Source organism: Rhizobacter sp. SG703, from assembly GCF_012275445.1.
GTDB lineage: Bacteria > Pseudomonadota > Gammaproteobacteria > Burkholderiales > Burkholderiaceae_C > Rhizobacter.
On sequence record NZ_JAAZQK010000008.1, the window covers coordinates 1 to 56,342 of the forward strand.

General features: G+C 69.8%; 50 protein-coding genes (1 of these 50 running past the window's edge). 33 read left to right on the forward strand and 17 right to left on the reverse strand.

Features of this window, described 5'->3' with window-relative positions:
* Both FHT26_RS17660 and FHT26_RS30615 read left to right on the forward strand, forming a co-directional pair.
* Positions 1-2,310 (forward strand): RHS repeat-associated core domain-containing protein (locus FHT26_RS17660; protein WP_168561434.1); only part of this gene is annotated, 2,310 nt, incomplete at its 5' end.
* Positions 2,311-2,320: 10 nt separating this feature from the next.
* Entirely contained in the window at positions 2,321-2,620 is a 300-nt protein-coding gene (locus FHT26_RS30615) for an immunity protein TriTu family protein (protein WP_490362796.1), read from the forward strand.
* A gap of 448 nt (positions 2,621-3,068) precedes the next feature.
* Here FHT26_RS30615 and FHT26_RS17665 read toward each other — a convergent pair whose 3' ends face one another.
* Together FHT26_RS17665 and FHT26_RS17670 are read right to left on the reverse strand one after the other, a co-directional pair.
* A complete protein-coding gene (locus FHT26_RS17665; RefSeq protein WP_168561435.1) occupies positions 3,069-3,983 on the reverse strand; it encodes a hypothetical protein in 915 nt (304 codons plus the stop codon).
* Positions 3,984-4,044: 61 nt separating this feature from the next.
* The gene (locus FHT26_RS17670) at positions 4,045-5,361 is read right to left on the reverse strand and encodes an Nramp family divalent metal transporter (protein ID WP_168561436.1); all 1,317 of its coding nucleotides are present in this window, start codon (positions 5,359-5,361) and stop codon (positions 4,045-4,047) included.
* Between the two features lie 113 nt (positions 5,362-5,474).
* Here FHT26_RS17670 and FHT26_RS17675 point away from each other — a divergent pair, with 113 nt between their 5' ends.
* From FHT26_RS17675 to FHT26_RS17685, 3 genes are all read left to right on the forward strand, one after another.
* The gene (locus FHT26_RS17675; protein WP_210427469.1) at positions 5,475-5,858 is read left to right on the forward strand and encodes a VOC family protein; all 384 of its coding nucleotides are present in this window, start codon (positions 5,475-5,477) and stop codon (positions 5,856-5,858) included.
* Positions 5,859-5,923: 65 nt separating this feature from the next.
* On the forward strand, positions 5,924-6,634 hold the full coding sequence (locus FHT26_RS17680) for a helix-turn-helix transcriptional regulator (RefSeq protein WP_168561437.1): 711 nt from the start codon (positions 5,924-5,926) through the stop codon (positions 6,632-6,634).
* Positions 6,635-6,699: 65 nt separating this feature from the next.
* A complete protein-coding gene (locus FHT26_RS17685) occupies positions 6,700-7,341 on the forward strand; it encodes a glutathione S-transferase family protein (RefSeq protein WP_168561438.1) in 642 nt (213 codons plus the stop codon).
* On the opposite strand, the gene FHT26_RS17690 is transcribed toward FHT26_RS17685, so the two are convergent.
* The 4 genes from FHT26_RS17690 to FHT26_RS17705 form a co-directional block, all read right to left on the reverse strand.
* The gene (locus FHT26_RS17690) at positions 7,342-8,733 is read right to left on the reverse strand and encodes an amidase (RefSeq protein WP_168561439.1); all 1,392 of its coding nucleotides are present in this window, start codon (positions 8,731-8,733) and stop codon (positions 7,342-7,344) included.
* Positions 8,730-10,214, reverse strand: coding sequence for an ABC transporter substrate-binding protein (locus FHT26_RS17695; protein ID WP_168561440.1), 1,485 nt, complete (start codon positions 10,212-10,214; stop codon positions 8,730-8,732). The genes FHT26_RS17690 and FHT26_RS17695 overlap by 4 nt, the downstream gene beginning before the upstream one ends.
* A 156-nt stretch (positions 10,215-10,370) precedes the next feature.
* Entirely contained in the window at positions 10,371-11,228 is an 858-nt protein-coding gene (locus FHT26_RS17700) for an ATP-binding cassette domain-containing protein (protein ID WP_168561441.1), read from the reverse strand.
* Entirely contained in the window at positions 11,225-12,466 is a 1,242-nt protein-coding gene (locus tag FHT26_RS17705) for a fumarylacetoacetate hydrolase family protein (RefSeq protein WP_168561442.1), read from the reverse strand. The genes FHT26_RS17700 and FHT26_RS17705 overlap by 4 nt, the downstream gene beginning before the upstream one ends.
* 128 nt (positions 12,467-12,594) lie before the next feature.
* On the opposite strand from FHT26_RS17705, the gene FHT26_RS17710 reads away from it, so the two are divergent.
* From FHT26_RS17710 to FHT26_RS17730, 5 genes are all read left to right on the forward strand, one after another.
* Positions 12,595-13,035 carry an RbsD/FucU family protein gene (locus tag FHT26_RS17710; RefSeq protein WP_168561443.1) on the forward strand — a complete coding sequence of 147 codons (441 nt, stop codon included), beginning with the start codon at positions 12,595-12,597 and terminating at the stop codon, positions 13,033-13,035.
* A gap of 82 nt (positions 13,036-13,117) precedes the next feature.
* Positions 13,118-14,059, forward strand: coding sequence for a dihydrodipicolinate synthase family protein (locus FHT26_RS17715; protein WP_168561444.1), 942 nt, complete (start codon positions 13,118-13,120; stop codon positions 14,057-14,059).
* A gap of 25 nt (positions 14,060-14,084) precedes the next feature.
* Positions 14,085-15,083 (forward strand): sialic acid TRAP transporter substrate-binding protein SiaP, encoded by a 999-nt coding sequence (locus FHT26_RS17720; RefSeq protein WP_168561445.1) that lies wholly within the window; start codon positions 14,085-14,087, stop codon positions 15,081-15,083.
* Positions 15,083-15,568, forward strand: a complete 486-nt coding sequence (locus tag FHT26_RS17725; protein ID WP_168561446.1) for a TRAP transporter small permease — start codon at positions 15,083-15,085, stop codon at positions 15,566-15,568. Before FHT26_RS17720 ends, FHT26_RS17725 begins: the two co-directional genes overlap by 1 nt.
* Positions 15,565-16,857, forward strand: a complete 1,293-nt coding sequence (locus tag FHT26_RS17730) for a TRAP transporter large permease subunit (RefSeq protein ID WP_168561447.1) — start codon at positions 15,565-15,567, stop codon at positions 16,855-16,857. Before FHT26_RS17725 ends, FHT26_RS17730 begins: the two co-directional genes overlap by 4 nt.
* Before the next feature lie 4 nt (positions 16,858-16,861).
* Here FHT26_RS17730 and FHT26_RS17735 read toward each other — a convergent pair whose 3' ends face one another.
* The 3 genes from FHT26_RS17735 to FHT26_RS17745 are packed head-to-tail and all read right to left on the reverse strand — an operon-like array spanning position 16,862 to position 20,691.
* Positions 16,862-18,331, reverse strand: coding sequence for a GGDEF domain-containing protein (locus FHT26_RS17735; protein ID WP_168561448.1), 1,470 nt, complete (start codon positions 18,329-18,331; stop codon positions 16,862-16,864).
* Positions 18,332-18,358: 27 nt separating this feature from the next.
* On the reverse strand, positions 18,359-19,747 hold the full coding sequence (locus tag FHT26_RS17740) for an aminopeptidase P N-terminal domain-containing protein (RefSeq protein WP_168561449.1): 1,389 nt from the start codon (positions 19,745-19,747) through the stop codon (positions 18,359-18,361).
* A 26-nt stretch (positions 19,748-19,773) separates the two neighbouring features.
* On the reverse strand, positions 19,774-20,691 hold the full coding sequence (locus tag FHT26_RS17745; protein WP_168561450.1) for a hypothetical protein: 918 nt from the start codon (positions 20,689-20,691) through the stop codon (positions 19,774-19,776).
* Positions 20,692-20,916: 225 nt separating this feature from the next.
* Here FHT26_RS17745 and FHT26_RS17750 point away from each other — a divergent pair, with 225 nt between their 5' ends.
* The 3 genes from FHT26_RS17750 (at position 20,917) to FHT26_RS17760 (ending at position 25,128) form a co-directional block, all read left to right on the forward strand.
* Positions 20,917-21,897 carry a potassium channel beta subunit family protein gene (locus FHT26_RS17750; protein ID WP_168561451.1) on the forward strand — a complete coding sequence of 327 codons (981 nt, stop codon included), beginning with the start codon at positions 20,917-20,919 and terminating at the stop codon, positions 21,895-21,897.
* Positions 21,898-21,994: 97 nt separating this feature from the next.
* Positions 21,995-23,314 carry an NAD(P)/FAD-dependent oxidoreductase gene (locus tag FHT26_RS17755; protein WP_168561452.1) on the forward strand — a complete coding sequence of 440 codons (1,320 nt, stop codon included), beginning with the start codon at positions 21,995-21,997 and terminating at the stop codon, positions 23,312-23,314.
* 35 nt (positions 23,315-23,349) lie between these two features.
* Positions 23,350-25,128, forward strand: a complete 1,779-nt coding sequence (locus FHT26_RS17760) for a tetratricopeptide repeat protein (RefSeq protein WP_168561453.1) — start codon at positions 23,350-23,352, stop codon at positions 25,126-25,128.
* Here the strand turns inward: FHT26_RS17760 and murU are convergent.
* Positions 25,125-25,838: an N-acetylmuramate alpha-1-phosphate uridylyltransferase MurU gene (murU, locus tag FHT26_RS17765; RefSeq protein WP_246867975.1), complete on the reverse strand. Its 714-nt coding sequence runs from the start codon at positions 25,836-25,838 to the stop codon at positions 25,125-25,127. The two genes, FHT26_RS17760 and murU, sit on opposite strands and share 4 nt — an antisense overlap.
* Before the next feature lie 8 nt (positions 25,839-25,846).
* The gene (speD, locus tag FHT26_RS17770; protein ID WP_168561455.1) at positions 25,847-26,209 is read right to left on the reverse strand and encodes an adenosylmethionine decarboxylase; all 363 of its coding nucleotides are present in this window, start codon (positions 26,207-26,209) and stop codon (positions 25,847-25,849) included.
* Between the two features lie 68 nt (positions 26,210-26,277).
* Here speD and tkt point away from each other — a divergent pair, with 68 nt between their 5' ends.
* The 6 genes from tkt to FHT26_RS17800 all read left to right on the forward strand — a co-directional run bounded on the left by tkt (position 26,278) and on the right by FHT26_RS17800 (position 35,052).
* Positions 26,278-28,335, forward strand: coding sequence for a transketolase (gene tkt, locus FHT26_RS17775; protein WP_246867976.1), 2,058 nt, complete (start codon positions 26,278-26,280; stop codon positions 28,333-28,335).
* Positions 28,335-29,336 carry a hypothetical protein gene (locus FHT26_RS17780; protein ID WP_168561456.1) on the forward strand — a complete coding sequence of 334 codons (1,002 nt, stop codon included), beginning with the start codon at positions 28,335-28,337 and terminating at the stop codon, positions 29,334-29,336. Before tkt ends, FHT26_RS17780 begins: the two co-directional genes overlap by 1 nt.
* 63 nt (positions 29,337-29,399) lie before the next feature.
* A complete protein-coding gene (gene gap, locus FHT26_RS17785) occupies positions 29,400-30,398 on the forward strand; it encodes a type I glyceraldehyde-3-phosphate dehydrogenase (protein ID WP_168561457.1) in 999 nt (332 codons plus the stop codon).
* 55 nt (positions 30,399-30,453) lie between these two features.
* A complete protein-coding gene (locus FHT26_RS17790; protein ID WP_168561458.1) occupies positions 30,454-31,068 on the forward strand; it encodes a hypothetical protein in 615 nt (204 codons plus the stop codon).
* A 149-nt stretch (positions 31,069-31,217) separates the two neighbouring features.
* Positions 31,218-33,191 carry a S8 family peptidase gene (locus tag FHT26_RS17795; protein WP_168561459.1) on the forward strand — a complete coding sequence of 658 codons (1,974 nt, stop codon included), beginning with the start codon at positions 31,218-31,220 and terminating at the stop codon, positions 33,189-33,191.
* A 61-nt stretch (positions 33,192-33,252) separates the two neighbouring features.
* Entirely contained in the window at positions 33,253-35,052 is a 1,800-nt protein-coding gene (locus FHT26_RS17800; RefSeq protein WP_168561460.1) for a S8 family peptidase, read from the forward strand.
* A 106-nt stretch (positions 35,053-35,158) separates the two neighbouring features.
* Here FHT26_RS17800 and FHT26_RS17805 read toward each other — a convergent pair whose 3' ends face one another.
* Positions 35,159-36,052 carry an NAD(P)/FAD-dependent oxidoreductase gene (locus tag FHT26_RS17805; protein WP_168561461.1) on the reverse strand — a complete coding sequence of 298 codons (894 nt, stop codon included), beginning with the start codon at positions 36,050-36,052 and terminating at the stop codon, positions 35,159-35,161.
* A 181-nt stretch (positions 36,053-36,233) separates the two neighbouring features.
* Here FHT26_RS17805 and FHT26_RS17810 point away from each other — a divergent pair, with 181 nt between their 5' ends.
* Positions 36,234-36,812, forward strand: coding sequence for a TetR/AcrR family transcriptional regulator (locus FHT26_RS17810; RefSeq protein WP_349238167.1), 579 nt, complete (start codon positions 36,234-36,236; stop codon positions 36,810-36,812).
* A 45-nt stretch (positions 36,813-36,857) separates the two neighbouring features.
* Here the strand turns inward: FHT26_RS17810 and FHT26_RS17815 are convergent, their stop codons facing one another.
* From FHT26_RS17815 to FHT26_RS17825, 3 genes are read right to left on the reverse strand one after another with little or no spacing between them, the layout of a single operon-like run.
* Positions 36,858-37,523, reverse strand: a complete 666-nt coding sequence (locus FHT26_RS17815; protein WP_168561463.1) for a hypothetical protein — start codon at positions 37,521-37,523, stop codon at positions 36,858-36,860.
* Positions 37,523-38,536 (reverse strand): biotin--[acetyl-CoA-carboxylase] ligase, encoded by a 1,014-nt coding sequence (locus tag FHT26_RS17820; protein ID WP_168561464.1) that lies wholly within the window; start codon positions 38,534-38,536, stop codon positions 37,523-37,525. Before FHT26_RS17820 ends, FHT26_RS17815 begins: the two co-directional genes overlap by 1 nt.
* Before the next feature lie 37 nt (positions 38,537-38,573).
* Positions 38,574-39,107: an SET domain-containing protein gene (locus FHT26_RS17825; RefSeq protein WP_168561465.1), complete on the reverse strand. Its 534-nt coding sequence runs from the start codon at positions 39,105-39,107 to the stop codon at positions 38,574-38,576.
* A 126-nt stretch (positions 39,108-39,233) separates the two neighbouring features.
* Here FHT26_RS17825 and FHT26_RS17830 point away from each other — a divergent pair, with 126 nt between their 5' ends.
* The 11 genes from FHT26_RS17830 (at position 39,234) to queC (ending at position 52,161) form a co-directional block, all read left to right on the forward strand.
* Positions 39,234-41,912: a DNA topoisomerase III gene (locus FHT26_RS17830; RefSeq protein WP_168561466.1), complete on the forward strand. Its 2,679-nt coding sequence runs from the start codon at positions 39,234-39,236 to the stop codon at positions 41,910-41,912.
* A gap of 251 nt (positions 41,913-42,163) precedes the next feature.
* On the forward strand, positions 42,164-42,979 hold the full coding sequence (locus FHT26_RS17835) for a phosphate/phosphite/phosphonate ABC transporter substrate-binding protein (RefSeq protein WP_168561467.1): 816 nt from the start codon (positions 42,164-42,166) through the stop codon (positions 42,977-42,979).
* An 88-nt stretch (positions 42,980-43,067) separates the two neighbouring features.
* Positions 43,068-43,280, forward strand: coding sequence for a hypothetical protein (locus FHT26_RS17840; protein WP_168561468.1), 213 nt, complete (start codon positions 43,068-43,070; stop codon positions 43,278-43,280).
* Between the two features lie 27 nt (positions 43,281-43,307).
* Positions 43,308-44,285 (forward strand): AEC family transporter, encoded by a 978-nt coding sequence (locus FHT26_RS17845; RefSeq protein ID WP_168561469.1) that lies wholly within the window; start codon positions 43,308-43,310, stop codon positions 44,283-44,285.
* Positions 44,286-44,403: 118 nt separating this feature from the next.
* Entirely contained in the window at positions 44,404-46,011 is a 1,608-nt protein-coding gene (locus FHT26_RS17850; RefSeq protein ID WP_056803794.1) for an ABC transporter substrate-binding protein, read from the forward strand.
* Between the two features lie 103 nt (positions 46,012-46,114).
* Positions 46,115-47,122, forward strand: coding sequence for an ABC transporter permease subunit (locus FHT26_RS17855; protein ID WP_168561470.1), 1,008 nt, complete (start codon positions 46,115-46,117; stop codon positions 47,120-47,122).
* Positions 47,123-47,132: 10 nt separating this feature from the next.
* On the forward strand, positions 47,133-48,050 hold the full coding sequence (locus tag FHT26_RS17860) for an ABC transporter permease subunit (protein WP_168561471.1): 918 nt from the start codon (positions 47,133-47,135) through the stop codon (positions 48,048-48,050).
* Between the two features lie 5 nt (positions 48,051-48,055).
* The gene (locus FHT26_RS17865) at positions 48,056-49,024 is read left to right on the forward strand and encodes an ABC transporter ATP-binding protein (RefSeq protein WP_168561472.1); all 969 of its coding nucleotides are present in this window, start codon (positions 48,056-48,058) and stop codon (positions 49,022-49,024) included.
* 101 nt (positions 49,025-49,125) lie between these two features.
* Complete coding sequence (locus FHT26_RS17870) at positions 49,126-50,091, forward strand: dipeptide ABC transporter ATP-binding protein (protein WP_349238181.1); 966 nt, start codon at positions 49,126-49,128, stop codon at positions 50,089-50,091.
* 46 nt (positions 50,092-50,137) lie between these two features.
* A complete protein-coding gene (locus tag FHT26_RS17875; RefSeq protein WP_490362797.1) occupies positions 50,138-51,427 on the forward strand; it encodes a glutamate-5-semialdehyde dehydrogenase in 1,290 nt (429 codons plus the stop codon).
* A complete protein-coding gene (gene queC, locus FHT26_RS17880; protein ID WP_168561475.1) occupies positions 51,424-52,161 on the forward strand; it encodes a 7-cyano-7-deazaguanine synthase QueC in 738 nt (245 codons plus the stop codon). Before FHT26_RS17875 ends, queC begins: the two co-directional genes overlap by 4 nt.
* Here the strand turns inward: queC and FHT26_RS17885 are convergent.
* The gene (locus FHT26_RS17885; protein WP_168561476.1) at positions 52,119-52,835 is read right to left on the reverse strand and encodes an ArsR/SmtB family transcription factor; all 717 of its coding nucleotides are present in this window, start codon (positions 52,833-52,835) and stop codon (positions 52,119-52,121) included. The two genes, queC and FHT26_RS17885, sit on opposite strands and share 43 nt — an antisense overlap.
* A gap of 22 nt (positions 52,836-52,857) precedes the next feature.
* Positions 52,858-53,613, reverse strand: a complete 756-nt coding sequence (locus FHT26_RS17890; RefSeq protein WP_168561477.1) for a sulfite exporter TauE/SafE family protein — start codon at positions 53,611-53,613, stop codon at positions 52,858-52,860.
* 153 nt (positions 53,614-53,766) lie between these two features.
* On the opposite strand from FHT26_RS17890, the gene FHT26_RS17895 reads away from it, so the two are divergent.
* Both FHT26_RS17895 and FHT26_RS17900 read left to right on the forward strand, forming a co-directional pair.
* Positions 53,767-55,815: a bifunctional 2',3'-cyclic-nucleotide 2'-phosphodiesterase/3'-nucleotidase gene (locus FHT26_RS17895; protein WP_168561478.1), complete on the forward strand. Its 2,049-nt coding sequence runs from the start codon at positions 53,767-53,769 to the stop codon at positions 55,813-55,815.
* Between the two features lie 8 nt (positions 55,816-55,823).
* Positions 55,824-56,342, forward strand: the 5' portion of a protein-coding gene (locus FHT26_RS17900) for a sel1 repeat family protein (protein ID WP_168561479.1). The gene runs 270 nt beyond the window's last position; the window shows 519 of its 789 coding nt (coding positions 1-519); it begins with the start codon at positions 55,824-55,826; the stop codon falls past the right edge of the window.

The window sequence follows — 56,342 nt, forward strand, 5'->3', positions numbered from 1 at the left end:
ATGACGCGCCGGCTGGAGCCGGACCTGGACAGCCGCTGGGAGTACGACACCGCGACCCAGGGCACCGGCGAGCTGGCCGAGACCTTCACCTGGGCGGGCAACACGAAGGACTACCGGCGCGTGCACGGCTACGACGCACTCGGCCGCCCGAGCACGACGGTGACGAGCCTGGACGCGGACTACGCGAGCACGGTGACCTACGACGCGTTCGGCCGCCCGGACCGCACGACGCACAGCCGCTCGGCCAGAGGGGCGGGTGCCATCGGCGCGGTGCCCGCGTCGAACACCTTCCAGCAGCACTACAACGCGACCGGCTACGTGGACCGCATCGACCGCTACGAGGGCGCGAGCACGACGGCGACCACGCTGTGGACCGCGCAGTCGATGGACGCCGAGGGCCGGCTGACGCAGGAGCAGCTGGGCAACGGCGCGGTGACCCGACGGGGCTACAACCCGTACACCGGGCGCCTGAACAGCATCCGCAGCGGGGTGTCGGCCGCCGATGCGCAGTTCCAGGACGACAGCTACGACTACGACGTGCTCGGGAATCTGGAGAGCCGCAGCCAGTTGATGACCAACGGCGGCGCGGCGTTGAACGAGAGCTTCACGTACGACGCGCTGAACCGGCTGAACACCAGCACGATCGGCGGGGTCACGAAGACGACGACCTATGACGAGCTCGGCAACCTGACCAGCAAGACCGGCGTCGGGCTGTACCGCTATCCGCCATCGGGCGCGGGCAGCGTTGCGCCGAACGCGGTGGCGTCGGTGCTGGGCACGGTGGCCGGGCTGGCGAACCCGGGCTTCAGCTACGAGGTCAATGGCAACCTGAAGACCGGCCTGGGCCGCCGCTATGCGTGGACCGCGTACGACATGCCGTCGAGCATCGACAGGCTGGACGGGACCAACCCGGTGCAGCGCACGGCGTTCCTGTACGGCCCGGACCATGCAAGAACCCGGCAGACCATCAGCCCGATGAGCGGCGAGGTGGCGGGAAGCCCGACCACGACGATCTGGTACGGCGGTGCGATGGAAAAGGAGATCGACACCGCGGCCAACACGACGACGATCCGCACGGTGCTGCCGGCGCAGCTCGGCTTCATCGAGGAGAGGTTCAGCGGCACGGCCACGGCAGCGACGGCCGACGGTGTGCGCAACCTGCGCTACTTCCTGACCGACCACCTCGGCTCCACGCTCGCCGAGATGGACCAGGTGCAGGCTGTGTTGCAGCGCATGAGCTACGACGCGTGGGGCCGCCGTCGCAACGCCGACGGCAGCGACGACACCGGCCCGCAATGGGGCAGCCTGAAGAACGCGCAGGACCACAGCGGCTACACCGGCCACGAGCACCTGGACCAGCTGGGGCTGGTGAACATGAACGCGCGGATGTACGACCCGCTGCTCGGGCGGCACACCAGTGCGGACCCGACGGTGCCGGATCCGACGAACGTGCAGGCGTTCAATCGCTACAGCTATGTGTTGAACAACGCGTTGGTCTTCACGGATCCGACCGGGCTGGCGCCGGACGGAAAGCGCAACACCACCAGCGACAGCATCTGCCTGGGGAAGCCAGACTGCCGAGTGCAATTCGAATTGCCGCCTGACGAAGAACCGGGGAAAACGAATGGCGAAAAAATGGGAGTGGCTGTCAGAGAAGGGGGCGTGACGACTACTCCGGCCGCGAATGACTCGCCGCCGCCGCCGCCGCCACGTGCCACGGGAGCACCCATGACTCCGGCGCAAGAGCAGACAGCCAACGAGCCGAACATCCGATTGCACGGCCAGTGCGATGAGGTTTGTCGCAACAAGATCTACTCCGACAGCCAGGATTACCACAACCGCAATCGGTCGACGATCTTTGAGGCGGTCACGGCTTTGATTTTTCAGGGAATCGGAAGAATTTTCGGTCCGGCATCGGAAACAGCTCCACCTGTTGCGGCAAAGCCGCCTGCTTCTGCAAAGGGTCCATCGGCAGGCGTCACAAACGAAACAACCAGGGTCGGACGATGGATGTCGCAAGCTGAGTACGATGCGATGAAGGCCTCAGGAAAGGTACAAGAAAGCTTGTCTGGAACAACTCACGTAGCCACCCCGGCCGAGGCGACCGCGTTCATTAGTCAAGCCAAGCCGGGAAGCGTGTATGTGGAGTTCAACGTGCCCAACGCAGCATTGAAGGCAACTAACGAAGGATGGTCAAAAATTGTTGGTCCCAACTCCTTGGAGGGACGGCTTGCGGCGCGAAAAGGGTTAGAAATACCTCAAATGCCGGAAGCAACGAACATCGTTCATACAGCGACCAAACTTCCATAGGAGCGAGAACATGCTGGATCTTTTTATTCTTTGGGCAAGGCAAATCTCGCGCAGACCTGTTGGACAGGATATTGAGATGCGTCTCACGGTAAGCGAGCCCTCAGCCAATCCATCAGCACGATTGGACATTGATGCGCCTACGATGGTTGCTCGCGTTACGTGTTGGGAGAGTGGTGATTACGACGCGGAGGTCATCGACGTCATGACGGAGGAAACGCTCTTCTCGAGTCACGGCGAATTCCAAGCAGGACGGCCAGTTTCGGAACGGCTTTCCGCCTTCTTCGAGGCCCTAGGGATAAAACTTGACTAGTCCGCCCTGAACAACTCGTTTTCAGCCAACGCGTGGTCGACTTCGCCACCTGCACCCATGCGCATACGCCGTCGTCACGCACGGGTGCCAGAAGTTCGTCACCTTGCCGGCGGCATACCGGCCCGGCAACTCCGCACCGCGCCGCTGCGGTCGACCTCGATTTAGCCGTCGTCCGCTAGTCGCAGCCCGCCCCGGATAGGCTTTCGGACCACGTACCCGAATGGTTCGCCTTACACAGGGTCGACTCAATGAAGAATTTGAACCTAGCGGTCTCAAGCCTGAAGTGCAACACCCCGCCAAACAGGCAAGGTCGACGACGCACAGACGAGATATCAGCAATTGCGGCCGGAAGGTCATGATGGCGCACAGCGACCTTCCGTTGCATGGCAACTTCGCCGAGTGCTGCACTGATCTGGAAATCCTTCAGGCGTGGCGTGCTTCACGCCGCTCATCGGGATGCTCCGGCCGTAGGCAACGCCGGCAACGACGCCGCCTTGCGGTCGAACCACTCGCGCAGCCCGGGCTCGTCGAAGCGCTCGGCCAGCGCGAGTGACGCATGGCGGGCGATGCGCGCTGCCTCGTGCTCGCCCATGCCGTGCCGGGCGCGTGCCAGTTCGAGCAGCAGGAAGGCGCGGTCGACGTCTTCGCTGCCGTTCGCTTCGATCGTGTTGATGCCGTCGCGCGCGGCATGCGCCGCGGTCTCCCAGTCGGCCAGCGCATTGGCCACCAGTGCGATCAGGTAGTCGGCACGCTCCACCTGCATCCAGGTGCCGGCGTGCTGCCAGGCCGTCTTGCAGCAGCGGGCGGCGCGGCTCATCGATGCCGCCACCGCCGGGTCGGTGGTGGCAGGCTGCGGGTGTTCCAGCCAGCCGGAGAGCGTGTTGTTGATCGCGCGCGCCGCCATCGCCAGCACCGGGCCGCCGGCCGGCGCGGCTTCGATCGCCTGCACGCAGGGCACGAGGTTGGCCGCCACCAGCACCGGGTCGGCGGTGCCGGCCAGGTGCTGCAAGGCCCCCAGGCGAACCGCGACCGCGGCCAGGCTCGGGCCGCAGCCGAGCGCCTGCGCGAGCTCGGCCTCGGCCTGCCACGCCTGCAGCGCGGCACCGCTCATCGCGCAGGCCACCGCGCGGTTGCGCAGCACGACCGGCGGCTGGCCGGCCAGCGCCGGCAGCGCCTCCAGCAGCGCCCGCGCGCCGGGCCAGTCGTGGCCCTTCTCGCCGATCACATGGTTCACCAACCAACTGTACGACGCGAGGTCGTCGACTTCGAGCGTCGACGGTGCGATCGCGCGCAGCCGTGCCGCGGCGCCGACCAGGTCGGCGTCGTGGACCTGCATCAATGCCGATACTTCTGCCAAGGCCATCTCAACTCCTCTCGGTGAGTCGCAAGGAAATCCCTTTTTGAATTGAAGGGACGAGCACAGATCAGCGCCAGAGTGCCGACACGAGCCACAGGTTGGCCGCGCCGATCAGCACGAACAGTGTCCACGCGCCGGTCTTCAACCACGGTCCGTTCGCGAACGGACCCATCAGCGCGCGGTCGCTGGTGAAGCGGATCAGCGGCCAGATCGCGAACGGCAACTGGAAGCTCAGCACCACCTGGCTGGCCACCAGCAGCTGGCCGACACCCGCCTCGCCGAGCCACAGCACACCGCCCAGCGCCGGCAGCAGCGCGAGGCCGCGCGTGATCAGCCGGCGCTGCCAGCACGGCATCTTCAGGTCGAGGAAGCCTTCCATCAGCACCTGCCCGGCGATGGTGCCGGTGAAGGTGGAGCTCTGCCCGGCCGCGAGCAGCGCGACGCCGAACAGCACCGATGCGAACGCGCCGCCGACCAGCGGGTCGAGCAGGTGGTAGGCGTCCTGGATCTCGGTGACTTCGGTGTGCCCGCTGCCGTTGAAGGCCGACGCTGCAAGCGTCAGGATGGCCGCGTTCACCAGCAGCGCGAGCGACAACGACACCACGGTGTCCAGCGTCGACAGCCCGATCGCCTCGCGCTTCGCTGCATCGTCGCCGCCGACGTGGCGCGTCTGCACGATCGACGAATGCAGGTACAGGTTGTGCGGCATCACGGTGGCACCGAGGATGCCGATCGCGAGGTACAGCGCCTGCGGGTTCTCGATCGCCGACAGCCGCGGCACGAAGCCCTGCGCGACGGCGCGCCAGTCGGGCCCGACCATCGCGAGCTCGACCGCGTAGCAGACGCCGATCGTGACGATCAGCCCGAGCACGATCGCCTCGACCTGGCGGAAGCCCTTGCCCTTGAGGCCGAGCACGACCAGCGTGTCGAACGCGGTGATCACGATGCCGGTGACCAGCGAGACGCCGAACAGCAGGTGCAATGCGAGCGCGCTGCCCAGCACCTCGGCGACGTCGCACGCGACGATCGCGAGCTCGGCCAGCATCCACAGCACGCGGCTGGTCGCCTTCGGGTAGTGGTCGCGGCAGGCGCGCGCCAGGTCCTTGCGGGCCACCAGGCCGAGGCGCAGGCTCAGCGTCTGCAGCAGCATCGCCGCCAGGCTGGACAGCAGCACCACGCACAGCAGCGCGTAGCCGTAGCGCGAGCCGGCCTCGATGTCGGTCGCCCAGTTGCCGGGGTCCATGTAGCCGACCGACACCAGCAGCCCCGGGCCGGCCACCCGCAGCAGCTTGCGCCACAGCGGCGCTTGGGCGGGGATCGCGATGCTGCCGCGGACTTCGGACGGGCAGAACGGGGCGGTGGCGGTGCGCGGCAATGACAGCATGCGCCGCATTCTGCCGGGCTGCTGACACGACGTTGTCAGCAGGCGCCGCGCAGCATCGCGGCTTCTCTCCGGCGCCCCGCGGCGCCGCCTCGTGCCACCCCTGGAGATCCGCCATGACCGACACCATCCGCAGCGCCCTGAACTGGTTCGAGATCCCGGTCACCGACCTCGACCGCGCCCAGGCCTTCTACGAGAAGCTCTTCGCGACCACGCTGCGCCGCGAGCCGATGGGCGAGGTGACGCTGGCGGTGTTCGGCTACGACGAGCCGGGCGTCGGCGGCTGCCTGATCGCCGGCGACAGCGTCGCGCCGCCGTCGCAAGGCGGCACCATCGTCTACCTGAACGCGCAGCCGTCGCTCGATGCGGTGCTCGAGCGCGTGCAGGCTGCCGGCGGCGCCATCACCACGCCGAAGGTCACGCTGCCGGGCGACATGGGCTGCTTCGCCCACATCGCCGACAGCGAAGGCAACCGCATCGGCCTGCACGCGCTGGCGTAGCATTCGCGCCCAGGAAACGTCGTCATGAACGCCACCCCCGGCTCCACAAGAGCCCGCCCCTGCTGATGCGCCGCGCCGATCGCCTGTTCCAGCTGGTGCAGCTCGTCCGCGGGCGGCGCCTGACCACCGCCGAGTTCATCGCCGAGCGGCTCGAGGTGTCGGCGCGCACGGTGTACCGCGACGTCGCCGACCTGCAGCTGCAGGGCGTGCCGATCGAAGGCGAGGCCGGCGTCGGCTACCGCATGCGGGCCGGCTTCGACCTGCCGCCGCTGATGTTCAGCGGCGAAGAGGCGCAGGCGCTGGTCGCGGCGGTGCGCATCGCGCAGCCGCGCATCGATGCGGCGCTCGCGGCGCGCGCCGACGCCGCGTTGTCGAAGATCCTGTCGGTGCTGCCGAGTGCGGCCCGCGCGGCGGCCGAAAGCCTCGCGCTGTATGCGCCCACCTTCGATTTCGACCCGCAGGCGCGTTCGCACCTGGAGCTGCTGCGGCTGGCCGCCGAATCGCGCCGCCGCGTCGAGCTGCAGTACGTCGACCTGAAGGAGGTCGGCACCGAGCGCACGGTGCGGCCGCTCGGCTGCTTCTACTGGGGCGCGGTGTGGACGCTGGCCGCGTGGTGCGAGACGCGCGAGAGCTTCCGCAGCTTCCGCGTCGACCGCATCCGGCAGCTGATCGTCACCGATTCCGCGTTCCGCGACGAGCCGGGCAAGACGCTGGCCGACCTGTTCCGCCACAACGAGGCCGCGGCCGAGGCGCACCGCAACGCGAACGCCGCCTGATCGAGGCCCGCCCCGGCACGGCGGGCTCTTAAGATGCCGGGCTCCGCACCCACCCCGGCCTCCCCATGATCCAGCTGTATTACTTTCCCGGCAACGCCAGCATGGCACCGCACATGCTGCTCGAAGAGCTCGGCGTGCCGTTCGAGCTCGTGCGCGTCGAACGCGAGAAGGGCGCGCTGCGCTCGCCCGAGTACCTGAAGCTGAACCCGAACGGGCTGATCCCGGTGCTGGTCGACGGCGGGCTGGTGCTGTACGAGGCCGCGGCGATCTGCCTTCACCTGCTGGACGCGCACCCGCGGTCCGGCCTCGCGCCGGCCGTCGGCACGCCGCAGCGGGCGCATTTCTACAAGTGGCTGATGTGGCTGACCAACACGCTGCAACCGGCCCTGATCACCTACTTCTACCCCGACCGCTACGTGCGCGATGCCGACGCGGTGCCGCAGGTGAAGGACTGCGCCGAGGCGCGCGTCGGCGCGCTGGTCGACCTGCTCGAGGCCGAGCTGGCGTCGCATGGCAAGCCGTGGCTGCTCGGCGATGCGTTCAGCGCGGTCGACCTGTACGCGCTGATGCTGTGCCGCTGGACGCGCGGCTTCCACCGGCCGGCGCGCAGCCTGCCGGCGCTCGGGGACTGGCTGCAACGCGTGCTGGCACGGCCGGCGGTGCAGCGGATGCTGGCGCGCGAGGGGTTGCAGCCGCCGCTGGTGTGATCAGGGGTGCGGCCACGCCCGCTGCGCCGGCCGCATCCGCTCCCACGCCCACGCCAGCTGCAGCACGCCCAGGTCGTCATGCCGCGCGCCGACGATCTGCAGCCCGATCGGCAGGCCGTCGCCGGTGTAGCCGCAGTTGATGCTGGCCGCCGGCTGCTCGCTCATGTTGTACGGCAGCGTGAACGCGATGTGCTCGAACGGCCGCGCCGGGTCGTTGGTCGGGCACGGCAGCTCGGCGGCGAAGGCCGGGATCGGCGCGGTCGGCGACAGCAGTGCGTCGAACGGCCGGCAGGCCGCGACAGCCGCCTCGCGCATCGCGCCCATCTGGCTGTAGCCGTGGAACACCTGCGCGCCGCTCAAGGCCGCACCGCCGCGCGCCCAGTCGACGATGAACGGCAGCACCTTCGCGCGCCGCGCCTCGGGCAGCGCCGCGATGTCGGTCCACGCGCGGCAGCGCCAGAAGCGGTCCATGCCGTCGATCATCTCGCGCGTCATGAACGGCGCGACCGGTTCGACGATCGCGCCGGCGCCTTCGAAGGCCCGGGCCGCCGCGTCGACCGCCGCCCGCACCTCGGGCTCGACCGGCAGGCCCCAGCCGGCGTCCATCAGCAGCCCGAGCTTCAGCCCGCGCAGCGGGCGGTCGAGCTGCCCCCACGCGATGTCCTGGTGCGGCAGGCTCATCGTGTCGCGCATGTCCGGATCGGGCCGCGACAGCACGCCCATCAGCAGCGCCGCATCGGCGACCGTGCGCGTCATCGGCCCGGCCACGCGGCCGGCGTACGGCGGCTGGATCGGGATGCGGCCGAGGCTCGGTTTCAGCGTGAAGATCCCGCACCAGCCGGCCGGCAGCCGCACCGAGCCACCGATGTCGGTACCGACGTGCAGCGGCCCGTAGCCGGCGGCCGCGCCGGCCGCGGCGCCGGCGCTGCTGCCACCCGGGTTGCGGCGCAGGTCCCACGGGTTGCGCGCCAGCGGGTGGAAGCTCGACAGCCCGGACGACAGCATCCCGTAGTCGGGCATCGTCGTCTTGCCGAGGATCACCGCGCCGGCCTCGCGCAGCCGCGCGGCCGGCGGCGCGTCGGCGGCGGCCGGCACCAGCTCGGTGGCGGCGGTGCCCAGCGGCACCGGCGTGCCGCGGGTCGCGATGTTCTCCTTGATCATCGCCGGCACGCCGTCGAGCGCGCCGAGCGGTGCGTTCGCGAGCCAGCGCGCCTGCGAGGCCTCGGCCTGGGCGAGCGCCGCCGCCGCGTCGAGCGCATAGGTGGCGCACAGCCGCGGCTCCCAGGCCTCGATGTTCGCCAGCACCGCGCGCGTCACCTCGACCGGCGACAGCGTGCGCGCCGCATAGGCCGCGAGCAGTTCGACGGCGCCCAGCTGCGCGAGCGCGTTCATTGCCAGCTCACCGCGCCCATGTCGTTCGCGAACACCGGCGAGCTGCTCCACAGGCCCTTCAGCCGCTTGTTGGCGACCAGGAACTGCGGCAGCTGGAACAGCCAGGCGTTGACCGCGTCGTCGGCGAGCCGGCGCTGCGCATCGCCGAGCAGCTTCAGCCGCTCCTTCGGGTTGGTGCTGGCGTCGTACTTCGCGACGATCCCGGCGTAGGCCTTGCCGTCGTAGCCGAAGTAGTACGACGGGTCGGCATACACCGCGAAGTCGAGCGGCTCGACGTGGCTGATGATCGTCAGGTCGAAGCTGCCCTTGAACGGGCCGGCCAGCCACTGCGCCCATTCGACATTGTCGATCTTCGCGACGATGCCGACCTTGGCCAGCTGCGCCGCGACGATCTCGCCGCCCTTGCGCGCGTACTGCGGCGGCGGCAGCGAGAGCGTCACGTTCAGCGGCGTCGCGACGCCGGCTTCCTTCAGCAGCGCGCGTGCCTTGTCGGGGTTGTACGGGTTCACGCCGGTCAGGTCGACGTAGCCGGCATCGCTGGGCACCAGGTGGCTGCCGATCGGCGCGCCGTGGCCTTCCATCGCGCCGGCGATGACCGCCTTGCGGTCGATCGCCATCGCGATCGCGCGGCGCACGCGCACGTCGTCGAAGGGCTTGCGCTTGTTGTTGATCGCGACGAGGGTCTTGCCTTCGGTGCCGCCGACCGCGACGGTGAAGCGCGGGTCGTTCTGGAACTGCGCGAGGCTTTGCGCGGCCTGGAACCGCGGGAACGCGTCGACGTCGCCGGCCATCAGCGCGGCCGATTGCGCGGCCGGGTCGTTGATGATGCGAAAGCTCACCTTCTTCAGCTTGATCGCGGCGGCGTTGCGGTAGCCGTCCCAGCGCGACAGCACCACCGCGGTGCCGCGCGACCAGCTCTCGAAGCGGAACGGGCCGGTGCCCACCGGCTTCGTCGCGGTGGTGGCGGCGCTCTTCGGGTCGAGGATCACCGCGGTGTTCTCGCCCAGGCGGAACAGCAGGTTGCCGTCGGCCTTCGCGAGCACCAGCACCACCGTCTGCGCATCGGGCGTCTCGATGCGGGTGATGTTGTCGAACACCGCCTTCTTCGCCTTGTTGGTGCTGCCTTCGGCGCGGGCGCGCTCGAAGCTGAACTTGACGTCGGACGCATCGAAGGCCTCGCCGTCGTGGAAGCGCACGCCCTTCTTCAGCTTGAAGGTGTAGAGCCGGCCGTCGGGGTCGATGCTCCAGCTGTCGGCCAGCAGCGGCGTCACGCTGCCGTCGACGTTGATCTTCGTCAGGCCCTCGAGCACGTTGTAGTGGACGATCTCGCCGATCGACGCCGCCGCCGAGGTGGTCGGGTCGAGCCCCGGCGGCTCGAGCGTGATGCCGATGACGGCGCTGTCCTTGCGGGACTGCGCGGTGGCGAGCGTCGCGGCGAACAGCAGCAGCGTGGCGGTGGTCTTGAGGGCGGCGTGCGTCATCGGGCGATGGTAGCGGCAGCCGAACGACTGGAGCGTTGCACACAAACCGTTCGGGCCGAGCCTGTCGAAGCCTCGCGTACACACGTCGTCGCGGTGATCGCACACAAACCGTTCGCGCTGAGCCTGTCGAAGCGCTGTGCGCAGGCTTCGACCGGCTCAGCCCGAACGGAGCTTTGCGGGCAAGGCTTCGACAAGCTCAGCCCGAACGGGCCCTGGCGCGACTTGATGAACACTTGCGGCCGCCACCAACGCACGCGTATATGCATGCTGCGGCGCCCCGAACACCTCGTCCGCCGCACCGCGCTCGACGACCTCGCCGTTGCGCATCACCAGCACCTGCGCGCACAGGTGGTCGACCACCGCGAGGTCGTGGCTGATCAGCAGGTAGGTCATGCCGAAGCGCTGCTGCAGGTCGCTCATCAGGTTCAGCACCTGGGCCTGCACCGAGACGTCGAGCGCGCTCACCGGCTCGTCGGCGACGATCAGCTTCGGCCGCGTCACCAGCGCCCGCGCGATCGCGATGCGCTGGCGCTGGCCGCCGGAGAACTCGTGCGGATGGCGGTCGGCATCCGACGCGCGCAGCCCGACCGCCTCCAGCGCCTCGGCCACCTGCCCGGCCGCATCGGGCGCGCCGTCGGGCAGCGGCTCGGCGACGATGCGGCCGACGCGCTGCCGCGGGTCCAGCGAGCCGTACGGATCCTGGAACACCATCTGGAAGTCGCGCCGCGCCGCGCGCAGCCCGGCTGGCGCCAGCGCGTTCAGGTCTCGCCCGTCGAACAGCACCCGCCCGCTGCTCGGCGGCTCCAGCGCCATCGCGATGCGCGCCAGCGTCGACTTGCCCGATCCGGATTCGCCGACGACGCCCAGGTTGTGCCCGGCCTGCAGTTGCAGGCTGACGCCGCGCAGCGCGTCGACCACCGGCGCTGGCTGCAGCAGCCGCTCGCGCGGCAGCGTGTAGCGGCGCGTCACCTGCTCCAGCGCGAGCAGCGGCGCGCCGCTGCCGGGCAGGCTCACGCCAGCAGCTGGCGCGCCGCCAGGCTGCGCATCAGCGCGGTCAGCCCGAAGCGCCACGGCGCGATCTCGTCGCAGCGGCGCACCCGGTTGACCAGCGCGCCGAAGGCCGGCGACGACACCGTGACCACGTCGCCCACCACGTGCGTGAAGCCCTGGCCCGGGCCCATGCGGTCCTGCGTCGGCGCGAGCATGGTGCCGAGGAACAGCATCAGCCCGTCCGGGTACTGGTGGTGCGGGCCGATCGCCTGCGCCGCCAGGTCGAGCGGGTCGCGGCTGATCTTCGCGAGCGTGTCGCGGGCCTCGACGCGGAAGCCGTCCGGCCCGATCACGCGCAGCGCGATCTCGCAGCGGCGCAGGTCGTCGATTCCGAAGTGCGCATCGAACAGCCGGATGAACGGCGCCATCGCGCACGACGCGTTGTTGTCCTTGGCCTTGCCGAGCAGCAGCGCGCTGCGGCCTTCGAAATCGCGCAGGTTCACGTCGTTGCCGAGCGTCGCGCCGCGCACCTGGCCGCGGCTGTCGATCGCGAGCACCACCTCGGGCTCCGGGTTGTTCCACGACGAGCCGGGGTGCAGGCCGACATCGGCGCCGGTGCCCACCGCGGCCATCGGCGGCGCCTTCGTGAACACCTCGGCGTCCGGGCCGATGCCGACCTCCAGGTACTGCGACCACGCGCCCTGCGCGATCAGCACCTCCTTGACCTGCGCCGCCTGGGCCGAGCCGGGCACGATGCCGGCGAGGTTGTCGCCGAGGATGCCGGTCAGCGAGCGGCGGATCGCGTCGGCGCGCGACGCGTCGCCGCGCGCCTGCTCCTCGATCACCCGCTCCAGCAGGCTGGCGATGAAGGTGACGCCGCTCGCCTTCACCGGCTGCAGGTCGCACGGCGCCATCAGCCAGGCCTGCGTGCCGTCGCGCAGCGATTCGTCGCTGTTGGCCAGCGCCGACTCATAGGACGCGATGCGCGGCGCCTGGTCGTTGCGCAGCGCCGACTGCACCGCGAACACCGGGTCGTCGAGCTCCATCAGCTGGCTGCTGGTGGCGGCCACCGTCGAGAGGTCGTGCAGGTCGTCGCCGGCCAGCGTGACCAGTGTCGGCCCGACGCCGGGCACCCACAGCCGGCCCACCAGCGTGGCGCGCCGGGCGTCGTGCGGCAGCGACTCGGCCACCTGCAGCGGCAGCGGCGGGAACTGGATGCTCCTGGGGGTGCTGATGGTGGGACTGCTGTTTGGAATGCTCATGGAGGCTCTCGCGGCTGGGTTGACAGGGCAGAAGGGTTTGTCCCGCTGAACGCTGCGGGGCCGGCGCTTACCATGACACCTGGCGTGTCAGGCACCGCTGTCCCACAAAGAAAGCGAAGGAAGTCCCGATGCTCAAGACGATATCGCCGTTGCTGACGCCCGATGCATTGCACGCGCTGGCCAGCATGGGCCACGGCGACGACCTGGCGATTGTGGACGCGAATTTCCCCGCCGCCCAGGTGGCGCAGCAGGCCGGTGCGCGCCTGGTGCAGGTCGCCGGCGCCGACGCCCCGGCGGTGCTGGCGGCACTGCTGCCGCTGTTTCCGCTCGACACCTTCGTGCCGCAATGCGCCTGGACGATGCAGGTGGTCGGCGACGCCCGCGCGGTACCGCCGCCGGTCGTCGAATTCCACCGGCTGCTGCACGCCGCCGGCGAGCGCGAGCCGGCAGCGCTGGAGCGCTTCGCGTTCTACGAGCAGGCCCGGCGCGCCTTCCTGATCCTGCGCACCGGCGAGCAGCGCAAATACGGCAACCTGCTGCTGCGCAAGGGGGTGGTGGCCACCGACTGACGACCCACCGGCCGATCCGACGTTCGTTTCTGGCGCGACGGGAGCTGCGCCGTCCATCTGCTCCCACTGACGGGAGAAGACCATGACGATTCCTGCCGCATCCGCCTCGTTCCACGGCATCTGGCCGGCGCTGCTGACGCCGCTGAAGCCCGACCTCGGCATCGACCTGCACCGCTTCGGGCTGCACGCGCGCGCGCTGGTGCATGCCAAGGGCTGCGGCGGCGTCGTGCCGTTCGGCACCACCGGGGAGGGGCCGGCGTTCTCGGTCGACGAGCGCCGCGACGCGGTCGACGCGCTGGTCGGCGAGGGCGTGCCGGCGGCGCAGATCCTGGTCTCCACCAGCTGCGCTGCGCTGCCCGACACGCTGGCGCTGACGCGCCATGCGCTGGCGATCGGCGCGCACGGCTGCCTGATGATGCCGCCGTTCTTCCTGAAGGGCGGGGCGCACCAGGTGACCGACCAGGGCGTGATCGACAGCTACCGCCAGGTGATCGACGGCGCGGCCGACGACCGGCTGCGGCTGTACCTGTACCACATCCCGCAGGTGAGCGGCGTCGGGCTCTCGCGCAAGGTGGTCGAGACGCTGAAGCGCCTGTACCCGCAGACCATCGTCGGCATCAAGGACAGCAGCGGCGACACCGCGCACACGCTGGCGCTGGCCGATGCCTTCAACGAAACGCTGATGGTCACCGCCGGCCACGAGCCCGACCTGCCCGAGCTGGCGCGGCGCGGCAGCACCGGCGCCGTCAGCGGGCTGGCCAATTTCATGCCGCACGTGGTGCAGCGGCTGGCCGGCCGGCCCGACGCGCCGAACACCCCGCACGACGTGTCGCGGGTGCGGCTGCTGCTCGCGATGCTCGGCCCGTATGCGCTGACGCCCGCTTTGAAGGGCATCATGGCGGCCCTGAGCGGCGAACCCGGCTGGTTGCGAGTGCGCGCGCCGCTGGTGGCGCTGACGACGGACCAGATGCACACGCTGCAGCATGCACTGAAGCCGATCGCGCTGGACCTCGACGTCGATTGACCCGAACAAGGAACCTGGAGACTGCATGACTTTCGATTCACGGCGCCGCCGCCTGGCGGCCGGCCTGGTGTTGTCCGGCCTGGCCTCGCGCGGCGCGCGGGCCGCCGGCAAGACGCTGCTGCGCATCTCGACCCCTGCGGTGCCGGACGACTGGCACGCGAAGATGTGGACCGTCTTCAAGGACACGCTCGAGCAGTCGGCTCCCGGCGAGTTCGAGGTGCAGGTCAACCTGAACGCGGCGCTGTTCAAGCAGGGCGCCGAGCCGGCCGCGATGGCGCGCGGCAACCTGGAGCTGGCGTCGATCTCGGCCTTCGACATCGCGAAGCTGCTGCCGGAGTTCTCGATCTTCACCGCCGGCTACATGCTGCGCGACCCGCAGCATCAGCAGAAGGTGTTCAACGGGCCGATCGGCGACGAGATGTTCAAGCGCGTCTCCGACAAGCTCGGCGTCACCGTGCTCGCCACCGCCTACCTCGGCACCCGCCAGGTCAACCTGCGCGACGTGCGCAAGGTGACGACGCCGGCCGACCTGAAGGGCGTGAAGCTGCGCATGCCGGGTTCGAAGGAATGGCTGTTCCTCGGCCAGGCGCTCGGCGCAACGCCGACCCCGCTGGCCTTCGGCGAGGTCTACCTGGGCCTGAAGACCGGCACCATCGACGGCCAGGACAACCCGCTGCCGACGGTGCGCGCCGCCAAGTTCTACGAGGTGACGAAGCAGCTGGTGCTGACCAGCCACCTGGTCGACGGCCTGTTCATCGCGGTCGCCGACACCACCTGGAACGCCGCGAGCCCCGCGCAGCGGCAGAAGCTGAAGGCGGCGGCCCAGGCGGCAGCCCGCTACAACAACGACCACCGCATCCAGGAAGAAGCGCAGCTGGTCGAGTTCTTCAAGCAGCAGGGGCTGCAGGTGACGACGCCCGACGTCGCGGCCTTCCGCCACGCGGTGCAGCAGGCCTATGCCGCGTCGGAGCAGGCGAAGGCGTGGCCGCAGGGGATGCTCGGGCGCATCAACGGAACCTCGTGATGCGACGCTGGCTGAAACGGGGCGCCGACGCGGTCGGCGGCGGCCTGTTCGTGTTGCTGTTCCTGGTGTTCCTGGTGCAGATCACCGCGCGCTTCGGCTTCAACCAGCCGCTGCCGTGGACCGACGAGCTGGCGGTGGTGCTGTATGTGTGGGTGATCCTGTGGTCGACCGCGTTCGTCGTGCCGCAGCGCGAGCACGTCGCGTTCGACCTGGTCTACAACGCGATGCCGGCCAGCGTGCGGCGCGTGTTCCGCGGGCTCTCGGCCGCGCTGTTCGGCGGCCTCGCGCTGTGGGCGCTGCCGGCCAGCTGGGACTACATCCGCTTCATGGCGCGCGAGGGCACGCCGGTGCTCGGGCTGCCGTTCATGGCGGTGTTCGTGCCGTTCGCGTTCATGCTGGCGTCGGTGGTGGCGCGCAGTGCGTTCACGCTGTGGCGCCTCGCGCGCGGGCTCGACCACGAATCGAGCGGCGAGGTGAAACCGTGACTGCCGCGCTGTGGGCCTTGATCGGCGTGCTGGTCGCCGGCTTCGTGCTGCGCGCGCCGATCGGCTTCTCGATGATCGGCAGCGGCATCGCCTACCTCGTCGTCAAGCGGCAGGACCTGGGGCTCGCGGCCGAGCAGGTGCTGAACGGGCTGTACAACAGCTACGTGCTGCTGGCGGTGCCGCTGTTCATCTTCGCCGCCAACCTGATGAATGCCGGCACCATCAGCGAGCGCATCTTCGACTTCTGCCGCATCCTGGTCGGCCGGCTGCGCGGCGGGCTGGCGCAGGTCGACATCCTGGTCAGCGTGGTGTTCTCGGGCATGAGCGGCAGCGCGATCGCCGATGCGGCCGGGCCGGGTCTCGTGACGATCCGGCAGATGCTGAAGAAGCCGGAGTACACGCCCGGCTTCGCCGGCGCGGTGGTGGTGGCGAGCGCGACGCTCGGGCCGATCATTCCGCCGTCGATCCCGATGGTGATCTATGCGCTGGTGTCGGGCAGCTCGGTCGGCGCGCTGTTCCTCGGCGGCGTGGTGCCGGGCGTGCTGATGGCGCTGCTGATGATGGGCGTGGTGCATTTCATCGCGACGCGGCGCGACATGCCGCGCGAGGACAAGGTGCCGCTGCGCGAATGGCCGCTCATCCTGTGGCGTGGCGCGCTGCCGCTGTCGCTGCCGGTGCTGCTGCTGACCGGCATCTACACCGGCATCTTCACGCCGACCGAAGCCGCCGCGGTGGCCGCCTTGCATGCGCTGTTGCTGGCCGGCGTCGTCTACCGGGCGCTCAGCTGGCGCACGCTGTGGGGCGTGGTGATGGAGTCGACGCGTTCCAGCGCGGCGATCACGATGATCCTGGCCGGCGCCTTCATGATGAACTACGCATTCACCGCCGAGGGCGTGCCGCAGTCGCTGGCGGCCTGGATGGCCGGCTTCGAGCTCGGCCGCACCTCGTTCCTGCTGCTGGTGAACCTGCTGTTCCTGGTGCTCGGCTGCTTCATGGACATCTCGGTGCTGCTGCTGGTGTTCGTGCCGATCCTGCTGCCGATGGTGAAGGCGCTGGGCATCGACCTGGTGCACTTCGGCGTGGTGATCGTGCTGAACATGATGATCGGGCTGATCCACCCGCCGTTCGGCATGCTGCTGTTCGTCACCAACGCACTGACAGGCATCCCGATCCGCGACATGCTGCGCGAGGGCTGGCTGTTCATCGTGATGCTGCTGGCGCTGCTGCTCGCGATGACGCTGTTTCCGCCGATCGTGCTGTGGCTGCCGCAGTCGATGGGGTACCGATAGCGCCCTAGCCCGCCTTGCGCCGATCCATCGCCGCGCTCTCGTAGAACGACTTCTTCGACGCGTACATCGCGTGATCGGCCTCGTTGACCGCGGCCTCGATGCGCCCGCCGGCTTCGCAGGTCGCGATGCCCAGCGCGAAGCTCAGCGTGGTCGTGCCGTGGAACTGGTTGTTCAGCTCCGACAGCGACGCCAGCCGGTCCAGCAGCAGCTGCGCCGCGCGCGCGTCCATGCCGGGCAGCAGCAGCGCGAACTCGTCGCCGCCGATGCGCGCGGCGCACATCGGCTTGTCGATCGCCTTCGTCAGCACCTCGCCGGCACGCCGCAGCAGCGCATCGCCGGCCGCGTGGCCCTGCGTGTCGTTGATGGTCTTCAGCCCGTTCAGGTCGGCGACCACCACCGTCACCGGCCATGGGCCCTTGCGCTCCAGCCGGTTGATCTCGTCGACGAAGAACGCCCGGTTGCGCAGCTTGGTCAGCGGGTCGTGCTTGCCGAGGAATTCGAGGTAGGCCTCGGCCTGCTTGCGCGCGGTGATGTCGGTCAGCGAGACCAGCACCAGGTCCCAGTCGGCCTCGTGGCCGGGCAGCACCGAGAACTGCAGGTAGACATGCAGCCGGTCGCCGGCCAGGTTGTAGTTGACGACCTCGCGCTGGTGCGCGGTCTTGCCGTTCCACAGCTCCTGCAGCTGCTCGCCGAAGTGCGCCGTCATGTCGTCGCGGAACACGTCGCCGAGCCGGCGCAGCAAGGTGTCGCGGTCGGGCGCACCGAACATGCGCAGCGTCTGCTGGTTCACGTCGACCACGCGCACTTCCTGCAGGCAGCGGGTCACGAACTCCGGGTGCACGTCGGTGAAGACCCGGAAGTCGCTGATGCCCTGCGCGCGCGCCTCGTCGAGCAGGCGCTTCACGCTGCTGAAATCCTCGACCCACAACGACACCGGCGAATGCTCGAACAGCCCGCGCGCATACAGCTCGCTCATGCGCAGCGCCTCGGCGGCGGCGCTGCGCTCGGTCACGTCCTCGATCGACAGCAGCACGCGGTCCCAGCCGGCCTCGTGGCCCGGCAGCACGGTGGCGTTCAGCACGATGTCGAGGCGCCGGCCGTCGAGCGCGTAGTTCACCGTCTGGCTGCTGAAGCGGGTGTGGCCGTCCCACAGCGCGGCCAGCTCTTCGACGAGTTGCTCGAACATGTCGTCGCGGAAGACCCGCGGCAGGTTCTCGACCAGGTGCGCCAGGTCGCGTGCGCCGTACAGCTCGAGCGTGCGCCGGTTCACCTGCAGCACGCGCAGGCAGGCCGAGCATTCGGCGACGCGCCGCGGGTCGGCCCGCAGGTGCGCCCGCAGGTCGGTCACGCCCGCGCCGCGCCAGCGCGCGAAGGTCGCGTGCAGCGCGCTGTAGTCCTCCAGCCACAGCGAGACCGGCGCGAGCTCGAACAGGCTGGCCAGTTCGGCAGGGGGCAGGGTCTCGGTGACGTTCATGGCATGCCGTTCATGCGCGAAGGCGCCTCAGTGCGCGCTCATCCACGCCTCGATGGCGTCAGGCTCGACCGGCACTGCCCGGCTGATCAGCTCGCAGCCGCCGGGGACGACGACCGCATCGTCCTCGATGCGGATGCCGATGTTCCAGAACGCTTCCGGCACGTCGGGCGCCGGCTGCACGTACAGGCCTGGCTCCAGAGTCACGACCATGCCGCATTCGAGCCGGCGCGACGGTGCGCGCACGACCCGCCCGCCGCGGAAATCCGGCTGGTCGACCGCCGGTTCCTGCAGCGACAGGTACTCGCCGACGTCGTGCACGTCGCGCCCGAGCCAGTGGCCGGTGTCGTGCATGTAGAAGCGCCGGTAGGCGCCGCTCGCCATCACCGCGTCGACGTCGCCATGGCGGTCACGCGCCAGCAGCCCGTGGTCGAGCAGGCCCTGCGACAGCACGCGCACCGCCGCCTCGTGGGCATCGCGCTGCCGGCTGCCGGGGCGCGTCGCGGCCACCGCCACCTGCTGCGCGGCCAGCACCACGTCGTACAGCGTCCGCTGCGGCCCGGTGAAGCGGCCGTCGGCCGGGAAGGTGCGGCTGATGTCGCTCGCATAGCCGTCGAGCTCGCAGCCGGCATCGACCAGGCACAGCTGGCCGGCGCGCAGCTCGCCGGGCCCGGCCGCGTGGTGCAGCACGCAGGCGTTGCCGCCGGCCGCGACGATGCTGCCGTAGGCCGGGCCGGTGGCGCCCCGGCGGCGGAACTCGTGCAGCAGCTCGGCCTCGATCTCGTACTCGCGCACCGCGGCCGCCGGGTCGGCGCGCAGGCGCTGGCCGCAGTAGCGCATCGCGCGTGCGTGGGCGGCGGCGGAGATGGCCGCGGCGCGGCGCATCGTGTCGATCTCGTCGGCGTCCTTGATCAGGCGCATCTCGTCGACCAGCGGGCCGAGGTCGCGGTGCACCGGGCCTTCGGCGCCGAGGCCGGCGCGCGTGCGGGCGCGCGCCAGCCAGCCGGGCAGGCGCTGGTCGATCGCGCTCGGCACGGTGAACAGCGTCCAGACGTTGCGCACCCGGCCCATCAGCTCGGGCAGCAGCTCGTCGAGGCGCTCGATCGGCCAAGCCAGGTCGACGCCGAGTGCCTGCGGCGCCGCCTCCGGCCCGAGCATCGGCCCTTCCCACACCGAGCGCTCGGCGTTGGCGGCGTGGCAGAACAGCTCGCTGCAGCCGTCGGCATGCAGCACCAGGCAGCTGTGCGGCTCGTCGAAGCCGCTCAGGTAGTGGAAGTGGCTGCCGTGGCGGAACGGGTGCTCGTTGTCGCCGTTGCGCATCTGCATCGGCGCGGTCGGCACGATCGCCATGCCGCCGCCGGCCGCGGCGAGGCGGCGTGCCAGCTCGGCGCGGCGCCGGCGGAAGGGTGGGGTGCGCATCGGTGGGCGGGCGGTGCGCCGGTGCGTCAGGACTCGCTGTCCGCGCGGGCCTTGGGCGGCTGGGAGGGATCCGCGGCGGCGGCGGCCGCGGCGCGCTGCTTGCGCAGGCGGCGCAGCTCGCGCAGCATTTCCTTGTCGCCGGCGGTCGGGATGCGGCCGCCGTCGGGGTCGGGTGCGTCGGCGGGCCGGGTGTCCGGCGCGCCGGGGCGGGTGTCCAGCGGGCCCGGTCGGGTGCTCGCGCCCTTCTCGTGCCCCGCATTCCTCTCGCTCCTGCTGCCCCTCTCGCCGGCCGGCGTGTCGCCCCGCTTGTCGTTCTGCTTGTCGAGCAGGGCCTGCTGGCGCCAGCGGATCTGGTTGGCCGCGTTCTCGACCGCGTCGAGCTGGGTGTCGGCATCGGTCTTCGGCAGGGCCACGGCGCGCTTGTCGGTCATGCGCATCAGCAGTCGGCAGACGCGGTTGTTGTTCAGGTGGCGCAGCGTCGGCAGCGTGCCGTCTTCCTCGACGACGCTGACGTCGCGGATGTTCTCGATCGCCACCTGGTGCACCTTGCCGGCGAAGCCGCGCTGGAACCAGACGTAGCTCGCGCTGACGCTGACGCGCTCCCAGCGCGCCATGTCGAAGGCGACCGCGCCAAGCACGCCGAGGATGCCCACGAAGATCAGCCAGCCGAACGACAGTGCGGTGCCGAGCCAGATCACCAGGCCGGCGACGATCGGGACGACGACGACTTCGAGCATCGCGTGGTCGGAGGTGCCGTAGACGTTGCGGTCGTAGCTGGCGAGTTCGAGTTCGCCGCTGGCCAGCGGCTGGAACGATGCGGTCAGCGCCTTCGCACCGCGGCCGATCAGGATGTGGCCGGCGACCGCGAACGCGACCAGGAAGGGCAGCAGCAGCCAGGTGCTGAACGACGCGAGGCCGCTGGCGCGGGCGGCGGCGGCGGCCATCGAAGGGCTGACGGGCGCACAGAGCGCCAGCGGCAGCAGCAGGGAGCGGGGGTGGGGAAACTTGATCACGGACGCGACGGTAACGCGAAGCGCTGCGCCCGCAAAGAGGGACGACGAGAAACCGGGCTGCCACAGTACCCGCACTGCGTCCCGGGGCTCGCGTCGCGTGCGCGAATCGACGCGGGGCTGTGGCTAAGATGCCGCAATTCTTAACGAGGTGTAGCGATGAAATACCGTCGATTGGGCCGCAGCGGCCTGCAGGTCAGCGAGCTGTCGCTGGGCTCGTGGGTCACGTACCACAACCAGGTGGACACCGGCTCGGCCGCCGAGATGCTCGCCGCGGCCTTCGACGCCGGCGTCAATTTCTTCGACAACGCCGAAGCCTATGCCGCCGGCCAGAGCGAGGTGGTGATGGGCGAGGCGTTCCGCCGGCTGAAGTGGCCGCGCCTGAACTACGTCGTGTCGACCAAGTTCTTCTGGGGTCTGGACCGCGAGGGCAACACCGTCAACCGGCGCGACACGCTGAACCGCAAGTACCTGACGCAGGCGATCGACGGCTCGCTCAAGCGCATGCAGCTGGAGCACATCGACCTGGTGTACTGCCACCGGCCCGACCCGCACACGCCGATCGAGGAGACGGTCTGGGCGATGAGCGACATGATCGCCCGCGGCAAGGCCTTGTACTGGGGCACCAGCGAATGGAGCGCCGCCGAGATCCGCGCCGCCTACGACATCGCCGAGCGCCACCACTTGCACAAGCCGGTGATGGAGCAGCCGCAGTACCACCTGTTCCACCGCCAGCGCGTCGAGCAGGAATACGCCCGCTTGTACGACGACATCGGCCTGGGCCTGACGACCTGGAGCCCGCTGGCCAGCGGGCTGCTGACCGGCAAGTACCGCAGCGGCGTGCCGCAGGGCAGCCGCGGTGCGCTCGAAGGCATGGGCTTCCTGCTGAAGGGGTTGACCGATGCCGACAAGAACGCCGCGGTCGCGAAGCTGGAGCCGATCGCCCGCGACCTGGGCGGCAACCTGGCGCAGCTGGCGGTGGCCTGGGTCAACCGCAACCCGCGCGTCAGCACGGTGATCCTCGGCGCGTCGAAGCTGTCGCAGCTGCAGGACAACCTCGGCGCGCTGGCGATCACGCCGAAGCTGACGCCGGAGGTGCTGGCGAAGATCGACGAGATCACGGTGCCGTTCGCGGCCTGAGGCATGGCTCGACGCGGTGATCAGGGGGCCTTCGGGCCCCTTTTCCATGCCCGTCGACTGATACCCTCGGCCTGAATCAGCACAACAAGGGCTTCGCATGCAACGGATCGTGATCGTCGGTGGGGGCGCCGGGGGCCTGGCCTTGGCCACGCAGCTGGGCAAGTCGCTCGGGCGCAAGGGGCTGGCGGAGATCACGCTGGTCGACGCGGCGCGCACGCACGTCTGGAAGCCGCTGCTGCACCAGCTGGCGGCCGGCAGCTTCGACACCCATGCCGAAGAGATCGAGTTCCTCGCGCAGGCGCGCGGCCACCACTTCAAGTTCCGCCTCGGCCGGCTGTCGGGCGTCGACCGCGCGGCGAAGACGGTGCAGCTCGATGCGAGCTTCGACGAGGCCGGCCGCGAGATCACGCCGGCGCAGACGCTGGCCTACGACACGCTGGTGATCGCGGTCGGCAGCCAGACCAACGACTTCGGCACCGCCGGCGCGGCCGAGCACACCATCAAGCTCGACAGCCCGCCGGCCGCCAAGCGCTTCAACGACCGGCTGATCAACGCCTGCATCCGCGCGCAGAGCGTGCCGCGCGCGGCCGGCAGCGGCCGGCTGACGGTGGCGATCGTCGGCGGCGGCGCCACCGGCGTCGAGCTGGCGGCCGAGCTGCATGCCGCCGCGCGCGTGCTGGCGAACTACGGCTTCGACCACATCCACCCCGAGAAAGACCTGCAGATCGTGCTGGTCGAGGCGGCGCCGCGGCTGCTGTCGCAACTGCCCGCGCGCCTGAGCGAAGCGGCGGTGCGCGAGCTGCGCAAGCTGGCGATCGAGGTGCACACCAACGAGCGGGTGGTCGAGGTTACCGCCGACAGCCTGCGGATGGCCAGCGGCAAGGTGATCGGCTCCGACCTGACGGTGTGGGCGGCCGGCGTGAAGGCGGCGGATTTCCTGCGCACGCTGGGGGGTGCGCAAGGCAATGAGCCGCTGGAGACCAACAAGCTCAACCAGCTGGTGGTCAACGGCAACCTGCAGAGCACGCGCGACCCGGCCATCTTCGCGTTCGGCGACTGCGCGGCCTGCCAGCAGCCCGACGGCACCTGGGTGCCGCCGCGCGCGCAGGCCGCCTACCAGCAGGCGATGTACCTGGTGAAGGCGATCCCGAAGCTGCTGGCCGGCCAGCCGGTGAAGCCGTTCGTGTTCAGCGACAAGGGCTCGCTGGTGTCGCTGTCGGAGTACTCGTCGGTCGGCAGCCTGATGGGCAGCCTGACGCGCGGCAGCCTGTTCATCGAAGGCCGGCTCGCACAGTTCATGTACTGGGCGCTGCACAAGCAGCACCAGATGGCACTCGGCGGCTTCTGGCGGATGGTGCTGGTGACGCTGTCGGAATTCCTCGACCGCACCTACCGGCCGAAGATCAAGCTGCACTGACTTCTGCCATCCACCCCCACCGCAGGCTCCCTCCTGTGACCGATGACGACCCCACCGCCTGGAGGCGGTCGGCCACACAGGCACTCCGCGAGGGGCGGCTGGCCGATGCGGCTCGCCTGTACCAACGCCTCGCCGAGCACGCGCAGGCAGCGGGCCGGCCGGCGCAGGCCATCGCGTACTACCGTTCCGCGCTGCAGACCCAACCCGGCTTCGCGCCAGCTTGCGCGCCGTTGTGCCGTTTGCTGTACGAACAGGGTGATCTGGCCGGCGCGTCGGCGCTGATGCGCAGTGCGATCGAGTTCCACCCCGACCGTGCCGACTTCCACGTGCTCGCCGGGTACGTGGTTTTTTCGCAGCAGGACCCTGCGCAGGCCGTGCAGGCCTTCGAGCGCGCGTTGGCGCTGGAGCCCGGCATGCAAACGGCCCGCTCCAACCTTCTCGTCGCGTTGGAGACGAGCGGGGATACCCTGCGGGCGCTGGACATGACCCGCGAGATGCTGGCAGCGGAGCCGGCCCGGTTGGAGCTGCGCATCGGGGTCGGGCGGCTGGCGTTCGAGTGGCGCCTGGCCGGGCTGGCGCAGGTCGTGCCGGTGCGAACTGATGGCGTGGCGGATGCGGGGCTAGACCCCGGTGATGGCCCGCCGATGAAGCTGGTGGTCGAGGGTTGGCGCGGCATCAACCACTCATTCGCGCTGATCCACCAGTTCCAGATCCTCGAACTGCTGCGGCGACGTGATGTCGTGCTGAGCTGCCGCGACCTGCCCTTCGCGTTCGGGCACTGGAACCCGCGCACGGTGCCTGCGGGATTCGAGTCGGCCGAGCAAGCGAAGATCGACGCGGTGCCTGTGGTGCCCGAAGGGGCAGCCGCGGACTGCGTCTACCGCATCGGCGCACCGTTCACCGCGCCGCAGCTGCACGACTCGCGAAGGACCTTCACCTACATGGTCACCGAGTGCGGCTTGATGCAAGCGAACTTCGCGGACGGCCGCATGGACATCCGCCGCTTCACGGCGGGCGGCAACCGCGTCGTCACGTCGAGCCGGTGGTCCAAGCAGCGCTTGGTCGACGCGGGCCTGGACGCCGACGGCATCGACATCGTCACCTGCGGCGTCAATCGCGAAGTGTTCGCGCCGCCGGAGCCGTTGCAGCGCGCCGAAGGGCGCCGGCAGCTGGGCCTGCAGGAGCACGAGATCGTGTTCCTGAACCTCGGCGCGGCGTTCTGGAACAAGGGCGTCGACTTGGTGATGCTGGCCTTCGCCACGCTGCGGCAGCGTCGCCGCGACATCCGGCTGATTCTCAAGGACCAACGGGCGGTCTACGCCGTCACGACAGCCGAGAACACCCTGCGCGGCCTGTCGAACCGGCATCCAGCGCTCTTCACGGCCGACACCATCGACGCCATTGCGCTGGTTGGCAGCAATCTGTCCCAGACGCGTCTGGCCGGGCTCTATGGCGTGGCCGACGCCTATGTCTCGCCCTACCGTGCCGAGGGGTTCAACCTGCCGGTGCTGGAGGCGCTGGCCTGTGCGGTGCCGGTGATCGTGACCGACGGCGGCTCGACGGACGACTTCTGCCCGCCGGCCGTGGCGACGCGTCTGCCCAGCAGGATGCTCAGCCGCGACGGCGACGAGCCAGGCCGGCCGGTGCGCTACCGCGAACCCGATTTCGACGCACTGGTCGAAGCGATGTCGCGCATTGCTGCCGGCGACGCCATCGACCGCGGCGCCTTTCGCCAGCACCTGGACCGCTTGCCGCCCACCAAGACCTGGACGGCGGCAACGTCGCAGCTGGTGGATGCGATGCGCAGGCCCTAGAAGGCCCGAGGGCGGTTCAAGGCGTCGAGTTGATCGGGCGTGCCGACGTTCTCCCACGCACCGCGCCACACCTCGGCGCTGATGCGCCGCTCGCGCATGCCGGCGAACAGCAGCGGGCCGAGGGCGGCCTTGCTGCCCGGCGCGATGCCGGCACACAGCGACGCGCGGCACAGCGCGAGGTTCGCGTAGGTCCAGCGCACGCCGTCGGGCCCCGCTGAATCGGCCAGCCCGAAGCCGTCCGAATCGAGGCCGAAATCGCCCTTCGCGTGGAACGCCGGGTTCGGCACCAGCCACAGGTGCGCAAGCAACTCGCCGGCCGCGAAGCGCTCGCCCTGCGCCGCGTCGAAGCGGAAGCCCGGCGCATGGATGTCGCCCGACACCACCCAGAAGCAGTCGTCCGGCCCGTCGACCAGCAGCGGCAGCGCCTTCGCGATGCCGCCGGCCGTCTCGAGCGCGCCGCCGTGGTCGCGGCCTTCCATCGAATAGCGGATGCGCAGCCCCCAGCGGCTGCCGTCGCCGAGCGCGGCCGGGATCAGGTCTTCCAGCCATGCGGTGTTGACGACCACGTCGCGCACGCCGTCGCGCGCCAGCGCTTCCAGGTGCCATTCGATCAGCGGCTTGCCGTGCACCGCCAGCAGCGGCTTCGGCAGCGCATCGGTCAGCGGCCGCATGCGTTCGCCGCGGCCGGCGGCGAGGATCATGGCTTTCATGCCTGGTTTCATTCGGTCCCTCGCAGCAGCGATTGGCGTTGCACCCGGGCCGGCTCGAACACGCCGAGCAGCGCGTCGAGCAGCGCCTGCGCCCGGGCCGAGTTGTCGGTGCCGAGGTTGCAGACGTAGACGTCCAGCGTCACCGCGTCCAGCTCGGGCCAGGTGTGCACCGCGAGGTGCGATTCGGCCAGCAGCACGACGCCGGTCACGCCGCCCGGTGCCGGGAAGCGGTGGAACAGCTCGCCGACCGGCTGCAGCGCCGCCGCCGCGACGGCCGCGAGGCAGCGCCGGCGCAGCGCGTCGGGGTCGGTCATTGCGGGGTTGCCGGTGGCGCAGCCGCGCAGGTCGGCGGTGAGGTGCAGGCCTTGCATCGGCGGGATTATCGGCGGCGCCTAAAATGCGCCGCTTCCGCCCCACCCAACCCCAGGAGCCGCCCGGCATGACTGCCCCCGCCCACGACACCAACTTGATGGCGAACGCCATCCGCGCCCTGGCGATGGACGCCGTCCAGCAGGCCAATTCAGGTCATCCGGGCGCCCCGATGGGCATGGCCGACATGGCGGTCGCACTGTGGGGCCGGCACCTGCGCCACAACCCGGCCAACCCGCACTGGGCCAACCGCGACCGCTTCGTGCTGAGCAACGGCCACGCGTCGATGATCCTGTACGCGCTGCTGCACCTGACCGGCTACGACCTGCCGATGAGCGAGCTGCGCAACTTCCGCCAGCTGCACAGCAAGACCCCCGGCCACCCCGAAGTCGGCTACACGCCAGGCGTCGAGACCACCACCGGCCCGCTCGGCCAGGGCGTCACCAATGCCGTCGGCATGGCGCTGGCCGAGAAGCTGCTGGCCCATGAATTCAACCGCGACGGCCACACGATCGTCGACCACCACACCTACGTGTTCCTCGGCGACGGCTGCCTGATGGAAGGCATCAGCCACGAAGCCGCCGCGCTGGCCGGCGCCTGGCGCCTGAACAAGCTGATCGCGCTGTACGACGACAACGGCATCTCGATCGACGGCAAGGTCGCGCCGTGGTTCATCGACGACACGCCGAAGCGCTTCGAAGCCTACGGCTGGAACGTGATCGCCGCGGTCGACGGGCAGGACGCGGATGCCGTCGATGCCGCGATCACCGCCGCCAAGCAGGCCGACAAGCCGACGCTGATCTGCTGCAAGACGACCATCGGCAAGGGCTCGCCGAACCGCGGCGGCACCTCGAAGGCGCACGGCGAGGCGCTGGGCGCCGACGAGATCAAGCTGACCCGCGAAGCCCTCGGCTGGACGTATGAGCCGTTCGTGATCCCCGAGCAGGCCTACGAAGAATGGGACAGCCGCGCCGACGGCCTGACCGCCGAGACGCAGTGGGTCGACGCGTTCGAGGCCTATTCGAAGGCGTTCCCGGAACTGGCGGTCGAGTTCATCCGCCGCACCGCGCACGAGCTGCCGAAGAACTTCGCGCAGACGGTGCTCGACACCGCGATCGCCGCGAATGCCAAGGCCGAGAACGTCGCGAGCCGCAAGGCGAGCCAGATCGCGCTCGAATCGTTCACGAAGGCGCTGCCCGAGCTGCTCGGCGGCAGCGCCGACCTGACCGGCTCGAACCTGACCAACACCAGCAGCACGCCGCCGCTGCGCTTCGAGGCCGACGGTTCGTCGAACGGCGGGCGCCACATCAACTACGGCGTGCGCGAGTTCGGCATGGCCGCGATCATGAACGGCATCGCGCTGCACGGCGGCTTCATCCCGTACGGCGGCACCTTCCTGACCTTCAGCGACTACAGCCGCAATGCGATCCGCATGGCCGCGCTGATGAAGATCCGCGTGATCCACGTGTTCACGCACGACAGCATCGGCCTCGGCGAAGACGGCCCGACGCACCAGTCGGTCGAGCATGCCGCGGCGCTGCGCCTGATCCCGGGGCTGGACGTCTGGCGTCCGGCCGACACCGCCGAAACCGCCGTGGCCTGGGCCAGCGCGATCGAGAACAGCAACCGCCCGAGCGCGCTGCTGCTGTCGCGCCAGAACCTGCCGTACGCACCGAAGGCCGAGTTCCAGGCCGGCCAGCCGCAGGCGGCGATCGACACGCTGGCCAAGGGCGGCTACGTGCTGGCCGAGCCGAGCGAGGTGGGCCTGAAGAAGAAGGCGCAGGCGGTGATCATCGCCACCGGGTCCGAGGTGCAGCTCGCGCTGCATGCGCAGCAGCTGCTCGCGAAGCCCGAGAACGGCGCCATCGCGGTGCGCGTGGTCAGCATGCCCAGCACCTCGGTGTTCGATCGCCAGACCGCCGCCTACAAGACCAGCGTGCTGCCGCAGGGCGTGCCGCGCATCGCGGTCGAGATGGGCGTCAGCGACGGCTGGTGGAAGTACGGCGTCGCCGCGGTGGTCGGTATCGACACCTACGGCGAATCGGCGCCGGCGCCGGTGCTGTTCAAGCACTTCCACTTCACGCCCGAGAACGTGGCCGACACGGTGCGCGTCGTGCTGGGCCGCTGATGGAGCGTGCGCTGGCCGGGGTGCTGCTGAGCCTGTCGGCGGCCTGGTCGGCGCAGGCCGCCAGCGGCCCGCCTGCGGACGGCATGGAGGTCCTGGAGCCGGCGGAGTTCGCCTGCCTGACACCGGCCGCGGCGGATCGCAAGCCGATCGAGTACCCGGAAGCCGCACGGCGTGCCGGGCTGTCGGGCCTGGTGCGGGTCAGGCTGGTGTTCCAGCACCCGCAGAAGCCGCCGCGGGTCAGTTTCATCGCCTACGCCGACGTTCGCGAGTTCAACGACCTGGTCGAAGACTACGTCTCGGCCTACCGGCTGCCATGCCTGCGCGAAGACGCGGATCCAGTGACGGCCACCCAGGAGTTCGCGTTCAGGCCGGACGACGGGCGGCCGGTGGCATGGCGTCACCTGCGCGGGGAAGACGTCGACCTGCAATCCGAGGCCTGCCGGCCACGCTACCCCGCGAAGCCGCCGGAGTTTCCGCGCGCGGCCATGGACCGGGGCGCCGTGTTCGCGGTCCTGCTGGTCAGGACGACGTTCCACGGGCCGACCCGGCCGCCGGAGGTGGAGGTGGTCCACCAGGTGGGCGCGCCCCCGTTCGAGAAGGCCGTCACCCGGTGGGCCTCGCAGGTGAGGCTGCCATGCCTGCGGGAGGACCAGACCCTCAGCACCGTGCAGAGGGTTTCGTTCGAGCTCGACAGCCCGGGGCAGATCGTCCTCAAAGACCTCAGCCTGCAGCAGCTCGTGCCGGCCATCGACAAGCTCGACGAGCAGCACGTCCATTTCGACTTCAATGCGATGGGGTGCCCGTTCGACGTTCGCCTGCGCCTGTTCCGGCCCATCCTGAAGAACTCGGTCGGCGAAGTCGGGGCCGCCGATCCGCGCCGCGACGCGTTCCTCGACTGGCTGAGCGGCATCTCGCTCAAGCTGTCGCCCAAGGACTTCAACCACGTGCTGGGCTCGTCGATGACGGTGTCGGTGCCTTGTACCCAGCTTGATCTCCGCTGAATTCCCCGAACGGCGACAATGGCCCCCTCGATTTTTTGCAAGCGCTAACTGGAGAGACAGCTCATGACCATCAAGATCGGCATCAACGGCTTCGGCCGCATCGGGCGCATGGTGTTCCGCGCGGCCGTGCAGAACTTCAAGGACATCGAGGTGGTCGCGATCAACGACCTGCTCGAACCCGACTACCTCGCGTACATGCTGCAGTACGACTCGGTGCACGGCCGCTTCGACGGCACGGTGGCGGTCGACGGCAACACGCTGATCGTCAACGGCAAGCGCATCCGCCTGAGCGCGGTGAAGGACCCGGCCGAGCTGAAGTGGGGCGAGGTCGGCGCCGACATCATCGTCGAGGGCACCGGCATCTTCCTGACCAAGGACACCGCTTCCAAGCACATTGCCGCCGGCGGCAAGAAGGTCGTGATGACCGGCCCGTCGAAGGACGACACGCCGATGTTCGTGTTCGGCGTCAACGACAAGACCTACAAGGGCGAGGACATCATCTCCAACGCCTCGTGCACCACCAACTGCCTGGCGCCGCTGGCCAAGGTGCTGAACGACAAGTGGGGCATCAAGCGCGGCCTGATGACCACGGTGCATGCCACCACCGCGACGCAGAAGACCGTCGACGGCCCGAGCAACAAGGACTGGCGCGGCGGCCGCGGCATCCTCGAGAACATCATCCCGTCGTCGACCGGCGCGGCCAAGGCCGTCGGCGTCGTGATCCCCGAGCTGAACAAGAAGATCACCGGCATGTCGTTCCGCGTGCCGACCTCCGACGTCTCGGTGGTCGACCTGACGGTCGAGCTGAACAAGGAAGCGAGCTACAAGGAGATCTGCGCCGAGTTCAAGGCGCAGTCCGAAGGCGCGCTGAAGGGCATCCTCGGCTACACCGAGGACAAGGTCGTCGCGACCGACTTCCGCGGCGACCCGCGCACCTCGATCTTCGACGCCGATGCCGGCATCGCGCTCGACGGCACCTTCGTGAAGCTGGTGGCCTGGTACGACAACGAATGGGGCTACTCGAACAAGGTGCTCGAGATGGTCCGCGTGATCTCGAAGTAAGCCGAAGCGCGCCTCGGTGCGAGTGACCCTTCACGCGCTGGTCCTGGCGTGCGGCATGGCCGCCAAGGCAGGCGCGTCGGCCGCGCAGGCGGCCGACGAATCGGGCTGGTGCCCGCCCGCGGGCCCCACCTTGTCCGGCGAGGTGGCGGCCGACAACGGCCTGCTGCTGCGTCCGGGCTGGGTGACGCTGCAGATGCACGTGCGGCCCGGCGCCGTGCCGGTCACCGATGTCCGGGTCGTCAGCGAGGCGGGTGGGCCGGGGCATGCGCGCCTGTGGATGCCCCTCGTGCGGCAGTGGACCGGCTGTGCCGCCAACCAGCGCGACACGTTGTTCCGGATCCGGCTGACGTTCGGCCTCAAGGGCGCCTACCAGCTGCCCGACCAGGAAGCCTTTGGCCTCTACGCCTTCCAGGCAGCGCCGGCGGCACCGACCTTGCCGGCGGGCGACTGGGGCACCGGCATCTGCCCGATCAGGGCGATGCTCGTGTTGCGGCAGCCGCAAGCACCCAATGCCATCGTCAGTTTCGACGGCGCGGGTGGCGAGCCGCTGAAGGACTGGCTGCGTGCGCTGGTGCCGCAACGCGACTACATGCTGCCTGCCGCCGAGGGCAATCGCATCGAATTCGATTGCAAGATCGACAACGGACAGATCGTCTTCTACGAACGCTGACCCCGCGAAGGGCCCGGATCCGTCGGGAATTCACGGCAGTTGAAACGCAATTGTCGCCAAGCGTGTCGGCCGATGTCTGCGCCGCCCCGGAACGGCCGGCCCGTGCCTACACTGGCCGCTCCGGGCCGCGAGCCCCTTCAGGTTGTCCCATGAAGCGACTCATTTCGTGCTGCATCGCCTCGCTGCTGGCCGCGGCACTCGCGCCTGTTGCATCGGCGGCCGAACAGGCGCCCACCCCGCGCAAGATCCCCGCCGAAATGCAGGCGCGGGTCATCGTCAAGTTCAAGGCCGATTCGAGTGCGATGCGTGCGCTGTCGGCCGCCAGCGGCAGCAGCGCGCAGGCCGCGCCGCAGCAGGCGCAGACACTGTCGCAGCGGCTCGGCCTGGCGCTCACCGACGGCCACGCGCTGACGGCGCGCAGCCAGGTCGTGAAGGCCAGCGGGCTCAGCTCGGCCGAGCTGGCGGCGCGCCTGTCGGCGTTGTCCGATGTCGAATACGCCGTGCCGGACGGCCGCCGCCGCGCGTTCGCCGCGCCGGACGACCCGCTGTACGCCGGCGGCCCGAGCGTGTCGCCGACCGTCGGCCAGTGGTACCTGCGCGCGTCGACCGCCAGCGTGGTCTCGGCCATCAACGCCGAGACGGCCTGGGGCATCACCACCGGCAGCAGCAGCGTCGTCGTCGCGGTGCTCGACACCGGCATCCGGCCCGACCATCCGGAACTCGTCAACAAGCTGCTGCCCGGCTACGACTTCGTCAGCGACGCCGCCACCGCGAACGATGGCAACGGCCGCGACAGCGACCCGAGCGATCCCGGCGACTGGATCACGTCGGCCGAGGACGCGAGCGGCACCTTCGCCGGTTGCGGCGCCGAAGGCAGCAGCTGGCACGGCACGCAGACGGCCGGGCTGGTCGGCGCGTCGACCAACAACGGCAGCGGCATGGCCAGCATCGGGCGCGACGTGAAGGTGCTGCCGGTGCGCGTGCTCGGCAAGTGCGGCGGCGACGACAGCGACATCATCGCGGCGATGCGCTGGGCGGCCGGCTTCACGGTGTCCGGCGTCACGAAGAATGCCAACCCGGCCAAGGTGCTGAGCCTGAGCCTCGGCGGGGAGGGCACCTGCTCTCAGGCCTACAAGGATGCGATGACCGAGCTGACCGCCGCCGGCGTCGTCGTCGTCGCGGCGGCCGGCAACGACGGCCTCGCAGTCAACGTGCCGGCCAACTGCCCCGGCGTGGTCGGCGTGGCCGGCGTGCGCCACAGCGGCACCAAGGTCGGCTTCTCGAGCCTCGGGCCCGAACTCACGATCGCTGCACCCGCCGGCAACTGCGTCAACACGAGCGGCGCCTGCCTGTACCCGATCCTGACGACCACCAACACCGGCAGCACCACGCCGCTCGCCAGCGCCTACACCGACAGCGCCAATCCGTCGCTGGGCACCAGCTTCTCGACGCCGCTGGTGGCCGGCACGCTGGGGCTGATGTTCTCGGCCAACCCGAGCCTGACACCGGCCCAGGCGATCGGCGTGCTGAAGAGCACCGCGCGCGCGTTCCCGAGCACCGGGGCGGGCGCCGGCGTGGCGGCCTGCAAGGCGCCGTCGGCGACCGCGCAGAGCGCCGAGTGCTACTGCACGACGACCACCTGCGGCGCCGGCCTGCTGGACGCCGGTGCGGCGGTGACCGCCGTCGCACAGGTGGTGGCGCGCATCGATGCCGGCTCGTCCCGCACGACGGCTGGCTCGTCGATCACGTTGGACGGCAGCGGCTCGTCGGCACCCGCCGGCCATGCGATCACCGGCTACCAGTGGACGCTGACCGCCGGCAGCGGCATCGCCAGCTTCACCAGCGCGACCAACGCAGCCACCGCGACGGTCGCGACGACGGCGACCGGCAGCTTCACCGCGAGCCTGACCGTCACCGACGACACCGCGGCGCAGGCCACCACCACCGCGTCGGTCGCGGTGAGTGCCGTCTCGACGCCAAGGTTGCCCCCCGCGCCGCCCGCCGCGACCAGCAGCGACGGCGGCGGTGGTGCGCTCGGCTGGCCGTGGCTGGCCGGGCTGCTGGCGGCGGTGCTGGCACTGCAGCGGGCGTCGCGCGTGCGGCACCGCGTCATGCGCCGCTAGCCCTTGCACACAACTTGAAGCACGGCATTGGGGCATGATCTCCGCTCGACGGAGACATCCCATGCGCCACTTTCTGACACTCCCTTGCACCCTCGCGGTGCTCGGGGCCCTGGCCGCCGGCCACGCCGAGGCCGCCTCGCCCCCGCCGGACCGTTCGGTGACCGCCACCTCGAAAGGGCCGCGCGCGCTCGGGCTGCTGGTCAAGCTGAAGGATGCGCCGTCGCACGAACAGGCCGCGGCACTCGGCACCACGAGGGCTGGCACCGAACGGCTGCAGGGCGTGATGCGCGCGTCGGGCCTCAACGCGTTGAAGATCTCGCCGAACGGGCGCGCGGCGCAGCGGGTCGATTTCGACCACGTGCTGTCAGCCGGCGAAGCGGCGGCGCTGGCCAGCCGGCTGCGCGCGCAGCCGGAGGTCGAATGGGTCGTCACCAACGATTTGGAGCGCCGACTGGCGCTGCCGAACGACCCGCGTTTCCCGAAGACCGCTGGCACGACCGGGCAATGGTGGCTGCAGCCGGTCGGCGGCTCGAACCTGAACGTTGCGGCCGACCGCATGCGCGGCGTGCCGGGGGTGCAGGGTGCGTGGGACACGACCACCGGCAACGCCGCGGTCACGATCGCGATCCTCGATTCGGGCGTCACGGTCCACCCCGACCTGTCGGCCGCGCGCTACTGGCCGGGCCGCGATTTCGTTTCTGAACTCGACTACTCGAACGACGGCAACGGCTGGGACACCGACCCGAGCGACCCTGGCGACTGGGTCACGCAAGCCGACCTGAGCGACCCGGCCTTCGCCGGCTGCGGCGTCGAGGACAGCTCGTGGCACGGCACCACGACGGCCGGCATCGCGGCCGCGTCCAGCAACGACGGCGTCGGCGTGGCCGGCGTCAACTGGACCAGCCGCGTGCTGCCGGTGCGCATCTCCGGCAAGTGCGGCGCGACCGTCGGCGACATCGTCGACGGCATGCGCTGGGCGGCCGGCCTGTCGGTGCTGGACGCCAGCAACAACACGATTCCCGTCAACCCGCATCCGGCCCGCGTGATCAACCTGAGCTTCGGCGGCAGCAGCGCCTGCAACGCCGCCTACCAGAGCGCGATCGACGACCTGGCCGCGGTGAAGACCGTGGTGGTTGCGCCGGCCGGCAACGAAAGCGGCGGCGTGACGCGGCCGGCCAACTGCAGTGGCGTGGTCGGCGTCGCCGCGGTGAACCGCGACGGCTTCAAGGCCAGCTATTCGAATTTCGGGCCGAGCATCCAGATCGCGACGGTCGGCGGCGATACCTCGCAGATCGGCGCGTGGGGCGCCACGGTCAACGACGACGGGCTGCTGACGATCAGCAACAGCGGCTTCAGCACGCCCGGCACCGGCAGCTACGTCAACGTGTTCGGCACCAGCTTCTCGACGCCGCTGGTGTCCGGCGTGCTGAGCCTGATGGTCAGCGTCAACCCGAACCTGACGACCGCGCAGTTGATCGACGGGCTCAAGCGCAGCGCGCGGCCGCACGTCACGTCGCCGGTGGTCGGGGCGTGTGCGAATGCGAACCCGGGGCGCTGCATCTGCACGACGAGCACCTGCGGCGCCGGGCTGATGGATGCGGCACAGGCGCTGGTGTATGCGGCGAACCCGACCGGCTACACGCCGCCGAACTGGTCGTCGGTCGTGATCGACACGCCGGCGCTGCGAGCCGCGGCGGCCCAGGGCCAGGACCTGCCGGCGAACGGGCAAAGCGATCCGGTGACCGATCCGCAGACGCCGCCGATCAACCCGCCGGGGGACGGTGGCGGGGCGCTCGGGTTCGGCTGGCTGGTGGGGCTGCTGGCGGCGGTGGTCGCGCTGCAGCGCCGCGCCAACGCCTAGGGCCTGAATAACAGGCCCGGGGCCAGGGAAGGCCTGCAGAACCTGGTCCACGACGGCCGATTGCCCAGCGCAAACGGCATCGTCAGGGTTGCCGGATTCCGTGCTCTCAAACCAGCATCGATTGCTGGGCGAAGATGCCCGCCATCGCGCCCTGCGATGACGCCTGGGTGACCGAGGGCAAGGAGGGCGTGGTGAGGTCGCCGGCGGCGTAGATGCCGGGCATGCTGGTCTGGCGGCGCTCGTCGACCCTGAGGGCGATGCCGACGGGCGTATCGACCGTGGCGAGGCCCAGTGACTCATGCAGGCTCGCGGACGGCTTGTTGCGCGGCTGAGCGAACAGGACGTCGACCGCGACAGTGCGGCGGGTATCGAGATTGACGGTGGCGATATGGCCCTTGTGATGGGCGATCTCGATGATCCGGCCATCGACGACAGAGATGTGGCGGCGCGCCAGATCGGCCTGGATATCGGGCGCAATGTCGTGACCATCGGCGAAGACAGTCAGCTTGTCGGTCCAATGCTGGAACAGCTTGGCAGACTGGTGCGATTGCGAGCCGGCCCAGACGAAGCCCCAATGCTGGCCGGCGACTTCGAAGCCGTCGCAATAGGGGCATGGCACGATGGACGTGCCCCAGCTTTCGGCAAAGCCCGGAACATCAGGCAACTGGTCGGCGACGCCATAGCTCAGGATCACGCGGCGCGCCCCCAGGCTTTCGCCATCGCCAGTGAGCACGGAGAAATCGTCGATGGCGCCGGAAATGCTGTCGGCCCGGGCGTTGACCAACCTGATCGCGGGATAGCGCGCCAGCTGCTGCCGCGCCTCGGCCAGGATGCCCAGCGGTGGCTTGTGATCGTGACCGAGCAGGCCATGCGAGTGGCCGGCGAACCGATTGCGCGGCAGGCCCGTATCGAGAACGGTGACCTTGCGGCGGGCACGGCCGAGCTGCAGGGCGGCGGCGAGGCCGGCAAAGCTGCCGCCGATGATGATGACGTCATCCATGGTGATGGGCTCCATGTCGGGGAGGGAAGGGGGGGGGCGGGTGCCGCAAATTACTGAACTCCTGAGTTCAATAATATGCGTCGTCTATAGTGAACTGTCAAGTTCACTAAATATGCCCATGGCCCGCTCTCCAGATCCCTCTCCCAAGCCCCAACGCGGCCGGCCACGCGATCCCGAGCGCGTGAGGCGCATCCTGGAAGCGGCGCAACGGCACTTCAACGAGCATGGCCTGGAGCGTGCCAGCGTGGATGCCATCGCCGCGGACGCCGGTGTCTCCAAGACGACCGTGTACAACAACTTCGGCTCCAAGGAGAGGCTGTTCCAGGCGGTCGTGCGCGACAGGACGGCGACGGTGGTGGCTGGCGTCCCGGGCGCCGGGGCACTGGACCCGGACCAGCCGGAGAAGGCGCTGCTGGCGATCGGCGCCCGGTTTCTCGCACTGGCGCGCGGGGACGACGCGCTGGGCGCGTTGCGCGCTGTCTACGGCGTTGCGGGGACGCAGCCGGAAGTCTGCCTTGCGTTCTACAGGGACGGCCCGGAGCGCGTGAACGGCGAGCTGGCTGCTTACCTGCGCCGTGCCGACGCGGCGGGCACGCTGAAGGTGCGGAACCCGCTTCGGGCAGCGGACCTGTTCCTGTCGATGTTCCTGGGCTCCGGGCACATCCGCGGAATGCTGAAGCTCGAGATGCCGGATCCCCGGGAAAACAGGGCTCTTCTGCGCGAGGCCGTGCGGGTCTTCATGGCGGCCTGCGGCGCATAGGTTCCACGCTGCAGCCTGCCGGGCAGGCGCAAGGCGACCGGAGGGCTATCTCCCGCAGCTGCCGAACGGGCGGCCGAGCAGCGCGTCGGATTTCAACGCCATCACCTGCGCCCACAGCGCGTCGTCGGCGCGCGGGATGCGCAGTGAATGGCTGACGCCGGGCGCCGACAGCTGCGCGACGCGGGCGGTGCGCACGCCGCGCTGCGTCAGCTCGGCGAGCGCCTTCTCGGCCGAATCCTTGTTGTCGAAACGGCCGAGCGACAGGCCGACCTCGAACTCCGGTGCGTTGCGCAGCTCTTCATACGGCACCTTCATCCGCTTCAGCTCGTCTTCCTTCTTCTGCAGGCCTTCGCGGTTCGGGTACTTGCCCATGTAGACCATCCAGACCGCCGGCAGCTCGTTCCTCACGCTGCTCCAGCTGCCGGGCGGCAGCGCACCCTGCAGGGCCGCTTCGGCGCCGGCGATCTGTGTCGGCGTGTACGGGCCGGCCTCCAGGCAGGCCAGCGCCGGCTCGCCGGGGCCGGCGGCCGGCGCGGTGGCCGCACCCGCCGGCAGGATGTGGACAGTGTCGGCGCGCACCTGGCGCGCCAGCCGCTCGGGCTCGCGGTCGCCTTGCGCGCGCACGCCGACCACGCCGTCGAGCTGCCCCTGCGTCCAGGCCCAGAAGCCCAGGTTCGCGAGCAGCAGCAACAGCACGACGGCACGCAGCATCAGGCGTCCTCGGCCGGCACGTCGGGCGCTCCGCCGTCGGCCGGCGTCAGGCGCACGCTGACCTCGCCGCTGCCGACCTCGCGCGGGCCGTCGGCCGTGATCACGCGCAGCATGCCGTTGGCGCTGACGCCGTCGGCGATGCCCTCGGCCACGTCGGGCTGCGTCGTCGTGATCGCGCGGCCGCGCAGCAGGTCGCGCTCGGCGAAGCGGTCGACGAAGGCCGCGAAGCCGCGCCGGTTGAATTCGATCAGCGCCTTCACCAGCGGCAAGGCGACGCGCGCCAGCGTGGCCGGGGCGGTCAGCGTCGCGTCGAGTTCCTGGACGCAGCCGTAGCCGGTGTTCAGCTCGGTGGTGGCATGCATCGGCTGCACGTTGATGCCGATGCCGATCACCGCGAGCCGCCGCTTGCCGGCGGCCACCGTCTCGATCAGCACGCCGCCGAGCTTGCGGCCCAGCCGGCTGCCGGGCTGCGCGAGCGCACCGGTTTCGGCACCGGGCTCCATCAGCCACAGGTCGTTCGGCCACTTCAGGCCGATGCGCGGCGCGCTCGTGTCGCCCGGCGTGCGCGGGTCGAGCGCGTCGGCCAGCGCGACGCCGACGGCGAGCGACAGCCCCGACCAGTCGGGCGGGTTCATCGGCAGCGACAGCGAGAAGGTCAGCGATGCGACCGGCGCGGCCTTCCAGACCCGGCCCATGCGGCCGCGCCCGCCGGTCTGGTGCTCGGCCACCAGCAGGCAGGGCTGCACGTCGGCGGCACGCCGGCCGAACGCGGCGCTCTCGACGCTGCGGCGCACCTGCACCAGCTCGGCCGCGGCTTCGTCGATCGCGCTCATGTTGACGCGGGCGCGCTCGAGCAGCGCGGTGTTGGTCGACGATATGCGCGCGACCACCTCGACGCTCAACCCCGGCAGCAGCGGCTCGAGCTGCTGCCACAGCGCCTCGGCGCCCCAGTGCTGCGGCGTCGGCGCGGGCAGCGTCGGATCGGGGGTGTCGTCTTCGGGAAGGTCGGTCATCGCAGTCTCGGCGTTCGGCTTTCGGCGTCCCGGTGCGTCAGCGCTTGGGGGCCAGCATCGTGCCGCGGCAGTTGCGGGTGCCGCAGCGGCATTCGTATTCCTTCTTCAGCTTCGGCGTGTAGCGCTCGTCGATGATCAGGCCGTAGTCGTAGAACAGTTCCTCGCCCGGCTTGATGGCGCGCCGGGCCTTGATGAACACCCGGCCGTCGATCTCGTCGGATTCGCAGTTCGGCGTGCACGCATGGTTGATCCAGCGTGCCGCGTTGCCGCCGTACTTGGCGTCGATGGCCATGTCGCCGTCGAGCTGGAAGTAGAAGGTGTGGTTCGGGTCCTTCGGGTCGTGCGGGTGGCGGCGCAGCGCCTCTTCCCACGGAATGACCTCGCCCTTGTACTCGATGACGATCTCGCCGCGGGCGATGGGGGCGATCGCGAACACGCCCTTGCCGTGCACGCCGGAGCGGCGCACCTGGATGCGCCGGCCGGCAGCGGCGGCCTGGCCCGCGGCCTTCGCTGGGGTCGGCGAGGGGGTCGTTCTGGACCGAGGGGACTTGGCGGTGCCGGCTTGCGTCATCGGTTTCTTTGGGTACATTGAATTCATGGGTGCGCGCGCGTGCCTGCGCATGCGTGCATGCGCGCGAGAAGCCCGGATTGTAGAGAGCACGCGCCGACCCCGGCCGAGCCATCACCAGAAAGTCCCATGAGCAAGTCACTGATCATTGCCGAGAAGCCCTCCGTCGCCCAGGACATCGTGCGCGCGCTGACGCCCACCGCGGGCAAGTTCGACAAGCACGACGAGTACTTCGAAGGCGCGCACCACATCGTGACCTCCGCCGTCGGCCACCTGCTGGAGATCAAGGCGCCGGAGGAGTTCGACGTGAAGCGCGGCAAGTGGAGCTTCGCGAACCTGCCGGTGATCCCGCCGCACTTCGATCTGAACCCGATCGACAAGAGCAAGGGGCGGCTGAATGCGATCGTCAAGCTGGTCAAGCGAAAGGACGTCACCGAGCTGATCAACGCCTGCGACGCGGGGCGCGAGGGCGAGCTGATCTTCCGGCTGATCCAGCAGCACGCGAAGAGCAAGCACCCGGTGCGCCGGCTGTGGCTGCAGAGCATGACGCCGGCGGCCATCCGCGAGGGCTTCGAGAACCTGCGCAGCGACGAGAGCCTGCAGGGCCTGGCGCAGGCGGCGCGCAGCCGCTCCGAGGCCGACTGGCTGGTCGGCATCAACGGCACGCGGGCGATGACGGCCTTCAACTCGCGCGACGGCGGCTTCTTCCTGACCACCGTCGGGCGCGTTCAGACGCCGACGCTGTCGATCGTCGTCGAGCGCGAGGAGAAGATCCGCAAGCACGTCTCGCGCGACTACTGGGAGCTGAAGGCCAGCTTCGCGGCGCAGGCTGGCGAGTACGAAGGCAAGTGGTTCGACCCGAAGTGGAAGAAGAACCCCGACGACGCCGAGCAGCGCGCCGACCGCCTGTGGAACGCCGCCGATGCGCAGGCCATCGCCGATGCGGCGCGCGGCCAGCCGGCCAGCGTCACCGAAGAGGCCAAGCCCAGCACGCAGAGCGCGCCCGGCCTGTACGACCTGACCACGCTGCAGCGCGAGGCCAACAGCCGCTTCGGCTTCAGCGCGAAGACCACGCTGAGCATCGCGCAGGCGCTGTACGAGAAGCACAAGGTGCTGACCTACCCGCGGACCGACAGCAAGCACCTGCCCGAGGACTATGTCGCCGTCGTGAAGGACACGATGCAGATGCTGGCGACCGACGACATGCCGGGCCCGCTGCGCCCGCTGTCGGCGCACGCCGCGAAGGCGCTGAAGGAAGGCTACGTGAAGCCGAACAAGCGCATCTTCGACAACGCGAAGGTGTCGGACCACTTCGCGATCATCCCGACGCTGCAGGCGCCGCGCAGCCTGACCGAGATCGAAGCCAAGCTGTACGACATGGTCGTCAAGCGCTTCCTGGCGGTGTTCTATCCGTCGGCCGAGTTCATGGTGACGACCCGCATCAGCACCGTGAAGGCGGCCGGCAAGGAGCACAGCTTCCAGACCAACGGCAAGGTGATGGTGAAGCCGGGCTGGCTCGCGGTGTACGGACGCGAGGCGCAGGAAGACGACGCCAACCTGGTGGCGGTGGCGCCGGGCGAGATGGTGCGCACCGAAGAGGTGGCCGTCAACGCGATGAAGACCAAGCCGCCGGCGCGCTACAGCGAGGCGACGCTGCTGTCGGCGATGGAAGGCGCCGGCAAGCTGATCGACGACGACGAGCTGCGCGAGGCGATGCAGGAGAAGGGCCTGGGCACGCCGGCCACCCGTGCGGCCATCATCGAAGGGCTGATCCTCGAGAAGTACATGCACCGCGAAGGCCGCGAGCTGATCCCGACCGCGAAGGCCTTCCAGCTGACCACGCTGCTGCGCGGGCTGGGCGTCGAGGACCTGACCAAGCCCGAGCTGACCGGCAACTGGGAGTTCCAGCTGTCCGAGATGGAGAAGGGCAAGCTCAGTCGCGAGACCTTCATGGCCGAGATCGCCGCGATGACGCAGCGCATCGTCGCGAAGGCCAAGGAGTACGACCGCGACACCATCCCCGGCGACTACGCGACGCTGAAGACGCCGTGTCCCAACTGCGGCGGCGTCGTGAAGGAGAACTACCGCCGCTTCACCTGCGTCGGCACCAGCCCGGCCGAGGACAACGGCTGCGGCTTCTCGATCAGCAAGATCCCCGGCGGGCGCAGCTTCGAGCTCGACGAGGTCGAGCGCTTCATCGCCGACAAGAAGATCGGCCCGCTCGAGGGCTTCCGCTCGAAGGCCGGCTGGCCGTTCACCGCCGAGCTGAAGCTGGCCTTCGACGACGAGATCAAGAACTGGAAGCTCGAGTTCGACTTCGGCGAGGACGCGAAGAACGCCGAGGCCGGCGAACCGGTCGACTTCTCCGACCAGGAGAGCCTCGGCGCCTGCCCGAAGTGCCAGGGCCGGGTGTTCGAGTTCGGCAGCTCCTACGTCTGCGAGCACGCGGTGGGCGCGCACATCACCTGCGACTTCAAGAGCGGCAAGATCATCCTGCAGCAGCCGGTGGCCCGCGAGCAGATGAGCAAGCTGCTCGCCACCGGCAAGACCGACTTGCTGGAGAACTTCGTCTCGAACAAGACGCGGCGCAAGTTCAAGGCCTTCCTGGCGTTCGACAAGAAGGAAGGCAAGGTCAGCTTCGAGTTCGAGCCGCGCGCCGCGAAGCCGCCGGCGAAGGGGGCGGCCGCCAAGGCCGCCACCGCCGCGCCGGCCGCCGAGGCCGAAGCCAAGGCACCCGCCACGGCGAAAGCCCCCGCGAAGAAGGCCGTCCGCAAGGTGACGAAGAAGGCGGCCGACGACGGCGCTTGAACTGAACAGGCCTGAACGTTACTCCTGGGTATTCATTCGTTCCCTTGTCACCACATTTGTCACGACGAGTCTCTCGTAGCGGCGTGTTGTGACTCCTGTGTAGTGCGACACTGCGCCCACTACAAGTGCGCACACACTCGGCGCGGTCACCGGTCGTCCGACACCGACGACCGGCCTGCACCGGGGTGATGCGGCGGCGCGGCCTGGCGTTGGAGGCCGCAAGCGTCCAACACAGGAACAGGGATCCCCGAATGAAACTGCGTGACTTCCGTTGGCTGGCCGCCGTGGCGCTGCTTGCCTGTGCGCCGTGGGCCCAGGCCCTGGTCTTTGCGGTCAACGAGGGCGTGACCTACCGCGTCCCGGCCGAAGAGATCCGCGCCAAGTACGCCGCGATCGCGGCCGACCTGAGCAAGATCCTGAAGCAGCCGGTCAGCATCGAGCCGATCGGCGACTACCCGTCGCTCAAGCGCGGGCTGGCCGAGAAGAGCTACGACCTGGCGATGGTGCACCCGGCACACATCTCGATCGCCGCCATCAAGAGCCCGGGCTACAAGCTGGTCGTGGTGACCAAGGGCTTCCTGGAGTACCGGGCCAGCTTCCTCGTCAAGGCCGACTCGCCGGTGACCGCGCTGGCCGACCTGAAGGGCCGCAAGCTCGGGGCGCCGGACGAGGACTCGATCACCGCATGGATGGTGCGCGCGACCTTGCGCGACGCGATCGGCGACCCGAAGCTGGTCGCCACCACCTACACCCGCTACCAGGACGCGGTGCCGTTCTTCGTCGAGAACAACCTGACGCAGGCCGGCGCGACCGCGTCGAACGCGGTCGTCAAGGACTGGCTGGCCAAGGGCGGCAAGGTGATGTTCAAGTCGAAGCCGGTGCCGATCAAGCACATCATCGCGAGCCCGAACCTGTCGGCCGAGCAGGTCGAGAAGGTGCGCGAGTACCTGCTCGGGCTGGACGGCAGCGAAGAAGGCCGCAAGAAGCTCGAACCGACCAAGTACCAGGGCTTCGTGCGCTACGACGACGCCGCAATGATGGCGATCGGGACCTGGCTGGGGCTGTGAGCCGGGGGCCGCGGGTTCGTGCCGGTTGAAAGGCGCCCCGGCGCAGCCTAATCTCGGGAGGCCCGCAACGTATCCCGAGGAGCCCGCCATGCTGCGTGTTGTTCGTGCGTTCAGTGTCGTGCCCATGCTGCTGCTCGGCGCCTGCGCCGGCCTGCCGGGCGGATCCACCCAGGAGGTCGACCAGCAGAGGGTGGCCGCGATCGACCGCGCCGCCCTCGGCCGGGGCGTCAAGGTCTACTGGGTGAGCATGCCGACGAAGCGGGTCGCGCCCGCGGCGGCCACGTCGGCCGCACCCGGCTGACCGGAGGGCTTGATCGATACTGGCGCGATGTCGCTGCCGGTACTGTTCAAGCTCCTCGTCATCTTCGTCGTCGTCGCCCTCGGCTACCTCGCCGGCCGCCTGCGCTGGCTGGGCGAGAACGACCCCGCGCGCGTGCTGGGCAACGCGGCGTTCTACCTGTTCGTGCCGGCGCTGCTGTTCCGCACCACGTCGCGGCTCGACCTCGCCAGCATGCCGTGGGGCACGCTGCTCGCGTTCTTCGTGCCGGTGCTGGTGCTGCTGCTCGGCGTCTACGCCTGGCAGCGCCCGCGCGTGCGCGCCGGCCGCCTCGCGACCGCCGCGCCCGGCGTGCGGGCGATCTCGGCCAGCTTCGGCAACACGGTGCAGGTCGGGATCCCGCTGGTCACCGCCGTGTTCGGCGAGGCGGGGCTCGAGATCCACGTCGCGATCGTCAGCCTGCATGCGCTGACGCTGCTGACGGTGCTGACCGCGCTGGTCGAACTCGACCTGGCGCACGAACGCGTCAGGCAGGGGCATTCGAGCGCGCACCTGGGGCGCACGCTGGCGCGCACCGCCCGCAACACCATCGTCCACCCGGTGACGCTGCCGGTGCTGGCCGGGCTGGCCTGGAACCTGTCGGGCCTTGCGATGCCGGCGGTGCTCGACGAGGTGCTGGTCCAGCTCGGCCTGCCGGTCGTGCCGCTGTGCCTGGTGCTGATTGGCATGTCCCTTGCGTACTACGGCGTCCAGGGCGCCGTGCGCGGTGCCGTGGTGATCTCGGTGCTGAAGCTGCTGGTGCTGCCGGCCCTGGTGCTGGTCGTCGGCCACTGGGGCTTCGGGCTCGCGGGGCTGCCGCTGGCGGTGGTGGTGATGGCGGCGTCATTGCCGATCGGCAGCAATGCGCTGATCTTCGCGCAGCGCTATGCGGCACTCGAAGCCGAGGCCACCGCGGCGATCGTGCTGTCGACCTGCGGCTACATGCTGACCGCACCGCTGTGGCTGTGGTTGCCGAGTCGATTGGGCTAGACCACCTTGCGCCGCCGATTGCCGTGCACGTCAATCGGGGCGCTATCATCCGGCGCGCTGCCCACAAGGCGGCGCTTTTCCTTCAGACGTTGGACAACCCTTCTCAGGACCCACCCCCATGAAACTTCGCGGCTTCCCCTTGAAGGCCCTTGCGGCCACCTGCCTGCTGGCCTGCGCGGGCGCATCGTTCGCGGCCAAGACGCTGGTCTACTGCTCCGAGGGCAGCCCGGAAGGCTTCAATCCGCAGTACTACACCACCGGCACCACGTTCGACGCGGTGTCCGTGCCGATGTTCAACCGGCTGGTCGAGTTCGACACCGGCACCACCAACATCATCCCGGCGCTGGCCGAGAGCTGGACCGCCGCCGCCGACGGCCTGAGCTACACCTTCAAGCTGCGCAAGGGCGTCAAGTTCCACAGCACCTCGAAGTTCACGCCGACGCGCGACTTCAACGCCGACGACGTGCTGTTCTCGTACAACCGCATGGCCGACCCGAACCACCCGCTGGCCAAGACCCAGCCGGGCGCGACCTACGCGTACTTCGAGGACATGGGCATGAAGGACATCGTCGACCACGTCGAGAAGGTCGACGCGCTGACGGTCAAGTTCGTGCTGAAGAAACCCGAGGCGCCGTTCATGGCCAACATGGCGATGGACTTCGCGTCGATCCTGTCGGCCGAGTACGGCGAGAAGATGAAGGCCGCCGGCACGCCGGAGGCGCTCGACCGCGAGCCGGTGGGCACCGGCCCGTTCCAGTTCGTCTCGTACCAGAAGGATGCGGTGATCCGCTACAAGGCCTTCGACGCCTACTGGGGCGGCCGCCCGAAGATCGACAACCTGGTGTTCGCGATCACCACCGACGCCTCGGTGCGCTATGCCAAGCTGAAGACCGGCGAATGCCATGTGATGGCCTTCCCGAAGCCGGCCGACGTCGCGCTGATGAAGACCGACCCGAACATCAACCTGGTGCAGCAGAACGGCCTGAACGTCGGCTACATCGCGTTCAACGTCGAGAAGAAGCCGTTCGACAACAAGCAGGTGCGCCAGGCGCTGAGCATGGCCGTCAACAAGAAGGCGATCCTCGACTCGGTGTTCCAGGGCGCCGGCCAGCAGGCGAAGAACCCGATCCCGCCGACGCTCTGGTCGTACAACGACAAGGTCACCGACTACGCCTATGATCCGGCGAAGGCGAAGGACCTGCTGGCCAAGGCCGGCTTCCCGAATGGCACCGAGGTCGAGCTGTGGTACCTGCCGGTGACCCGCCCGTACAACCCGGACGGCAAGCGCATGGCCGAGCTGATCCAGGCCGACTGGGAGAAGATCGGCGTGAAGACCAAGCTGATCACCTTCGAATGGGGCGAGTACCGCAAGCGCAGCAAGACCGGCGAGCAGCACGCGATGATGTTCGGCTGGTCCGGCGACAACGGCGACCCCGACAACTTCTTCGTGCCGCTGCTGGGTTGCTCGGCGGTGAAGGGCGGCGGCAACGTCGCGCGCTGGTGCGACAAGGGCTTCGAGGAGCTGGTGCAGAAGGCCAAGGCGGTGACGAAGCAGTCCGACCGCGCCGCGCTGTACTCGAAGGCTCAGGACATCGTGCACGAAGAAGCGCCGTGGATCCCGATCGCCCATTCGGTGCGCTTCGATCCGGTGCGCAAGGAAGTGATCGGCTACAAGATGGATGCGACCGCGCACCATTACTTCACCAAGGTCGACTTGGCGAAATGACGACCCCTCGGCCGGCGGGTACGCCGGCCGATCCCCCGAGGGGATGCGGGCCGGCTTGGGGCCGCCCGGCGCTCGGCCCGCTTTCTCTCCGGCCACCATTCAAATGATTTCCTTCATCGCCAAGCGCCTGTCATTGGTGCTGCCGACCTTCCTCGGCATCACGCTGCTGGTGTTCTCCCTGATCCGCCTGCTGCCGGGCGACCCTGTCGAAGCCATGTCCGGCGAGCGCGGCATGACGCCCGAGCGCTACACGCGCCTGGTGCACGAGTTCGGCCTCGACCGCCCGCTGTGGCAGCAGTACCTCGACTACGTCTGGCGCGCGCTGCACGGCGACCTGGGGCTGTCGACCATCACGCACGAGCCGGTGTTCCGCGAGTTCCTGACGCTGTTCCCGGCCACCATCGAGCTGTCGATGGTCGCGCTGTTCCTCGCGCTCGCGATCGGCCTGCCGGCCGGCATCCTGGCCGCGATGAAGCGCAACACCGTCTACGACTACACCGTGATGGGCGCGTCGCTGACCGGCTACTCGATGCCGATCTTCTGGTGGGGCCTGCTGCTGATCCTGTTCTTCTCGGTCACGCTCGGCTGGACGCCGGTGTCGGGGCGCATCGCGATCCAGTTCGACATCCCGGCGGTCACCGGCTTCATGCTGATCGATTCGCTGCTGTCGGACGACGCCGGCGCGTTCCGCAGCGCGGTCTCGCACCTGATCCTGCCGGCGGTCGCGCTCGGCACCATCCCGCTGGCGGTGATCGCGCGCATGACGCGCTCGTCGATGCTCGAGGTGCTGCGCGAAGACTACGTGCGCACCGCGCGCGCGAAGGGCGCGTCGACCTGGCGCGTGGTCGGCATCCATGCGCTGCGCAATGCGCTGATCCCGGTCGTCACGACGGTCGGGCTGCAGGTCGGCACGATGCTGGCCGGCGCGATCCTCACCGAAACCATCTTCTCGTGGCCGGGCATCGGCAAGTGGCTGGTCGAGGCCATCCACCGCCGCGACTACCCGGCGGTGCAGGGAGGCATCCTGATGTCGGCCACGGTGATCATCGCGGTCAACCTGGTGGTCGACCTGCTGTACGGCGTGATCAACCCGCGCATCCGGCACCACTGAGGGCGGCACCATGAACCAAGCAAGCACTCCGCCAGCCGCCATCGCCGCCCCGCCCGACACCGGCGCGCCGCCGACGCAACTCGCCGAGCTGTGGCGCGACTTCCGCCGCAACCGCGGCGCGATCATCGGCCTCGTCATCGTCGTCGCGCTGCTGCTGTGCGCGCTGCTGGCCGACGTGATCGCGCCGTATGCGCCGTCGGAGCAGTACCGCGACGCGACGCTGCATGCGCCGTCGTGGGAGCCGGTCAACGGCCACCGCTTCCTGCTCGGCACCGACCCGGTCGGGCGCGACGTGCTGTCGCGGCTGATCCACGGCACGCGGCTGTCGCTGCTGATCGGCCTGGTGTCGGTCGGGCTGTCGCTGAGCATCGGCGTGGTGCTGGGCCTGCTGGCCGGCTTCTTCCGCGGCGCCACCGAGTTCACCATCATGCGGCTGATGGACATCATGCTGGCGCTGCCCAGCCTGCTGCTGGCGGTCTCGGTGGTCGCGATCCTCGGCCCCGGGCTGATGAACGCGATGTACGCGATCGCGATCGTGATGCTGCCGCACTTCGTGCGCCTGACGCGCGCCGCGGTGATCGGCGAGCTGGGCAAGGACTACGTCGCCGCGTCGCGGCTGGCCGGCGCCGGCACGTTCCGGCTGATGTTCGACACCGTGCTGCCGAACTGCGCCGCGCCGCTGATCGTGCAGGCCACGCTCGGCTTCTCGACCGCGATCCTCGATGCGGCCGCGCTGGGCTTCCTCGGCCTCGGCGCGCAGCCGCCGACGCCCGAATGGGGCTCGATGCTGGCCAGCGCGCTGGAGTTCATCCAGAGCGCCTGGTGGGTCGTCACGCTGCCGGGTCTCGCGATCCTGGTGTCGGTGCTGGCCTTCAACCTGATGGGCGACGGGCTGCGCGATGCGCTGGACCCGAAGCTGAAGAGATAAGACCGATGCCTTTGCTGGAAGTGGATCAACTGCGGGTCGAGTTCGGCTCGACCGTGTCGCCGTTCAAGGCGGTCGACGGCGTGAGCCTGCGCATCGACGCCGGCGAGGTGGTGGGCATCGTCGGCGAATCGGGCTCGGGCAAGAGCGTGACCGCGCTCGCGCTGATGGGGCTGATCGACGAGCCCGGCCGGGTCTCGGCGCAGGCGCTGCGCTTCGACGGCCACGACCTGCTGGCGATGCCGCTGAAGCAGCGCCGGCAGATGCTGGGCCGCGACATCGCGATGATCTTCCAGGATCCGATGAGCAGCCTGAACCCCTGCTTCACGGTGGCGTACCAGCTGATGGAGACGCTGCGCATCCACGAAGGCGGCTCGAAGAAGGCGCTGCGCGCCCGTGCGCTGCAGCTGCTGCGCGACGTCGAGATCCCCGACGCCGAGCGCCGGCTCGATGCCTACCCGCACCAGCTGTCGGGCGGCATGAGCCAGCGCGTGATGGTCGCGATGGCGATCGCCTGCAACCCGCGGCTGCTGATCGCCGACGAGCCGACCACCGCGCTCGACGTGACGATCCAGGCGCAGATGCTCGCGCTGCTGCTGCGGCTGCAGCGCGAGCGCGGCATGGCGCTGATGCTCATCACGCACGACCTGGGCGTGGTCGCCGAGGTCGCGCAGCGGGTGCAGGTGATGTACGCCGGCGAGGTGGTCGAGACCGCCGCGGTGCCGCGCATCTTCGAGGCGCCGCGCCATCCGTACACCGAGGCGCTACTGTCGGCGCTGCCGGAGCACAACATCGGCCAGCGCCGGTTGAACTCGATGCCCGGCGTGGTGCCGGGGGCCTGGGACCGGCCAGGCGGCTGCCTGCTGTCGCCGCGCTGCCCACGCGTGCAGGACCGCTGCCGCGCCGAGCGGCCGGCGCTGTACGGGCCCGACGGCGCGCAGGCGCGCTGCTTCTTTCCGTTGACGGAGGTGGCATGAATACCGTTCGCCCTGAGCCTGTCGAAGGGCCGGCTCGCATTGAACCAGGGCTTCGACAAGCTCAGCCCGAACGGGATGGGACTCAGCCCGAACGGGACGGTATCGTGCTGGTCGCCAACGACCTGGCGAAGCACTACCCGGTCTCGCAAGGCTTCCTGAAGCCGAAGGCGCTGGCCCGTGCCCTCGACGGCGTGTCGTTCGAGGTCCATGCCGGCCGCACGCTGGCCGTGGTCGGCGAATCCGGCTGCGGCAAGAGCACGCTGGCGCGCCAGATCACGATGATCGAGACGCCGACCAGCGGCCACCTGGTGCTGGCCGGCGTCGACGTCGCGAACGCCGATGCGGCCACCCGCAAGCGGCTGCGCCGCGAGGTGCAGATGGTGTTCCAGAACCCGTTCGCGAGCCTGAACCCGCGCAAGCGGATCGGCCATGCGCTCGAGGAACCGCTGGTCATCAACACCACGCTGTCGGCCGCCGAACGCACCGAGAAAGCGCGCGCGATGATGGCGCGCGTCGGCCTGCGTCCGGAATTCCACCAGCGCTATCCGCACATGTTCTCCGGCGGCCAGCGCCAGCGCGTCGCGATCGCGCGTGCACTGATGCTGCAGCCGCGCATCGTCGTCGCCGACGAGCCGGTGTCGGCGCTCGACGTGTCGATCCAGGCCCAGGTGCTGAACCTGCTGATGGACCTGCAGGAAGAGACGCAGGTGGCCTACGTCTTCATCTCGCACAACCTGGCGGTGGTCGAGCTGATCGCCGACGAGGTGCTGGTGATGTACCTGGGCAAGGTGGTCGAGAAGGCGCCGAAGCGACAGCTGTTCGCGGCTCCCCGCCACCCGTACACGCGGGCGCTGCTGGCGAGCACGCCGCGCATCGATGCGGCCTCGCGCGCGCAGAAGGCGGTGCTGGCCGGCGAGCTGCCGTCGCCGCTGAACCCGCCGAGCGGCTGTGCATTCCACAAGCGCTGCCCGCATGCGATCGAGCGCTGCCGCGCCGAGGTGCCGGTGCTGGCCGAGGTGGCACCCATGCAGTGGGCGGCGTGTCATCGGTCGGCCGAGCTGGCCTGACGAGGCGATTCCCGCAACGACCCTGGCGGGCACGGGGTTTGCGACAATCGCCCGCATGACCTCGAACGACCTCCAGGCCGTGATCGCCCACATGGGCGCCGCGGCACGTGCGGCCAGCAGCCGGATGGCTGCGGCCTCCACCGCCGCAAAGAACACCGCCCTGTTGGCCCTGGCCCGGCGGCTGCGTGAAGACGGCGGTGCGCTGGCCCAAGCCAACCAGCAGGACATTGATGCCGCCATCGCCGCCGGCCTGGCCGCACCGATGGTCGACCGGCTCAGGCTGACGCCCAAGGTGCTCGCCACCGTCGCCGAAGGCTGCGAGCAGATCGCCGCGATGCCCGACCCGATCGGCGAGATCACCGGGCTGCGCCGCCGGCCGAGCGGCATCAGCGTCGGCCAGATGCGCGTGCCGCTCGGCGTGTTCGGCATGATCTACGAGAGCCGCCCGAACGTGACCATCGAAGCCGCGTCGCTCGCGATCAAGAGCGGCAACGCCTGCATCCTGCGCGGCGGCTCCGAGGCCATCCACTCGAACCTCGCGCTGTGGAAGCGGGTGCAGGCCGCGCTGGCCGAGGCCGGCCTGCCGCCCGACGCGGTGCAGCTGGTGCAGACCACCGACCGCGCCGCCGTCGGCCACCTGATCGCATCGCCCGAAGCTGTCGACGTGATCATCCCGCGCGGCGGCAAGGGGTTGATCGAGCGCATCAGCCGCGAGGCCCGCGTGCCGGTCATCAAGCACCTAGACGGCAACTGCCACGTGTATGTCGATGCGCAGGCCGACCTCGAGCTCGCGCTGCGCGTGACCGACAACGCGAAGACCCAGAAGTACAGCCCCTGCAATGCGGCCGAATCGCTGCTGGTGCACCGCGACATCGCCGCCGCCTTCCTGCCGCGCCTGGGCGCGCTGTGGGCGCCGAAGGGCGTCGAGATGCGCTGCGATGCGGCCGCGCTCGCGCTGCTGCAGCCGGTGGCCGGGCTGGCGCTCGCGGCCGCCAGCGAGCAGGACTGGAACGAGGAGTACCTCGCGCCGGTCATCAGCGTGAAGCTGGTGGCCGACCTCGACGAGGCCATCGCGCACATCAACCGCCACGGCTCGCACCACACCGATGCGATCCTCACCGAGCACCACGGCCATGCGATGCGCTTCCTGCGCGAGGTCGATTCGGCCAGCGTGATGGTCAACGCCAGCACGCGCTTCGCCGACGGCTTCGAGTACGGCCTCGGCGCCGAGATCGGCATCAGCACCGACAAGTTCCACGCGCGCGGGCCGGTCGGCCTGGAAGGGCTCACGTCGATGAAATGGGTCGTGCTGGGTCAGGGCGAGGTCCGCACATGAGTGATCCACGATCTGCGCTGGTGCTGTTCTCCGGCGGCCAGGATTCCACCGCCTGCCTCGCGTGGGCACTCGAAAGCTACGCCCATGTCGAGACCATCGGCTTCGACTACGGCCAGCGCCACGTCGTCGAGCTGGAGTGCCGGCTGAATGTGCGCGCGCAACTGCACGCCAAGTTCCCGCGCTGGGCCGGCAAGCTCGGCGACGACCACCTGCTCGACCTGCAGCTGCTCGGCCAGATCTCCGACACCGCGCTGACCAAGTCGCGCGCGATCGAGATGAACGCGAGCGGCCTGCCGAACACCTTCGTGCCGGGCCGCAACCTGCTGTTCTTCACGTTCGCCGCGTCGATCGCCTACCGCCGCGGCCTCAGCGTGCTGGTCGGCGGCATGTGCGAGACCGACTTCTCCGGCTACCCCGATTGCCGCGACAACACGCTGAAGGCGCAGCAGGTCGCGCTGAGCCTGGGCATGGACACGCCGATGACGATCGAGACGCCGCTGATGTGGCTCGACAAGGCGCAGACCTGGGCGCTGACCGCCGAGCTCGGTGGCGAGCCGCTGACCGACATCGTCGTCGAGCACACCCACACCTGCTACCTCGGCGAGCGCACGCTGCGGCACGAATGGGGCTACGGCTGCGGGCAGTGCCCCGCCTGCGCGCTGCGGGCGCGCGGCTACGGGGCCTGGCGCCGTCACGGCGCGATGCCGTTCGCCGACACCGAACGCGCCGGCTGAACCGCGAGCCACGGCGCGAGCGCGCGCCGGCCGTCCGGCGTCAGCGTCAGCGCGCGCGAGCCGTCGACGCGGCGCAGCCAGCCGTGCGCGATTGCATGGTCCAGCAGGTTGACGGCCAGCGTGCCGGCGAGGTGGTCGCGGCGCTCCGACCAGTCCAGACAGGCATAGGCCTGGCGCTTCGAGCCGGCCGCCGGCACGCCGACCCCGAGCGTCTGCAGCTCATGCCGGCCAACGTCGGTCAGCACGAACTGGCCGTCGCGCGGTGCCAGCGTCCCGCGCGCCAGCAACCCCTCAAACAACGCGACGCCCAGTTCGCCGGCCAGGTGGCTGTAGCAGGTGCGCGCGGCCTTCAGCGGCTTGTAGGCGCCGTGGTTCCACTTGTCGGCGCTGGCAGCCCGCTCGGCCACCAGCGACAGGGCTTCGAGCGCATGGCCGATGTCGGCATCGGCAAGCCGGAAATAGCGGTGCCGGCCCTGCGTGCGCACGACGACCAGCTCGTTGTCGACCAGCTGCGCCAGGTGCGTGCTGGCGGTCTGCGCGGTGACGCCGGCCACCTCGGCCAGCTCGCCGGCCGCGAGGTACTGGCCGCCCATCAGCGCGGCCAGCATGCGGGCGCGGGTCGGATCGCCGATCATCGCGGCGATGCGGGCGAAGCGGGGTTCCGGGTGGCTCATCGCGCGATCCTCGCATGCCGGGTCAGGCCAGCGCCGACCGCAGTGCCAGATACGCGCCCAGCAGCCACAGCCCGGCGAAGAAGACGCGCTTGAAGGTGTCCGGTTGCACCGCGCGCCGCAGCCGCTGGCCGAGGCCCATGCCGAGCAGCGCCGGCAGCAGCGCGAGCAGCGAACTGCCGGCGGCCCGTGCATCGAGCGCGCCGCCGTGGCGCAGGCTGACGGCCAGCGCGACCGTCGACACCAGGAACGAGATGCCGAGCGCGCGCACCAGCTCGTCCTTCGCGAGGCCGAGTGCCTGCAGGTACGGCACGGCCGGGATCACGAACACGCCGGTCGCCGCGGTGACCAGGCCGGTGGCCACGCCGATCGGCAGCGCGAGCCACCGCTCCCAGCGCGCCGGCACCTGCAGCCGCACCGACAGCAGGCCGAGGCTCGCGTAGGCCAGCAGCGACAGCCCGAGCGCGAGGCCGGCCCAGCCCGGCGCATGGCCGACGCCCAGCCAGCCGGCCCCCAGCGCAACGCCGACGCACACGCCCGCCAGCAGCGGTGCCAGCCGGCGCAGCAGCCTGCCGAAGCCCGGCCCGGCGATCTGCCACAGGTTGGTGACGAACGACGGCACCACCAGCAGCGCGGCGGCCTGCGCCGGCGGCATCACGACGCTCAGCAGCCCCATCGAGATGGTCGGCAGGCCGAGGCCGATCACGCCCTTGACGAAGCCGGCGAGGGCAAAGACAAAGCCGGCGAAGGCCAGCAGGAACGACAGGTCGATGGAAGTCATGGAAAGTCCCGGAAGCGATGCCGCCATCGTCGCGCCTGCGACCCGCCGGAGGCTTCGGGCTGGATCGAAGCATCGGAATTTCACAGACCTGCCACATGTCGTCGCGACACTCCCCGCTTCGCCCACAAGGCGACCACACCACGAGGAGTTCAGATGAAGTTGAATCGGGGAATCGGCTGGAGCCTGGGTGCCATCGCCGTGGGCGCCGGCCTGCTGGCCTGCGGCGGCAGCGACGACGACACGCCGCCGGCGAGCACGCCGACCATCGCAGCCGGCAGCACCGCGCAGCTCGCGCTGCTGGAAACCACCGACCTGCACACCAACGTGCGCAGCTACGACTACTTCAAGCTCGCCGCCGACACCTCGCTCGGCTTCGAGCGCACCTCGACGCTGATCAAGGCCGCGCGCGCCGAGTTCGCGAACACGCTGCTGGTCGACAACGGCGACACCATCCAGGGCACGGCGCTGTCGGACTACCAGGCGCTGGTGAACCCGGCGGCCTGCACCGACACGCTCGCGATCTACAAGGCGATGAATGCCGCCGGCTACGACGTGGGCGGCATCGGCAACCACGAGTTCAACTACGGCCTGCCCTACCTCGCGCAGGTCACCGGCAGCAAGTTCGACGTCGACGGCATGCCGGCGGTGAGCGCGCAGGCGAAATGCGCCGGCCCGGCCTTCCCGCAGGTGCTGGCCAACGTCTACAGCGTCAAGAGCAGGCAGCCGCTGTTCACGCCCTACACCATCGTCACGAAGATGCTGAAGGCCAAGGACCCGGCCGGCCAGGACATCATCGTGCCGGTGAAGGTCGGCTTCATCGGCTTCGCGCCGCCGACCATCCTGGCCTGGGACAAGCGCTGGCTCGACGGCAAGGTCTACACCGAAGGCGTGAAGGAGACCGCCGAGAAGTTCATCCCCGAGATGAAGGCCAAGGGCGCCGAGCTGATCGTCGTGATCTCGCACGGCGGGCTCGACAGCTCGGCCTACTCGCCGACGCTGGAGAACGGCAGCTGGCACCTGTCGAAGGTGGCCGGCGTCGACGCGATGCTGATCGGCCATTCGCACCAGATCTTCCCGGACGCCGCCAGCACCGTCGGCCAGTTCAACCAGACCGGCGTCGACAAGGCCAAGGGCACCGTCAACGGCGTGCCGACCGTGATGGCCAACTTCTGGGGCAAGCACCTGGGCGTGATCGGGCTGTCGCTGAAGCACGACGGCAGCAAGTGGAGCGTCGACACGACGAAGACCACGGTGCAGGCGCGTTCGACGCAGAACGCCGACAAGACCTATGTCGCGGTCGACGCGACGATCGCGCCGCTGGTCGAGGCGGAGCACCAGGCGACGATCACCTACGTGAAGACGCCGGTCGGCACGACCGACTTCCGCATGACGACCTACTTCGCCGACGTGGGCGAACCCGGCGCGATCGAGATCGTCAACCAGGCGCAGGCCGACTACGTGTCGAGCTACATCCAGGCCAACATGCCGGAGTTCAAGACGCTGCCGGTGCTGTCGGTCAGCGCACCGTTCAAGTCGGGCTTTGCCGGCGGTGCCGATTTCACCGACGTGGCTGCCGGTCCCCTCGCGATCAACAACGCGGCCGACCTGTACCTGTACCCGAACACCATCTACGCGGTGAAGGTGACCGGTGCCGACATCAAGGCCTGGCTGGAGACCGCGGCGAAGCGCTTCAACACGATCAACCCGGCGCTGACCACGGCGCAGGAGCTGGTCAGCAGCTACCCGGGCTACAACTTCGACATGTTCACGTCGGCCGACGTGCAGTACGAGATCGACGTGACGCAGCCGGTCGGCAGCCGCATCAGGAACCTGATGTACAAGGGCGCGCCGATCGGCGCGGCGGCCGAGTTCGTCGTCGCGACCAACAACTACCGCGCCAGCGGCGGCGGCAGCTTCCCGGGGCTGGACGGCAGCAAGACGATCTACGCATCGCCCGATGCCAACCGCGATGCGCTGATCGCCTACATCAAGACCGCGAAGAACCTGACCCGCGCGAGCAACGGCTCGCACCGCAGCTGGCGCTTCACGAAGGTGGCGACGGCCGGCCCGGTGACCTTCAAGTCGGCGACCGGCCAGCTCGCGCTGGCGCAGGCGGCCGGCCTGTCCGGCATCACGCTGCAGCAGGCGGACGACGGCAGCGGCAAGAGCCTGTCGGTCTACGCGATCGACCTGGCGCAGTGAGTGCCGCCGTGACGACCGCGGCGACCGATGACCTGACGCCGACGGCGCTGCCGGCCGACCGGACCTTCTTCTGGGCGCTGGTCGCGCTGGCGGCGGCCACCGCGGCGCTGGCAGCGGGCCTGTCGCTGCGCAACGGCTCGTCCGAGCGCGCGGCGCTGGCCGCGGTGTCGACCGAGCAGCTGGCGGTCCGTGCCGGGGCCGGCCGCGACGCGCAGGCGCTGCAGCAGCTGCGCTACCGCGCGCAAGGCGGCGTGGCGCAGGCGCAGCAGGCGCTCGGCAGCGTGCTGGCGTCGATCGACGGCGGGGACCGTGCCGAGGCGGTTCACTGGCTGGAGGCGGCGCAGCAGCAAGGCGACGCGCAGGCGTCGTACCTGCTGGGCCGGCTGCACCTGCAATCGGCCGCGTTGCACGCCGAAGCGTACGCGGCGCGCGATTTCGAACGGGCCGCCGCGGCAGGCCATGCCGGCGCGGCGCTGCAGCGCGGGCTGATGGCGCGCCGCGCGCAGGATCCGGTCGCCGCGGCGCGC

What these genes read in the sequence shown, in the direction of transcription:
- FHT26_RS17845 (WP_168561469.1), top strand. Translation starts at nt 43,308, where the DNA reads ATGTCGCTGCCGGTACTGTTCAAGCTCCTCGTCATCTTCGTCGTCGTC.
- FHT26_RS17865 (WP_168561472.1), top strand. Translation starts at nt 48,056, where the DNA reads ATGCCTTTGCTGGAAGTGGATCAACTGCGGGTCGAGTTCGGCTCGACC.
- FHT26_RS17860 (WP_168561471.1), top strand. Translation starts at nt 47,133, where the DNA reads ATGAACCAAGCAAGCACTCCGCCAGCCGCCATCGCCGCCCCGCCCGAC.
- FHT26_RS17790 (WP_168561458.1), top strand. Translation starts at nt 30,454, where the DNA reads ATGGCCGCCAAGGCAGGCGCGTCGGCCGCGCAGGCGGCCGACGAATCG.
- FHT26_RS17780 (WP_168561456.1), top strand. Translation starts at nt 28,335, where the DNA reads ATGGAGCGTGCGCTGGCCGGGGTGCTGCTGAGCCTGTCGGCGGCCTGG.
- FHT26_RS17895 (WP_168561478.1), top strand. Translation starts at nt 53,767, where the DNA reads ATGAAGTTGAATCGGGGAATCGGCTGGAGCCTGGGTGCCATCGCCGTG.
- FHT26_RS17710 (WP_168561443.1), top strand. Translation starts at nt 12,595, where the DNA reads ATGCTCAAGACGATATCGCCGTTGCTGACGCCCGATGCATTGCACGCG.
- FHT26_RS17745 (WP_168561450.1), bottom strand. Translation starts at nt 20,691, where the DNA reads ATGGCCGCCGCCGCCGCCCGCGCCAGCGGCCTCGCGTCGTTCAGCACC.
- gap (WP_168561457.1), top strand. Translation starts at nt 29,400, where the DNA reads ATGACCATCAAGATCGGCATCAACGGCTTCGGCCGCATCGGGCGCATG.
- FHT26_RS17725 (WP_168561446.1), top strand. Translation starts at nt 15,083, where the DNA reads ATGCGACGCTGGCTGAAACGGGGCGCCGACGCGGTCGGCGGCGGCCTG.
- FHT26_RS17755 (WP_168561452.1), top strand. Translation starts at nt 21,995, where the DNA reads ATGCAACGGATCGTGATCGTCGGTGGGGGCGCCGGGGGCCTGGCCTTG.
- speD (WP_168561455.1), bottom strand. Translation starts at nt 26,209, where the DNA reads ATGCAAGGCCTGCACCTCACCGCCGACCTGCGCGGCTGCGCCACCGGC.
- queC (WP_168561475.1), top strand. Translation starts at nt 51,424, where the DNA reads ATGAGTGATCCACGATCTGCGCTGGTGCTGTTCTCCGGCGGCCAGGAT.
- FHT26_RS17675 (WP_210427469.1), top strand. Translation starts at nt 5,475, where the DNA reads ATGACCGACACCATCCGCAGCGCCCTGAACTGGTTCGAGATCCCGGTC.
- FHT26_RS17890 (WP_168561477.1), bottom strand. Translation starts at nt 53,613, where the DNA reads ATGACTTCCATCGACCTGTCGTTCCTGCTGGCCTTCGCCGGCTTTGTC.
- FHT26_RS17825 (WP_168561465.1), bottom strand. Translation starts at nt 39,107, where the DNA reads ATGACGCAAGCCGGCACCGCCAAGTCCCCTCGGTCCAGAACGACCCCC.
- FHT26_RS17685 (WP_168561438.1), top strand. Translation starts at nt 6,700, where the DNA reads ATGATCCAGCTGTATTACTTTCCCGGCAACGCCAGCATGGCACCGCAC.
- FHT26_RS17855 (WP_168561470.1), top strand. Translation starts at nt 46,115, where the DNA reads ATGATTTCCTTCATCGCCAAGCGCCTGTCATTGGTGCTGCCGACCTTC.
- tkt (WP_246867976.1), top strand. Translation starts at nt 26,278, where the DNA reads ATGACTGCCCCCGCCCACGACACCAACTTGATGGCGAACGCCATCCGC.
- FHT26_RS17820 (WP_168561464.1), bottom strand. Translation starts at nt 38,536, where the DNA reads ATGACCGACCTTCCCGAAGACGACACCCCCGATCCGACGCTGCCCGCG.
- murU (WP_246867975.1), bottom strand. Translation starts at nt 25,838, where the DNA reads ATGAAAGCCATGATCCTCGCCGCCGGCCGCGGCGAACGCATGCGGCCG.
- FHT26_RS17800 (WP_168561460.1), top strand. Translation starts at nt 33,253, where the DNA reads ATGCGCCACTTTCTGACACTCCCTTGCACCCTCGCGGTGCTCGGGGCC.
- FHT26_RS17680 (WP_168561437.1), top strand. Translation starts at nt 5,924, where the DNA reads ATGCGCCGCGCCGATCGCCTGTTCCAGCTGGTGCAGCTCGTCCGCGGG.
- FHT26_RS17815 (WP_168561463.1), bottom strand. Translation starts at nt 37,523, where the DNA reads ATGCTGCGTGCCGTCGTGCTGTTGCTGCTGCTCGCGAACCTGGGCTTC.
- FHT26_RS17805 (WP_168561461.1), bottom strand. Translation starts at nt 36,052, where the DNA reads ATGGATGACGTCATCATCATCGGCGGCAGCTTTGCCGGCCTCGCCGCC.
- FHT26_RS17690 (WP_168561439.1), bottom strand. Translation starts at nt 8,733, where the DNA reads ATGAACGCGCTCGCGCAGCTGGGCGCCGTCGAACTGCTCGCGGCCTAT.
- FHT26_RS17735 (WP_168561448.1), bottom strand. Translation starts at nt 18,331, where the DNA reads ATGAACGTCACCGAGACCCTGCCCCCTGCCGAACTGGCCAGCCTGTTC.
- FHT26_RS17840 (WP_168561468.1), top strand. Translation starts at nt 43,068, where the DNA reads ATGCTGCGTGTTGTTCGTGCGTTCAGTGTCGTGCCCATGCTGCTGCTC.
- FHT26_RS17750 (WP_168561451.1), top strand. Translation starts at nt 20,917, where the DNA reads ATGAAATACCGTCGATTGGGCCGCAGCGGCCTGCAGGTCAGCGAGCTG.
- FHT26_RS17720 (WP_168561445.1), top strand. Translation starts at nt 14,085, where the DNA reads ATGACTTTCGATTCACGGCGCCGCCGCCTGGCGGCCGGCCTGGTGTTG.
- FHT26_RS17830 (WP_168561466.1), top strand. Translation starts at nt 39,234, where the DNA reads ATGAGCAAGTCACTGATCATTGCCGAGAAGCCCTCCGTCGCCCAGGAC.
- FHT26_RS17695 (WP_168561440.1), bottom strand. Translation starts at nt 10,214, where the DNA reads ATGACGCACGCCGCCCTCAAGACCACCGCCACGCTGCTGCTGTTCGCC.
- FHT26_RS17715 (WP_168561444.1), top strand. Translation starts at nt 13,118, where the DNA reads ATGACGATTCCTGCCGCATCCGCCTCGTTCCACGGCATCTGGCCGGCG.
- FHT26_RS17705 (WP_168561442.1), bottom strand. Translation starts at nt 12,466, where the DNA reads ATGAGCATTCCAAACAGCAGTCCCACCATCAGCACCCCCAGGAGCATC.
- FHT26_RS17835 (WP_168561467.1), top strand. Translation starts at nt 42,164, where the DNA reads ATGAAACTGCGTGACTTCCGTTGGCTGGCCGCCGTGGCGCTGCTTGCC.
- FHT26_RS17850 (WP_056803794.1), top strand. Translation starts at nt 44,404, where the DNA reads ATGAAACTTCGCGGCTTCCCCTTGAAGGCCCTTGCGGCCACCTGCCTG.
- FHT26_RS17795 (WP_168561459.1), top strand. Translation starts at nt 31,218, where the DNA reads ATGAAGCGACTCATTTCGTGCTGCATCGCCTCGCTGCTGGCCGCGGCA.
- FHT26_RS30615 (WP_490362796.1), top strand. Translation starts at nt 2,321, where the DNA reads ATGCTGGATCTTTTTATTCTTTGGGCAAGGCAAATCTCGCGCAGACCT.
- FHT26_RS17885 (WP_168561476.1), bottom strand. Translation starts at nt 52,835, where the DNA reads ATGAGCCACCCGGAACCCCGCTTCGCCCGCATCGCCGCGATGATCGGC.
- FHT26_RS17665 (WP_168561435.1), bottom strand. Translation starts at nt 3,983, where the DNA reads ATGGCCTTGGCAGAAGTATCGGCATTGATGCAGGTCCACGACGCCGAC.
- FHT26_RS17740 (WP_168561449.1), bottom strand. Translation starts at nt 19,747, where the DNA reads ATGCGCACCCCACCCTTCCGCCGGCGCCGCGCCGAGCTGGCACGCCGC.
- FHT26_RS17670 (WP_168561436.1), bottom strand. Translation starts at nt 5,361, where the DNA reads ATGCTGTCATTGCCGCGCACCGCCACCGCCCCGTTCTGCCCGTCCGAA.